The sequence below is a fragment of the Nocardioides lentus genome, assembly GCF_039529515.1.
GTDB classification, from domain to species: Bacteria; Actinomycetota; Actinomycetes; order Propionibacteriales; family Nocardioidaceae; genus Nocardioides; species Nocardioides lentus.
The window spans coordinates 1-55466 of record NZ_BAAAMY010000002.1; the positions used below are offsets into that span (position 1 = coordinate 1).

At 74.9% G+C, this 55466-nt stretch carries 60 protein-coding genes (1 of these 60 running past the window's edge); 21 read left to right on the forward strand and 39 right to left on the reverse strand.

All coding sequences use genetic code 11. From position 1 onward, the window contains the following. The 7 genes from ABD158_RS03430 to ABD158_RS03460 form a co-directional block, all read right to left on the reverse strand. On the reverse strand, positions 1-838 hold an 838-nt coding region (locus ABD158_RS03430), incomplete at its 3' end, for an AAA family ATPase (RefSeq protein ID WP_344003731.1). Then, on the reverse strand, positions 835-2034 hold the full coding sequence (locus tag ABD158_RS03435) for an exonuclease SbcCD subunit D (RefSeq protein ID WP_344003736.1): 1200 nt from the start codon (positions 2032-2034) through the stop codon (positions 835-837). The genes ABD158_RS03430 and ABD158_RS03435, both read right to left, overlap by 4 nt. Positions 2035-2103: 69 nt before the next feature. Then, complete coding sequence (locus ABD158_RS03440) at positions 2104-2934, reverse strand: formate dehydrogenase accessory sulfurtransferase FdhD (RefSeq protein ID WP_344003739.1); 831 nt, start codon at positions 2932-2934, stop codon at positions 2104-2106. Then, the gene (gene pepN, locus ABD158_RS03445) at positions 2931-5429 is read right to left on the reverse strand and encodes an aminopeptidase N (protein WP_344003741.1); all 2499 of its coding nucleotides are present in this window, start codon (positions 5427-5429) and stop codon (positions 2931-2933) included. The genes ABD158_RS03440 and pepN overlap by 4 nt, the downstream gene beginning before the upstream one ends. Continuing rightward, entirely contained in the window at positions 5426-6121 is a 696-nt protein-coding gene (locus ABD158_RS03450; protein ID WP_344003744.1) for a flavin reductase family protein, read from the reverse strand. The genes pepN and ABD158_RS03450 overlap by 4 nt, the downstream gene beginning before the upstream one ends. Before the next feature lies 1 nt (position 6122). Then, a complete protein-coding gene (locus ABD158_RS03455; protein ID WP_344003746.1) occupies positions 6123-6869 on the reverse strand; it encodes a peptidylprolyl isomerase in 747 nt (248 codons plus the stop codon). Between the two features lie 24 nt (positions 6870-6893). Next, entirely contained in the window at positions 6894-7736 is an 843-nt protein-coding gene (locus ABD158_RS03460) for an aldo/keto reductase (protein ID WP_344003749.1), read from the reverse strand. 18 nt (positions 7737-7754) lie between these two features. Here ABD158_RS03460 and ABD158_RS03465 point away from each other — a divergent pair, with 18 nt between their 5' ends. Further along, entirely contained in the window at positions 7755-8474 is a 720-nt protein-coding gene (locus ABD158_RS03465; protein WP_344003751.1) for a M50 family metallopeptidase, read from the forward strand. A 99-nt stretch (positions 8475-8573) separates the two neighbouring features. Next, positions 8574-9785, forward strand: a complete 1212-nt coding sequence (gene fdhA / locus ABD158_RS03470; protein WP_344003754.1) for a formaldehyde dehydrogenase, glutathione-independent — start codon at positions 8574-8576, stop codon at positions 9783-9785. A gap of 33 nt (positions 9786-9818) precedes the next feature. Here fdhA and ABD158_RS03475 read toward each other — a convergent pair whose 3' ends face one another. The 7 genes from ABD158_RS03475 to ABD158_RS03505 all read right to left on the reverse strand — a co-directional run bounded on the left by ABD158_RS03475 (position 9819) and on the right by ABD158_RS03505 (position 17376). After that, positions 9819-11048 carry an MFS transporter gene (locus ABD158_RS03475; protein WP_344003757.1) on the reverse strand — a complete coding sequence of 410 codons (1230 nt, stop codon included), beginning with the start codon at positions 11046-11048 and terminating at the stop codon, positions 9819-9821. A gap of 105 nt (positions 11049-11153) precedes the next feature. Continuing rightward, the gene (locus tag ABD158_RS03480; protein ID WP_344003760.1) at positions 11154-12938 is read right to left on the reverse strand and encodes a SpoIVB peptidase S55 domain-containing protein; all 1785 of its coding nucleotides are present in this window, start codon (positions 12936-12938) and stop codon (positions 11154-11156) included. 139 nt (positions 12939-13077) lie between these two features. Beyond that, positions 13078-13791, reverse strand: a complete 714-nt coding sequence (locus tag ABD158_RS03485) for an SGNH/GDSL hydrolase family protein (RefSeq protein ID WP_344003763.1) — start codon at positions 13789-13791, stop codon at positions 13078-13080. Continuing rightward, positions 13788-15095, reverse strand: a complete 1308-nt coding sequence (locus ABD158_RS03490; RefSeq protein ID WP_344003766.1) for a competence/damage-inducible protein A — start codon at positions 15093-15095, stop codon at positions 13788-13790. Before ABD158_RS03490 ends, ABD158_RS03485 begins: the two co-directional genes overlap by 4 nt. Before the next feature lie 45 nt (positions 15096-15140). Next, the gene (locus ABD158_RS03495; RefSeq protein WP_344003769.1) at positions 15141-15419 is read right to left on the reverse strand and encodes a DUF1540 domain-containing protein; all 279 of its coding nucleotides are present in this window, start codon (positions 15417-15419) and stop codon (positions 15141-15143) included. Between the two features lie 118 nt (positions 15420-15537). Next, entirely contained in the window at positions 15538-16320 is a 783-nt protein-coding gene (locus tag ABD158_RS03500) for a thioesterase family protein (RefSeq protein WP_344003772.1), read from the reverse strand. Positions 16321-16332: 12 nt separating this feature from the next. Continuing rightward, positions 16333-17376: an adenosine deaminase gene (locus ABD158_RS03505; protein ID WP_344003774.1), complete on the reverse strand. Its 1044-nt coding sequence runs from the start codon at positions 17374-17376 to the stop codon at positions 16333-16335. A gap of 106 nt (positions 17377-17482) precedes the next feature. Between ABD158_RS03505 and ABD158_RS03510 the strand changes: the two genes are divergently transcribed. Next, positions 17483-17731: a FitA-like ribbon-helix-helix domain-containing protein gene (locus ABD158_RS03510; protein WP_344003777.1), complete on the forward strand. Its 249-nt coding sequence runs from the start codon at positions 17483-17485 to the stop codon at positions 17729-17731. After that, positions 17728-18141 (forward strand): PIN domain-containing protein, encoded by a 414-nt coding sequence (locus tag ABD158_RS03515; RefSeq protein ID WP_344003780.1) that lies wholly within the window; start codon positions 17728-17730, stop codon positions 18139-18141. Before ABD158_RS03510 ends, ABD158_RS03515 begins: the two co-directional genes overlap by 4 nt. Before the next feature lie 53 nt (positions 18142-18194). Here ABD158_RS03515 and ABD158_RS03520 read toward each other — a convergent pair whose 3' ends face one another. Continuing rightward, positions 18195-18719 carry a hypothetical protein gene (locus ABD158_RS03520; protein WP_344003783.1) on the reverse strand — a complete coding sequence of 175 codons (525 nt, stop codon included), beginning with the start codon at positions 18717-18719 and terminating at the stop codon, positions 18195-18197. Positions 18720-18893: 174 nt separating this feature from the next. Here ABD158_RS03520 and ABD158_RS03525 point away from each other — a divergent pair, with 174 nt between their 5' ends. Continuing rightward, positions 18894-19541 (forward strand): SanA/YdcF family protein, encoded by a 648-nt coding sequence (locus ABD158_RS03525; protein ID WP_344003786.1) that lies wholly within the window; start codon positions 18894-18896, stop codon positions 19539-19541. 30 nt (positions 19542-19571) lie between these two features. Here ABD158_RS03525 and ABD158_RS03530 read toward each other — a convergent pair whose 3' ends face one another. Together ABD158_RS03530 and ABD158_RS03535 are read right to left on the reverse strand one after the other, a co-directional pair. Further along, a complete protein-coding gene (locus tag ABD158_RS03530; protein ID WP_344003789.1) occupies positions 19572-20489 on the reverse strand; it encodes an alpha/beta hydrolase fold domain-containing protein in 918 nt (305 codons plus the stop codon). Between the two features lie 52 nt (positions 20490-20541). Further along, positions 20542-20910 (reverse strand): DUF2834 domain-containing protein, encoded by a 369-nt coding sequence (locus ABD158_RS03535; RefSeq protein ID WP_344003792.1) that lies wholly within the window; start codon positions 20908-20910, stop codon positions 20542-20544. 98 nt (positions 20911-21008) lie between these two features. On the opposite strand from ABD158_RS03535, the gene ABD158_RS03540 reads away from it, so the two are divergent. Beyond that, positions 21009-21566, forward strand: coding sequence for a P-loop NTPase family protein (locus ABD158_RS03540; protein WP_344003795.1), 558 nt, complete (start codon positions 21009-21011; stop codon positions 21564-21566). An 81-nt stretch (positions 21567-21647) separates the two neighbouring features. On the opposite strand, the gene ABD158_RS03545 is transcribed toward ABD158_RS03540, so the two are convergent. Continuing rightward, a complete protein-coding gene (locus ABD158_RS03545; RefSeq protein WP_344003798.1) occupies positions 21648-22127 on the reverse strand; it encodes a hypothetical protein in 480 nt (159 codons plus the stop codon). Between the two features lie 167 nt (positions 22128-22294). Between ABD158_RS03545 and ABD158_RS03550 the strand changes: the two genes are divergently transcribed. Continuing rightward, on the forward strand, positions 22295-22444 hold the full coding sequence (locus tag ABD158_RS03550) for a hypothetical protein (RefSeq protein ID WP_344003801.1): 150 nt from the start codon (positions 22295-22297) through the stop codon (positions 22442-22444). An 80-nt stretch (positions 22445-22524) separates the two neighbouring features. On the opposite strand, the gene ABD158_RS03555 is transcribed toward ABD158_RS03550, so the two are convergent. Next, the gene (locus ABD158_RS03555; RefSeq protein WP_344003803.1) at positions 22525-23421 is read right to left on the reverse strand and encodes a hypothetical protein; all 897 of its coding nucleotides are present in this window, start codon (positions 23419-23421) and stop codon (positions 22525-22527) included. Positions 23422-23438: 17 nt separating this feature from the next. On the opposite strand from ABD158_RS03555, the gene ABD158_RS03560 reads away from it, so the two are divergent. Then, complete coding sequence (locus ABD158_RS03560; RefSeq protein WP_344003806.1) at positions 23439-23978, forward strand: MarR family winged helix-turn-helix transcriptional regulator; 540 nt, start codon at positions 23439-23441, stop codon at positions 23976-23978. Between the two features lie 91 nt (positions 23979-24069). Continuing rightward, positions 24070-24333, forward strand: a complete 264-nt coding sequence (locus tag ABD158_RS03565) for a hypothetical protein (RefSeq protein WP_344003809.1) — start codon at positions 24070-24072, stop codon at positions 24331-24333. A 305-nt stretch (positions 24334-24638) separates the two neighbouring features. On the opposite strand, the gene ABD158_RS03570 is transcribed toward ABD158_RS03565, so the two are convergent. From ABD158_RS03570 to ABD158_RS03605, 8 genes are all read right to left on the reverse strand, one after another. Continuing rightward, entirely contained in the window at positions 24639-27026 is a 2388-nt protein-coding gene (locus ABD158_RS03570; RefSeq protein WP_344003812.1) for an excinuclease ABC subunit UvrA, read from the reverse strand. A gap of 10 nt (positions 27027-27036) precedes the next feature. Next, positions 27037-27750 (reverse strand): PDC sensor domain-containing protein, encoded by a 714-nt coding sequence (locus ABD158_RS03575; RefSeq protein WP_344003815.1) that lies wholly within the window; start codon positions 27748-27750, stop codon positions 27037-27039. 5 nt (positions 27751-27755) lie between these two features. Continuing rightward, positions 27756-28520 (reverse strand): FadR/GntR family transcriptional regulator, encoded by a 765-nt coding sequence (locus tag ABD158_RS03580; RefSeq protein WP_344003817.1) that lies wholly within the window; start codon positions 28518-28520, stop codon positions 27756-27758. 220 nt (positions 28521-28740) lie between these two features. Then, a complete protein-coding gene (locus ABD158_RS03585) occupies positions 28741-29127 on the reverse strand; it encodes a response regulator transcription factor (protein WP_344003819.1) in 387 nt (128 codons plus the stop codon). After that, positions 29124-29885: a PAS domain S-box protein gene (locus tag ABD158_RS03590; RefSeq protein WP_344003821.1), complete on the reverse strand. Its 762-nt coding sequence runs from the start codon at positions 29883-29885 to the stop codon at positions 29124-29126. The genes ABD158_RS03585 and ABD158_RS03590 overlap by 4 nt, the downstream gene beginning before the upstream one ends. Next, the gene (locus tag ABD158_RS03595; protein WP_344003824.1) at positions 29882-30223 is read right to left on the reverse strand and encodes a circadian clock KaiB family protein; all 342 of its coding nucleotides are present in this window, start codon (positions 30221-30223) and stop codon (positions 29882-29884) included. The genes ABD158_RS03590 and ABD158_RS03595 overlap by 4 nt, the downstream gene beginning before the upstream one ends. Continuing rightward, positions 30220-31929: a circadian clock protein KaiC gene (kaiC, locus tag ABD158_RS03600; RefSeq protein WP_344003827.1), complete on the reverse strand. Its 1710-nt coding sequence runs from the start codon at positions 31927-31929 to the stop codon at positions 30220-30222. Before kaiC ends, ABD158_RS03595 begins: the two co-directional genes overlap by 4 nt. Before the next feature lie 133 nt (positions 31930-32062). After that, entirely contained in the window at positions 32063-32653 is a 591-nt protein-coding gene (locus ABD158_RS03605; protein WP_344003830.1) for a GNAT family N-acetyltransferase, read from the reverse strand. Between the two features lie 178 nt (positions 32654-32831). Here ABD158_RS03605 and ABD158_RS03610 point away from each other — a divergent pair, with 178 nt between their 5' ends. Then, positions 32832-34169, forward strand: a complete 1338-nt coding sequence (locus tag ABD158_RS03610; protein WP_344003834.1) for a dicarboxylate/amino acid:cation symporter — start codon at positions 32832-32834, stop codon at positions 34167-34169. Between the two features lie 53 nt (positions 34170-34222). Here ABD158_RS03610 and ABD158_RS03615 read toward each other — a convergent pair whose 3' ends face one another. Next, positions 34223-34747: a hypothetical protein gene (locus ABD158_RS03615; RefSeq protein ID WP_344003838.1), complete on the reverse strand. Its 525-nt coding sequence runs from the start codon at positions 34745-34747 to the stop codon at positions 34223-34225. Continuing rightward, a complete protein-coding gene (locus ABD158_RS03620) occupies positions 34744-35241 on the reverse strand; it encodes a winged helix-turn-helix transcriptional regulator (protein ID WP_344003841.1) in 498 nt (165 codons plus the stop codon). Before ABD158_RS03620 ends, ABD158_RS03615 begins: the two co-directional genes overlap by 4 nt. Before the next feature lie 59 nt (positions 35242-35300). Between ABD158_RS03620 and ABD158_RS03625 the strand changes: the two genes are divergently transcribed. From ABD158_RS03625 to ABD158_RS03645, 5 genes are all read left to right on the forward strand, one after another. After that, the gene (locus tag ABD158_RS03625) at positions 35301-35756 is read left to right on the forward strand and encodes a PaaI family thioesterase (RefSeq protein WP_344003844.1); all 456 of its coding nucleotides are present in this window, start codon (positions 35301-35303) and stop codon (positions 35754-35756) included. A 70-nt stretch (positions 35757-35826) separates the two neighbouring features. Continuing rightward, entirely contained in the window at positions 35827-37176 is a 1350-nt protein-coding gene (locus ABD158_RS03630) for an ABC transporter substrate-binding protein (protein WP_344003847.1), read from the forward strand. Further along, complete coding sequence (locus ABD158_RS03635; RefSeq protein WP_344003850.1) at positions 37173-38102, forward strand: carbohydrate ABC transporter permease; 930 nt, start codon at positions 37173-37175, stop codon at positions 38100-38102. Before ABD158_RS03630 ends, ABD158_RS03635 begins: the two co-directional genes overlap by 4 nt. Next, positions 38102-38908, forward strand: a complete 807-nt coding sequence (locus tag ABD158_RS03640) for a carbohydrate ABC transporter permease (protein WP_344003853.1) — start codon at positions 38102-38104, stop codon at positions 38906-38908. Before ABD158_RS03635 ends, ABD158_RS03640 begins: the two co-directional genes overlap by 1 nt. Before the next feature lie 240 nt (positions 38909-39148). Further along, a complete protein-coding gene (locus ABD158_RS03645) occupies positions 39149-39742 on the forward strand; it encodes a TMEM165/GDT1 family protein (protein WP_344003856.1) in 594 nt (197 codons plus the stop codon). 30 nt (positions 39743-39772) lie between these two features. Here the strand turns inward: ABD158_RS03645 and ABD158_RS03650 are convergent, their stop codons facing one another. Continuing rightward, the gene (locus tag ABD158_RS03650; RefSeq protein ID WP_344003858.1) at positions 39773-40513 is read right to left on the reverse strand and encodes an HAD family hydrolase; all 741 of its coding nucleotides are present in this window, start codon (positions 40511-40513) and stop codon (positions 39773-39775) included. Next, positions 40510-41124: a GrpB family protein gene (locus ABD158_RS03655; protein ID WP_344003860.1), complete on the reverse strand. Its 615-nt coding sequence runs from the start codon at positions 41122-41124 to the stop codon at positions 40510-40512. Before ABD158_RS03655 ends, ABD158_RS03650 begins: the two co-directional genes overlap by 4 nt. 40 nt (positions 41125-41164) lie before the next feature. Between ABD158_RS03655 and ABD158_RS03660 the strand changes: the two genes are divergently transcribed. Next, the gene (locus tag ABD158_RS03660) at positions 41165-42412 is read left to right on the forward strand and encodes an MFS transporter (protein WP_344003863.1); all 1248 of its coding nucleotides are present in this window, start codon (positions 41165-41167) and stop codon (positions 42410-42412) included. A 30-nt stretch (positions 42413-42442) separates the two neighbouring features. Here ABD158_RS03660 and ABD158_RS03665 read toward each other — a convergent pair whose 3' ends face one another. Further along, positions 42443-42730 carry a DUF3072 domain-containing protein gene (locus tag ABD158_RS03665; RefSeq protein ID WP_344003866.1) on the reverse strand — a complete coding sequence of 96 codons (288 nt, stop codon included), beginning with the start codon at positions 42728-42730 and terminating at the stop codon, positions 42443-42445. A 281-nt stretch (positions 42731-43011) separates the two neighbouring features. On the opposite strand from ABD158_RS03665, the gene ABD158_RS03670 reads away from it, so the two are divergent. Continuing rightward, entirely contained in the window at positions 43012-43965 is a 954-nt protein-coding gene (locus ABD158_RS03670; protein WP_344003869.1) for a type IV toxin-antitoxin system AbiEi family antitoxin domain-containing protein, read from the forward strand. Between the two features lie 211 nt (positions 43966-44176). Here the strand turns inward: ABD158_RS03670 and ABD158_RS03675 are convergent, their stop codons facing one another. Next, entirely contained in the window at positions 44177-45895 is a 1719-nt protein-coding gene (locus tag ABD158_RS03675; protein WP_344003872.1) for an alkaline phosphatase D family protein, read from the reverse strand. A gap of 129 nt (positions 45896-46024) precedes the next feature. On the opposite strand from ABD158_RS03675, the gene ABD158_RS03680 reads away from it, so the two are divergent. From ABD158_RS03680 to ABD158_RS03695, 4 genes are all read left to right on the forward strand, one after another. Further along, positions 46025-47560 carry a helix-turn-helix domain-containing protein gene (locus ABD158_RS03680; protein WP_344003875.1) on the forward strand — a complete coding sequence of 512 codons (1536 nt, stop codon included), beginning with the start codon at positions 46025-46027 and terminating at the stop codon, positions 47558-47560. Positions 47561-47592: 32 nt separating this feature from the next. Continuing rightward, positions 47593-48390 (forward strand): glycerophosphodiester phosphodiesterase family protein, encoded by a 798-nt coding sequence (locus tag ABD158_RS03685; RefSeq protein ID WP_344003878.1) that lies wholly within the window; start codon positions 47593-47595, stop codon positions 48388-48390. A gap of 8 nt (positions 48391-48398) precedes the next feature. Further along, a complete protein-coding gene (locus ABD158_RS03690) occupies positions 48399-49760 on the forward strand; it encodes an MFS transporter (protein ID WP_344003881.1) in 1362 nt (453 codons plus the stop codon). Between the two features lie 127 nt (positions 49761-49887). Further along, positions 49888-50271 (forward strand): RNA polymerase-binding protein RbpA, encoded by a 384-nt coding sequence (locus ABD158_RS03695; protein WP_344003884.1) that lies wholly within the window; start codon positions 49888-49890, stop codon positions 50269-50271. A gap of 6 nt (positions 50272-50277) precedes the next feature. Here the strand turns inward: ABD158_RS03695 and ABD158_RS03700 are convergent, their stop codons facing one another. From ABD158_RS03700 to kamD, 6 genes are all read right to left on the reverse strand, one after another. Then, on the reverse strand, positions 50278-50835 hold the full coding sequence (locus ABD158_RS03700) for an FxsA family protein (protein WP_344003890.1): 558 nt from the start codon (positions 50833-50835) through the stop codon (positions 50278-50280). After that, a complete protein-coding gene (locus ABD158_RS03705; protein WP_425573154.1) occupies positions 50832-51605 on the reverse strand; it encodes a polyprenol monophosphomannose synthase in 774 nt (257 codons plus the stop codon). The genes ABD158_RS03700 and ABD158_RS03705 overlap by 4 nt, the downstream gene beginning before the upstream one ends. Positions 51606-51631: 26 nt before the next feature. Next, positions 51632-53251: an apolipoprotein N-acyltransferase gene (gene lnt / locus ABD158_RS03710; protein WP_344003895.1), complete on the reverse strand. Its 1620-nt coding sequence runs from the start codon at positions 53249-53251 to the stop codon at positions 51632-51634. Positions 53252-53688: 437 nt separating this feature from the next. Next, a complete protein-coding gene (gene kal / locus ABD158_RS03715; protein WP_344003898.1) occupies positions 53689-54084 on the reverse strand; it encodes a 3-aminobutyryl-CoA ammonia lyase in 396 nt (131 codons plus the stop codon). Next, complete coding sequence (gene kamE / locus ABD158_RS03720; protein ID WP_344003901.1) at positions 54081-54818, reverse strand: lysine 5,6-aminomutase subunit beta; 738 nt, start codon at positions 54816-54818, stop codon at positions 54081-54083. The genes kal and kamE overlap by 4 nt, the downstream gene beginning before the upstream one ends. Beyond that, positions 54815-55466, reverse strand: partial view of a lysine 5,6-aminomutase subunit alpha gene (gene kamD / locus ABD158_RS03725; RefSeq protein WP_344003903.1) — the end only. The gene runs 944 nt beyond the window's last position; 652 of the gene's 1596 nt are visible here — the last part of the coding sequence; the start codon falls outside the window, past its right edge; the stop codon is at positions 54815-54817. The genes kamE and kamD overlap by 4 nt, the downstream gene beginning before the upstream one ends.

The window sequence follows — 55466 nt, forward strand, 5'->3', positions numbered from 1 at the left end:
CGGCGCTCGCCAGGGCCGCGTCGTCGGCGGCGCCCGCGGCCACGGCGTCGGCGTGCTCGGTCGCCGCGGCCTCACCCAGGTCGCCCGCCCGCGCCGCGAGCGCCGCGAGCGCCGCGAGCGCCGCGGGACCGGTGTCCCGGTCGGGGTCATCGAGCTCGTCGGGCACCCCGGTGCCCGCGGCCTCGGCGACCCGGTGCGCCACGCGCACCGCCTCCTCGCTCCGCTGGTCGGCGAGACGCCGGGTCACGCGGCGCCGCTCGGCCAGCCACTGCTCGACGCGGGCGTAGCGGTCGGTGCGGAACAGCTGCTGGAGCACCCGCTGGCGGTCGTCGGAGCGGGCGTGGAGGAAGGTCTCGAACTCGCCCTGGGGGAGCATGACGACCTGGCAGAACTGGGTGCAGGTCATGCCGAGCAGGCCGCCGACCAGGTCACCGGCCTCGTCGAGGCGCGAGGTGAGGAGCGTCCACCCGTCGCCGTCCCGGCGCTGGACCGTCACCGAGGACTGCTGGGTGGTGGTGCCGGTGCCGCGCTTCTTGGGGCGCTCCCAGGCCGGCGAGCGGCGGAAGCGGTAGCGCCGGGCGCCGAGGCTGACCTCCAGCTCGACCTCCGGCGCCGCTCCGGGCTCGGCGAGGTCGGAGCGCAGCGCCCGGGCCTCGTTGCGTCGCCCGGGGACGGCGCCGTACAGGGCGAAGCAGATCGCGTCGAGGATGCTGGACTTGCCGGCGCCGGTGTCGCCGGCCAGGAGGAACAGCCCGTCGGCGCCCAGCGCGTCGCCGTCGACCTCGACGGTGCCGGCGAACGGCCCGAAGGCCGTGACCCGGAGGCGGTGCACCCTCATGCCGACTCCCCGAGGTCGCCCGCCGCGTCGTCGCCGGTGGTCACGGAGCCGCCGTCGGCGGTCGTGTCGTCGCCGCAGGCGTCGCAGGCGGTGGCGAGGAGCGCGGCCTCGGCGGCGCTGGCGGCGCTGCCGCGCACGGCGGTCACGAAGTCGAGGGTCACGTCGTGCGCGGACCGGCCGGCCGGCACCGGGCCGCGCGGCGCGCCGGTCGCGGTGACGGGGGAGTCGAAGGCGAGCACGAGGGCGTGGGGGAAGCGGCGGCGCAGCCGCTGCATCGCGCCGGCGGGTCGCGGGCCGGCGTCGGTGAGGGTGACCTCGACCCACGCGTCCTCGTGGCCCGCGAGGGCGGGGTCGAGGAGCAGGTCGGCCAGCTCGCCGCGCAGGCGGGCCAGCGGCCGGGGCACGGGGGCGGGCACGAAGACCGTGCCCGTCACGCCGGTGGGGCCCAGGTCCACGAGCCAGGAGCCCTTCGTCTGGGCGCTCTCGGAGAACGAGTAGGCCAGCGGGGAGCCGGAGTAGCGCATCCGCTCGTCGAGCACGTGAGGGCCGTGGAGGTGGCCCAGCGCGACGTAGTCGACGCCGTCGAAGACGGTCGTGGGCACCCGCGAGACCCCGCCGACGGCGATGTCGCGCTCGGACTCGCTCGGCTGCCCACCCGCGACGAAGGCGTGCGCCAGCACGACGGACCGGGCCCCCGGCCTCGTGGCCAGGTCGGCGCGGACCCGGCCCATCGCCGCCCCCAGCGCCGCCTCGTGGGAGCGCACCGACAGGCCCCACGGCTCGCGCACCGCGTCGGGGTCGAGGTAGGGCAGCGCGTGGACGACCACGTCGCCGTGGGCGTCGGGCACCACGACGGCGCGCCCGACGTCGGTGGGCAGCGTGCGCAGGTGCACCCCGGCGGCGTCGATGAGGCGGGACGAGAAGCCGAGGCGCCGCGCGGAGTCGTGGTTGCCGGAGCTGACGACGACGCGGGCGCGGGACGCCGCGAGCCGGGCCAGGGCCTCGTCGGCCAGCTCGACGGCGTCGACGGGGGGCAGCGCGCGGTCGTAGACGTCGCCCGCGACCACCACCAGGTCGACCTGCTCCGCCTCGACCACCTCGAGCAGGTGGTCGACGTACGCCGCCTGGTGCCCGAGCAGCCCCTCCCGGTGGAAGGAGCGGCCCAGGTGCCAGTCGGAGGTGTGGAGGAGACGCACACCATCAACCTAGGAGCGGGCACCGACACCGGGGCGCAGCCCACGCCGGAGGGGCCCGTGGGGCGGGTCTCAGGCGTAGCGCACGCAGCGCCGGCCGGACACCCAGCCGTACAGCGCGAGCCCGGACTCGGCGGCCAGACGGACCGACAGGCTGGACGGAACGCCCACCGCGGCGAGGGCGCCGGTGCCGGTCGCGACGGCCTTCTGGACGAGCTCGAAGCCGGCGCGTCCGCTGACCACCAGGCAGGCGTCGGAGACGGGCGCCCCGGCGAGCAGGCGTGCGCCGGTGACCTTGTCGACCGCGTTGTGGCGGCCCACGTCCTCGCGGGCGACGAGGAGCTCGCCGGAGGCGGTGAACAGCCCGGCGGCGTGGACCCCGCCGGTGCGCTCGAAGACGGCCTGGGCGGGCCGCAGCCGCTCGGGCAGGGCGCGGACGAGGTCCGCGTGGACGGCGGGGCCGGCCCAACGCTCGCCGCGCGCGAGGTCGAGCACGTCGGAGACGCTGTCCTTGCCGCAGACCCCGCACGCCGACGAGCCGCTGCTGGACCCCACGTGGCGGTGGCCCGGGTCGCGTCGCGGCGGACGCTCGAGGGTGACGGTCACGACGTTGAACTCCTCCTCGTCGGAGAGGTCCTCGTCGGTGCAGTACGCGACGGTCCGCAGGTCGCCGGGCCCGACCAGGCCCTCGTGGAGCAGGTAGCCGGCCGCGAGCTCGAAGTCGTGGCCCGGGGTCCGCATGGTCACCCACACCCGCGAGGCGGGGGAGCCGGGCCACGCGAGCCGGATCTCGAGCGGCTCCTCGGTGGCGACGCGGTCCTCGCGCCGCCGCTCGCCGTCGTCGGTGGTCTCGGTGACCCGGACCCGGACGGTCGGGCCCGGGCGGCGCGAGCGGGCGCTCACGGGGTCACCGGCGGGGCCGGATCGGTGGACGGGGTGGACGGGGTGGACGGGAAGGCCTCGCGCAGCGCCAGGGCGCGGGCGAGGTCGTCGGCGGCGTCGAGGAGCGGGCGGCGCAGGCCCGCGTCGAGGTCGGCCGAGGCCGCCAGCTCCCGGACGCCGACCAGCGTGGTGCGGCTCAGCGAGGTGACCGGGAAGAAGGCGCCGGCGGCGAGCGCCAGCATCCAGCCGCTGCGCAGCGAGGCCGTCGCCGGTGCCTCGCGCAGGTAGCGGGCGGCGTACGGCTCGGTGAGCTCGACCTGGTCGTGCTGCCACATCCCGTGGCCGGCGGCCTCGAGCTCGTAGCTCGACGAGGCGGTGCCGCCGGTGAACAGCGACCAGGCCCAGGCCTTCGCCTCGGGCTCGGGCAGGGACGCCCGGGCGCGCGCGTGCTCGGTCGTGGTCTGCGCGGTGCGGTGGGCGGCGAGCTCGGCGTCGAGCTCGGCGAGGTCGGTCCCCCCCAGCACGGCGAGGCGCCGCAGGACCCGCCAGCGGAGGTCGGTGTCGGTGGTGAGGCCGTCGGCGACCGGGACGCCGGTCAGCCAGGAGCGCAGGAGGTCGACGTCCCCGGCCGCGGCGACGCCCGACTGGGCGGCGGCGAGCTGCAGCGACGAGCCCGGGTCGGCGGCCCGGGCGCGCTCGAGGGCGACCTCGTGCACCACCTGCGCCGCGGCCTCCGGGTCGGCGGCGTGGGGGACGACCGCCCGCAGGGCCCACGGCAGGACGCGGGCGAGCGCGTCCTCGTCGCCCTCGGTGGGCACGCTCGCGGCGACCACGTCGAGCACGAGCGCAGGGTCGACCGCGGCCTCGTGCACCGCGCTGCGCAGCTGGTTCCACAGCGACGCGCGCAGGCGTCGTGGCGCGGCGGGCAGCACCTGGGGCAGGGCCGCGAGGGTCACCGGGTCGGGCAGGACCAGCGCCCACGTCTCCTCGGCCGGGTCCAGGACGACCGGCGCCCCGGCGGGGGCGGCGTACGGCGTGGTCTCGCCCTCGACGACGAGGCGCTCGGTGCGCCAGTCGGGGCCGGTGGCCACGGCGAGGGCGTGGCTGCGGCGTGCCGCCTGCGGGTCGTGGGGGGTGCAGCGCACCGCGCCCGCGTCGCGGTCGAGCCGCAGGGTGTCGGGTCCGGCGGTGCGCAGCCAGCCCTCGACGAAGCCGGACAGGTCGCCCGCGCCGGCGCGCTCCCAGGAGCCGACCAGGTCGGCGAGCGTCGCGTTGCCGAACCGGTGGCGCTCCATGTGGTCGGTGACGCCGCGCCAGAAGACGGTGTCGTCGCGGCCGGCGAGCTGGCGCAGCACCGCCGCGCCCTTGGCGTAAGAGATGCCGTCGAAGTCGGCCAGCGCGGCGGCCGCGTCGGGGGCGGCGACGCCCGGCACCCCGGCGACCGGGTGGGTCGTGGGGCGCCGGTCGGCCACCAGGCCCCACTGGCGGCGCACGTAGGACTCGTTGGTCCACGCGTCCGCGTACGTCGTGGCGTCGGCGGCGACCCGGGTCCCGGCGTACTCGGCGAAGGACTCGTTGAGCCACAGGTCGTCCCACCAGCGCGGCGTCACGAGGTTGCCGAACCACTGGTGGGCCATCTCGTGGGCGATGGTCGTCGCACGGCCGATGCGGGCGTCGCGCGTGACCCTGCTGGTGAAGACCATCGGGTCGCGGAACAGCACGCAGCCGGCGTTCTCCATGGCCCCGGCGTTGAACTCCGGGACGAAGGCCTGGTGGTACTGCCCGAACGGGTAGCGGATCCCGAACAGGCGGTGCAGCTCGTCGAAGCTCTGCCGGGTCAGCGTGAACAGCTCGTCGGCCTCGCGGTCGAGGTCGGCGGCGAGGCTGCGGCGCGCCGAGAGCCCCAGCCCGATGCCGTCGTGCTCGGCGCGCAGCACGTGCCACGGACCGGCGGCGAGGGTCACGAGGTAGGTCGAGAGGGGCTCGGTGGGCGCCAGGCGCCAGCGGCCCTCGCCGAGCGCGGTGGCGGCGCCGTTGCCGAGGACGGTCCAGTCGACGGGGGCGAGCACCTCGACCTCGACCCGCGCCTTGAGGTCGGGCTGGTCGAAGCAGGCCCACGCCGTGGGCGCGGCGTCCATGAAGCACATCAGGTACACGTACGCCGCGGCGTCGGCCGGGTCGACGGCCCGGTGCAGGCCCTCCCCGTCGTGGCGGTAGGCCATCGTCGCGGCGAGCCGCAGCTCGTGCTCGCCCTCGGCGAGGTCGAGCGGGAGCCGGCCGTCGACGACCGTGCCCGGGTCGAGAGCCGCGCCGTCCAGGGTCGCCGCGGCCACTTCGACCGCGCGGACGTCGAGGAACGTGCGCCCGGTGCCCGAGCGGAAGCGGACCGAGGTCGTCGCACCGAAGACCTCGTCGCCGCGGGTGAGGTCCCACTGCAGCCGGTACGTCTCGACGCGCAGGAGGTCGGCCCGTGCGGCGGCCTCCTCCCGGGTCAGGCTGCGGTGGGTGCCGGTCACGAGCCGTCCTCCTCGTCGGGTCGCGCCGACGCCGGGGCGGTCGGACGCGGGGCGTGGGTGCCGGTGTCCTCGGCGCTGCGCGGGCGGGAGAGGTGGAAGACCTCCGGCGGCCACCCCCACTCGTCGCTCCCCAGCCGGGACAGCGGCCGCAGGGCGGCCATCGACGGGTGGCCGTCGACGAGCGCCGACGCGTGGACCGACACCAGGCGGACGTCGCCGAGCACCAGCACCGAGTCGCCCAGCTCGTGCAGGGAGTGCAGCGTGCACTCGAGCGCGACCGGCGACCGGGCCACCCGCGGCACCGACACGGTCGTGCTCGGCACCAGGGTCAGGCCGGTGGCGCCCGCCTCGTCGACCTCGGGGTCGAACGGCGCGGAGGTGTCGTTGACGGCGCGCACCAGGTCCGCGGTGGCGAGGTTGACGACGAACTCGCCGGTCGCCCGGACGTTGCGCAGGGTGTCCTTGTGTCCGACGGACGTGAAGCTGACGATCGGCGGCTTCGCGCACGCCACGCTGTAGAACGAGTGGGGCGCGAGGTTGCCGGCGCCGTCGGCGCCGACGGTGCCCACCCACGCGATGGGGCGTGGCACCACCGTCGCGGTCAGCAGCCGGTAGGGGTCGACCTCCGGGTCGTCGCAGCGGAAGTCGACGCGCGCGGGCTCCGCGCCCCCGGCACCGACCCCGGCACCCACGTCAGTCAACGACGACCGACTCGATCGTCGCGTCGCCCACCGGCGGACCGTCCGGGGCGCCGCCCTGCGCGCCGGCCTCCGCGATCTCGTCGACCGGACCGAGGTCGTCGGGGGCGATCGAGCCGAAGACGGTGTAGGCCGGGGCCAGCGAGGCGGAGGAGTCCTCGTAGACGATGAAGAACTGCGAGCCGTTGGTGTCCGGACCCGCGTTGGCCATCGCCAGCGTGCCGCGGCCGTACTGCTCCGCGCCGGTGACCTCGTCGGCGAAGGAGTAGCCCGGGCCCCCCGATCCGGTGGCGGTCGGGTCGCCGCACTGCAGGACGAAGATGCCCTCGGTGGTGACGCGGTGGCACTCGGTGTCGTCGTAGTAGCCCTGCTCGGCGAGCGAGACGAACGAGTTCACCGTGCACGGCGCACCCTCGGCGTCAAGGGTGATCGGCACCTCGCTCCCGCCGAGCGTGATCGTCGCGGCCACCTGGCCCGACACCGTCGGCTCGCTCGGGGGCGGGTCGTTGGGCTTGGCGGGCTCGGTGCCGTCGGCGACGTACTCGCAGGCCCCGGCGTCGGCGCCCGCGGGGTCGCCGGAATCCTCCTCCGCCGGAGCCGAGGAGGAGGTCTCCGCGGACGGGCTCGACCCGGCGGACGCGCCCTCGTCGGAACCGGAGTCCGACTCGGAGCCGCAGGCGGCGAGGGACAGGGCCAGGAGGGCGCCCGAGACGGCGGCCACGGTGCGGGGGAGACGAGACATGCCAGCGAGCCTAGGAGGTCCCGCCTACATCTCCTCGTGCACCTCCGGGTCGCCGCCGAACAGGCGCCCGTCGGGTCGGGCGAGGCCGCTGATGGCGGCCACCTCGTCGTCGGTGAGCGTGAACCCGAAGACGTCCAGGTTCTCGACCTGGCGGCTCGGCGTGGCCGACTTGGGGATCGGCACGGCCCCGAGCTGGACCTGCCAGCGCAGGATCACCTGCCCGGGGGTCACGCCGTGGGTCCGCGCCGCGTCCGCGACCGGCGCCTCGCCGTACGGGGCCTGGCGCTTGCCCAGGGGGCTCCACGACTCGGTGCGGATGCCGCGGCGCTCGTGCTCGGCGCGCATCTGCTCCTGGGGGAAGTAGGGGTGCAGCTCGACCTGGTTGACCGCCGGGACCACCCCGGTCTCCTCGACGACGCGGTCGAGGTGGGCGGGGGTGAAGTTGGAGACCCCGATCGAGCGGACGAGACCCTCCGCCTGCAGGTCGACCAGCGCGCGCCACGCCTCGGCGAAGAGCCCGACGGACGGGTTGGGCCAGTGGATGAGCTGCAGGTCGAGGTAGTCGGTCCGCAGCGTCTCCAGCGAGCCCCGGACCGACGCGACGGCCTCGTCGTAGGCGTGGTGGCGCCCGGGGATCTTGCTGGTGAGGAACACCTCCTCGCGCGGCAGCCCGCTGCGGCGCACGGCCTCGCCGACGTCGCCCTCGTTGCCGTAGTTCACCGCGGTGTCCAGCAGCCGGTAACCGGCCTCGAGCGCCGCGACCATCGCGGTCACCCCCTCCTCGCCGTCGAGCTGGTAGCAACCGAGGCCCAGCGCGGGGATCTCGTGGCCGTCGTTGAGCGTGTACGTGGGCGCGGGTGTGGTCATGTCCAGAAGACTACGAACGTGGACACCGACCCCTGGGCCGAGGTGTGGACGTCGATCACGTCCACGCAGCCCGCGCTGGAGCCGACCTGGGTGCTCGGCGCCGCCGTCGTCGCCCTCGCGCTCGTGGCCCTCCCGGCCCTGTGGTCGCGCTCGCGCCACCTGGTCACGATCGCCCACGAGGGCGCCCACGGCGTGGCCGCGCTCGCCACCGGTCGCCGCCTGGCCGGGATCCGGCTCCACTCCGACACCTCCGGGCTCACGCTGTCGCGCGGCCGGCCCACCGGCCCCGGGATGGTGCTCACGGCCGCCGCGGGCTACCCGGGGCCCGCCCTCGTCGGTCTCGCCGCGGCCTGGGGCACCGCGGCGGGCCGGCCCGTCGCGGTGCTGTGGACGGTGCTGCTCCTGCTGGCGCTCCTGCTGCTGCAGATCCGCAACTTCTTCGGGCTCTGGGCGGTGCTGGTCGCCGGGGCCGGGGTGTTCGCGGTGTCGTGGTGGGGCAGCGGGGAGCTCCAGTCGTTCGTCGCCCACGCGGGGGCCATGTTCCTGCTGCTGGCCGCGCCGCGCACGGTCCTCGAGCTCGCCCGCAGCCGCCGGGCGGGTCGCGGCCGGACCTCCGACGCCGATGTGCTGGCCCGGCTGACCCCGCTTCCGGCCCTCGCCTGGGTCGGCGTCTTCGCGCTCGTGAGCCTGGGCGCGCTGCTCCTCGGCGCGAGCGCGCTGCTGGCCGGTTCCCGCTGAACCACCGGTGTGCCAGGGTCGGGGGGTGGCTCAGGTCACGCCGCGTGACTCCGGTGGTCCGAGACCGGCGCGGCAGCAGCCGAGGTGAGGGAGAACGACATGTCAGGCAACCGGATCGTCGTCTACAAGGGCCCGGGGGAGGTCGCCGTCGAGACGGTGGACTACCCCAAGCTGGAGATCCCGAAGGAGGTCGCGCAGGGGATGGGCATCAAGCAGGCCGCCCCCCACGCCGTGATCCTCAAGCTCGTCACCACCAACATCTGCGGCTCCGACCAGCACATGGTCCGCGGCCGCACCACCGCCCCCGTCGGGCAGACCCTCGGGCACGAGATCACCGGCGAGGTCGTCGAGGTCGGCGACGACGTGCTGTTCGTCAAGCCCGGTGACATCTGCTCGGTGCCGTTCAACATCGCCTGCGGCCGCTGCCGGATGTGCAACGAGGGCAAGACCGGCATCTGCCTCAACGTGAACCCGGCGCGCGCCGGTGCGGCGTACGGCTACGTCGACATGGGCGGCTGGCTCGGGGGCCAGGCGGAGTACGTGATGATCCCGTTCGCGGACTTCAACCTGCTGAAGTTCCCCGACCGGGACCAGGCGCTGGAGAAGATCCTCGACCTCACGATGCTCTCCGACATCTTCCCGACGGGCTACCACGGTGCCTACACCGCGGGCGTGACCACCGGATCCACCGTGTACGTCGCGGGCGCGGGGCCGGTGGGCCTGGCCGCGGCGCACGCCGCGCAGCTGCTCGGGGCGTCCGTGGTGATCGTCGGCGACATGCAGGCCGACCGGCTCGCGCAGGCGCGGAGCTTCGGCTGCGAGACCGTCGACCTGTCCAGCGGGAACTCGCTGGTCGACATGGTCGAGCAGATCCTCGGCGAGCCGGAGGTCGACGCCGCGGTCGACGCCGTCGGCTTCGAGGCCCGCGGTCACGGCGAGGGTGCGGCCGAGGCCCCGGCGACGGTGCTCAACGACATCATGTCGCTGGCTCGAGCCGGCGCCTCGCTGGGCATCCCGGGCCTGTACGTCACCGGCGACCCCGGCGCCGTCGACGACGCCGCCAAGGAGGGCCAGATCGGGGTCAAGCTCGGTCTGGGCTGGGCGAAGTCGCACTCGTTCGTCACCGGCCAGTGCCCGGTCAAGCAGTACAACCGCCAGCTGATGAACATGATCCTGGCCGACAAGGCGCACGTGGCGAAGGCCGTCAACGCGAAGACCATCGGTCTCGACGACGCTCCGCGCGGCTACCAGGAGTTCGACGCCGGCGCAGCCACGAAGTACGTCATCGACCCCCACGGCATGGTCGCCTGACTCCTCCCGGCACGACCCGCACGACCCGCACCGTCACGCGCCCCGACCGCCGGCTCCGCCGGCGGCCGGGGCGCGTGCGTCGCGGCGCAGCCGCGCCATCGCGAGGGCCCCGACGACCGGGCCGGGCGCCAGCAGCCAGAAGGCGTACTGCCAGCCGACGACCCCGGCGAGAACCGGCACGAGCTGGATCGTCACGACGGTGAGCGCGAAGCCCGCGGCCGTCTGCACGGTCAGGGCCGTGCCGACGTAGCGCTGGTCGGCCACCTCCGACATGGCGGTCGAGAACACCCCGGAGTCGGCGATCACCGACGCCCCCCACGTGGCCAGGAACAGCGCGAGCAGCCACGCCGGCGCGGCGTACGCCAGCGGGGAGAGCAGGCAGCACGCTCCCGACACCGCCAGCGCCGTCACCGCTGCGGCCGGACGCCCCCAGCGGTCCGCGGCCCGTCCGCCGAGCACCGCGCCGGCGACCCCCGCGACCCCGACCACCGCGAAGGTCGCGAGGCTGATGGTCCCGGCGGGCTCACCGCGACCGGCGGCACTGGCGGCCAGGTAGGCCGGGATCCACGTCCAGAGCGCGTAGAGCTCCCACATGTGCCCGAAGTAGCCGAGGTTGACCAGCCGCGGTCCGCGCTCGGTGAACCCCTGCAGGGCCTGGCCCGGGCGGGGCCGGGCGGAGGGGGCCAGGTCCGGACCGGGCCGCACGGCGACCACCGCGACCAGTGCGGCGGTCCCGGCCAGCGTCGCCGCGGCGAGCATCACGGCCCGCCACGGCAGGGCGCCGTCCTCCGGCGTCAGCCCGGCGATCAGGTGGGGCAGGGCGGAGCCGAGCGTGAGAGCGCCGATCAGCACCCCGAACGCCCGGCCGCGATCGGCCGGGGCCGCCCAGGACGCCGTGAGCTTCATCCCGACCGGGTAGATCCCGGCCAGGAAGAATCCGGTCAGCGTGCGCAGCGGGACGGCGGAGCCCAGACCCTGCGAGAGGACCGCGAGCAGCACCGTGGTCGTGGCCGCGCCCAGCGCGCAGACGGCGAGCAACCGCTGGGGCGCGAACCGGTCGGAGAGCCCGGCCGCGGCCGAGACCACGGCCCCGGCCGCGAAGCCGACCTGCACCGAGGCGGTCAGCCAGACCGCGGACGCCGCCGTGAGGTCCCACTCGGCCCGCAGGCTGGGCGCGATCGCGGTCGCGGAGAACCAGACGGCGAGGCCCAGCACCTGCACCAGCGCGACGAGGCGTCGCTGGGTCCGGGCGTCGAGCTCCACCGGGTGACCGTAGCGCCGGGGGGACGGGGCCGGGACGGGGCCGGACGCGACCGTGGGCCGGACCGCGAGGCGGTCCGACCCACGGGCGGCGGTCAGCGGGTGGCCTCAGCGCAGGCGGACCCGCAGGTTGCGCGTGCCGCTGACCACGTGGGACTGCGGCTCGGTCGTCCGGGTGCGGACGAAGGACAGGCGCGCGCCGCGCTCGAACCCGAGGAAGAAGAAGTCGTCCCCGCCGTACGCGCGGTCGACCTTGTCGGGCGTGCCGAGCTGGACCCTCAGCTGGTCGTGCCGCAGCTGCGAGTCGAGGGACGTGCGGACCTCGTCGACGGTCGAGCCGGACAGCATGCTCCAGCCACCGTCACCGCCCTGCACCGAGAGCACGAGCGGTCCGCGGGCCCGCTTCGGCACCGCGACCGGGGCCAGGGGGATGACCCTCCGGCCGGCCGTGCCGTCGAGGACGAGGCGCAGGGCGACGTTGCCGCCGGCGCGGGCGACGGCGGGAGCCTTGCGGGTCACCGTGCGCCACCGCCCGTCGCGCCGCTGCTGCACGGCGTCGAGGGTGTGGGTGCGCTGGTCGTCGTCCACGTCGGCGTCGGTCGTGAACGAGTCGATGCTGACGCCCTCGATGTCGCGGAGGCTGTAGGCGGTCTCCGCCAGCGAGATCGCGGTCTCGAACGCGAGGTCGCGGCCGCTCCAGCGGTCGGTGTAGGACAGCTCGAACGGCTCGTCGCCCTCGCTGCCGGTGACGGTCCACGTCAGCAGCTCGGAGCCGCGGGCCGGTCCGTCGACCACGCGGTCCTGGTTGACCAGCGTCTGGTAGAGCGCGATGTCGGGCAGGAAGTCCTCGACGAAGACGTCGGTGCCGCCGGTGCGGGAGCTCCCGTCGTAGGTGACGGTCGAGGTCACGTCGGTGGCCCTCGGCACCGGGCCGAACGCGCCGGCGATGCCGGTGGTGCGGTCGTCGGTGATGGTGCCGACGGGCGGGGCCACGTTGGCGACCTTGAACGGCGCGCCCACGGACTCGGGCTGCACGAAGAGGGCGCTCGCCGGGTGCAGGCCCATCGTGGTGGTCCCGAGGAAGGCCATCGGGTGGCCGAAGCCCACCACGCGGCCCTCGCAGACCGAGGTGGCGGTGCCGACCCCGGCGAAGGAGACGTCGCCGTAGGCCGCCGACGCGGCGAGGTTGCCGCCCGCCACGATCGTGTCCGCGTCGGCCGCGGCGGCGCTCGCGGTCCCGCCGCCGGCGGCGGCACGCTGGAGGAACTCCGGTCCGTCGGCCTGGACGCGGGCGAGGCGGCCGGCGGCGACGCCGCTGACGCTCAACGGGAGGGGCAGCGGCGTGAAGCCGCGGGAGGCCTGCGCGGGGGTGATGTCGGCGCGGTCGGCGACCTCGCGGGCGTCGTCACCGCGCAGGGCGATGCGCTCGGCGGGGGCCTCCGCGGCCAGCAGGTCGTCCATCTCGGCGTACGGCGTGATCCCGGCGATGGGCGACGCGCCGAAGGACAGCCCGTAGGCGACGGCCCCGATCAGCCTGCCGTCGGCGGCGTAGACCGGCGAGCCGGACATGCCCTGCCAGATCCCGCCGGTGCGGGCGAACTCGGGCATCTCGAGCTCGGCCATGATCATGTCGACGTCGGGGGCGATGCCGTCCTCCAGGACCCCGAGCACCTCGCCGGTGAAGCCCACGGGCGTGGTGCCCCGGGTGACGGTCAGGCCGGTGACGGACTCGCCGTCGGTCACCTCGGAGACGGGGACGCTCGACGCGCAGTCCTCGGCGGGTGCGGCGGTGGCGGGGGATCCGAGGCCCCCTGCGACGGCCTGCCCGGACAGCCCCAGGGCGGCGACGGCGATCAGCGACGCGGCTCTGCGTCGACGGTGGTGGACGGTCATGACGAGGTACCCCCGATCTCGGTCGGGACGCACTCCGCACCCCGACGGGAGGCCGAGCGTAGGGGGCCCCGGGCCCGGGACCTAGGCCCCTGAGCGACACGCCGTGCGCGGTCTAGACCAGCGGGAGCGGACGCCGCACTCAGGACCCGAGGACGCGGCGGACGACGGGCTCGAAGGCGTCGGCGATGCCGGTGTAGCCGTCGTCGTTGGGGTGGAAGAAGTCGGCGGCGAGCTTGCCCGACCACGAGTCGGGGCCGGCGGTGCGCATGTCGACGACGCGCACCCGCCCGGCGTCGCGGGCGGCCTCCACGAGCCGGTTGACCTCCTGCGCGGCGCGCGCGGGCTGGGGGAGGGTTGTCACGACGGAGCCGTCGGGCAGCTCGTCGAGCAGTCGCGCGAAGGTGCCCGCCAGCGCCGTCCGGACCTGGGCCCCGGCGAACAGGTCGTTGGAGCCGACCATCACGGTGACGAGGTCGCGCGCCGGGTCGCGCCGCGGGGCACGGGCGTCGAGGCGCGCCAGCACGCCGAGCTGCTGGGTGAGCACGTCGGCGGCGCGGGCGCCGGTAGCCGACAGGTTGAGGATCGGCGGGCACGCCGTGCCGAGCCGCGACGCGAGCTGGCCCACCCACCCGGCGTCGACGGAGCTCGCCCCGACCGACTGCGACATCGAGTCGCCCAGCACGACCCAGCGCGGCCCGGTCGCGGCGAGGGTGACGAGGTTGCGGGCGTGCCAGGTGTCGGCGTACTCCTCGGCCCGGGCGCGGACCCGCCGGACGCCGGGGAGCACCAGGCCCAGCGCGGTGGTCACCCGCCCGACGGGCCGGCCGGTGCGGTTGTCGTAGTCGAGCGTCACCGGCCGGGGCCGCCGCTCGTGGCGTCCGTGACGCCGCTGAGGACCTCGCGGAGCAGGTGCAGGCAGGTCACGACCGTGCGACGCCGCACGTGGTCGCGGCCCCCGTGGATCCTCAGGCGCCGGGGCACGTCGCCGTCGGGCCCGGAGACGCAGACGTGGACCAGGCCCACCGGCTTCTCCTCGGTGCCGCCGCCGGGCCCGGCCACCCCGGTGACGCCGACGCCGTACGTCGTGCCGAGCCGTTCGCGGACGCCACGCGCGAGCGCGACGGCGACCTCCTCGCTGACCGCTCCGACCCGCTCGATCGTCTCGGCCGGCACCCCGACCTGGGCGGTCTTGACCTGGTTCGCGTAGGCGACCACGCCGCCGGTGAGGTACGCCGAGGAGCCGGGGAGGTCGGCGAGCCGGCCCGCGAGCAGCCCCGCGGTGCAGGACTCCGCGGTCGCCACCGTGGCGCCGGCGTCGAGGAGCAGGGCCGCGACGACCTCGTCGACCGTGCGGCCGTCGGGGGCGAAGACCGCGCCGCCGAAGCGGTCGGTCAGGGCTGCGGTGAGCGCGTCGGCCGCGGGCTGGGCGGCGGGGTCGTGGCGGGTGACCACCTCGAGCTCGCCGTCGCGCAGGCAGGTGGTGACCTCGAGGTCGTCGAGGGCGCCGGGGCGCTCGGTCTCGAGCTGGCGCAGCATCCCGGCCAGCTCCGCCTCCGGCGGGCCCCACAGGCGCACCGTCGACTGGCGCAGCTCGGTGGCCCCGGCCAGGGCCCGGGCGACGAGCGGGTGGCGCGCGGCGTCGGCCCACATCGGCTGCAGCTCGCGCGGGGGACCGGGCAGCACGACCACCGGGGGGCCGTCGGCGTCCCCGGGGACCACCAGGCCCGGGGCGGTGCCGACGGGCTCCAGCCAGGCGGCGCCCTCCGGCACGAGGGCCTGCTTGCGGATCCCGGCCGCCATGTCGTCGCCGGTGCCGTCCCAGCCGCGCTGGGCGGACAGGGTCTCGACGAGGGTGCGCACGCGGTCGTGGAGCTCCTCGTCGAGCCGGAGCCCTCGACCGCGCAGGTCCGCGACGACCTGCGTGGTCAGGTCGTCGGCGGTCGGACCGAGGCCTCCGCTGGTGATCACCAGGTCGCAGTCGGCCAGGGAGCGGATGGCGGCGACGAGGTCGTCGGGGCGGTCGCCGACGACGACGATCCGGCCCACGTCGACCCCGGCGGTCCGCAGCTCCTCGGCGAGCCAGGGGCCGTTGGCGTCGCTGACACGACCGGTGAGCACCTCGGTGCCGGTGACGACGATGCCTGCGCGGGGAGCCATGCCTCCGAGCCTAGGGAGCCGCCTCCAGCGCCGTGGCGCCCCGGCTCAGGCGGTGGCGAACGTCAGGCAGTCGGCGACGCCGCCCGAGGGCCCGATGGCGACGCTGTCGGCGCCGCACTCGAGGGCGGTGTTGTGGACGCACTCGCTGCGGTGGCAGGCGCCGACCTGGGCCCGGGTGTCGATCCCGGCCTCACCCGCGACGTCCACGTAGGTGCCGCAGCCCTGCGTGACGGTGATGGCCCCGGCGTGGCAGTCGGAGTCGTGGTTGTAGGAGCACCCGGTGGTGCCGCAGGTGCTGACGATCGGCAGGCTCGTGGTGGTCATGGTGCGAGGGTGCACCCGCCCGGGGGAGGCGTCCAGCCTGGTGAGCCTTCCCTCACCGGTCCCGGCACCGGCCCCGGAACCGGCACCGGCCCCGGCGCGGGCCGGCTCCCCGGTCGGGTCAGCCGCCGACCGGGCGCAGCGTGAGCACCTGCGCCACGGTCCCGAAGGGCCCGTCGGCGCCGTGCAGGACGGTGGAGGTGAGTCCGACGCCGCCGGCGCCGAAGGTCACGGTGGTGTCGAAGCCGACCCACTCCCGGGCCGCGGGCGTCGGGCCGAACAGGTGGGCGGTCAGGTCGAGGTTGGGGTAGGCGAGCGTGCCCGGCGGCTCGCGGGTGGCGAGGCCGTTGGCGACGTCGACGAGGCCCAGGGTGGCCGCCACCGGTCCGGTCGCCCGGTCGGCGACGAGGTCGTGGTGGCTGCGGACCCAGCACTGGGCCCGGCCCTGGGTCAGCAGGCGTCGGCGGATCTCGACCGACCGGATGAACCCGCCGGGCCAGGTGCCGGTGCCGTCGAACGGCTCGGTCTCCGCGAGGCCGGGGAGCGGGGGCAGCGCGCCGCCGGCCCAGGCGGCGGTGTCGGCGGGACGCGTCAGCCAGGCGCGCAGCACCACCACGTCCCGACCGGCGTGCGCGAGGCTCGCCTCGACCAGCTCGATGGTCCGGCCGGGGCGCAGCACGCGCACGGCGACGGTGACCTCGGCCATCGGCACGGTGCCGAGGATGTCGAAGGAGCACCGTCCCAGCACGAGCCCGTCGTCGCGCCGGGCGTCGCGGTCGGCCTCGACGGCGCGGACCAGGAGGCCCAGGGCGGGCGCGATGTGCTGCTCGCTGACCTCCCACGCGCCGCCGACGTGCTCGGTGGGGGTGAAGGCGTCGGGGCCGGTCGCCGTGAAGTACGCCATCGGTCGCGGCCCTCAGCCGTCACCGCGGGCGTGCCCCGCGGCGTACGCGTCGATCTCGGCCAGGATCGCGGTCGCGACCTCGGGCGCGGCGAACGACTGCCGCACCGCGGCGCGGGCCAGGTCGGCGACCCCGGCGGCGTCGAGGTCGAGCAGGTCTGCGGCGACCTCGTACTCGCGGTTCAGCGTGGTCGCGAACATCGGCGGGTCGTCGGAGTTGACCGAGACCGCCACGCCGGCGCCCACGAGCGTCGGCAGCGGGTGGTCGGCCAGCGACGCGACGGCACCGGTGCGCAGGTTGGAGGTGGGGGAGACCTCGAGCGGGATGCCGCGCTCGACGAGGAGCGCCATCAGCCCGGCGTCCTGCGCGGCGGCGATGCCGTGCCCGATCCGCTCCGCCCCGAGGTGGTCGATCGCGTCGCGCACGGTCTGCGGTCCGGTGGTCTCGCCGGCGTGCGGCACGCTGTGCAGGCCGGCGGCGCGGGCCGCGTCGAAGTAGGGCGCGAACTGGGGTCGCGGCACCCCGACCTCCGGCCCGCCGAGACCGAACCCCACGAGGCCGTCGGGCCGCTGGGCGAGGGCGATCTCGAGGGTGCCCTCGGCGGCCGGGAGGCCCGCCTCACCGGGGATGTCGAAGATCCAGCGCAGCTCCGTCCCGGTGTCGCGTGCCACCCGTGCGCGGGCCTCCTCGATGGCCTCGCAGAACGCCGCGGCCGGGATCCCGGCGCGCACCGACGTCCAGGGGGTCACGGTCAGCTCGGCGTACCGCACCTGCTGTGCGGCCATCGCGACGCCGATGTCGTAGGTGAGGGTGACGACGTCCTCGGGGTCGCGGACCAGGTCCACCACCGACAGGTAGACCTCGATGAAGTGCCCGAAGTCGGTGAACGTGAAGTAGTCGGCGAGCAGCGCGGGGTCGGCGGGCACGGCCGTGGAGCCTGCGTGTCGTGCGGCCAGCTCCGCGACGGTCGCGGGGCTGGCGGACCCCACGTGGTGCACGTGCAGCTCGACCTTGGGCAGCCCGGCGACGAACGCCGCGAGCGAGGAGGCGTCAGGCATCCGCCCAGGATGTCAGCCCGCCGGGTCGCTCCGGGCCGGGGTCCCGGGCCAGCGGCGGGCTAGACCGGTCCTACGGCCCGGCCCCGAGTGCCACTACCGTCCGGCCATGTCCGCGATCACCGTGCGCCGCCTGCCCGAGGGCGTGAAGCAGCGACTGCGGATGCGGGCCGCGGCCAACGGCCGGTCCATGGAGGCCGAGGCCCGCGCCATCCTCATGGACGCCCTGCACGCCGAGCGCCGGGTGGACCTGGACTGGGTGGACGGCCTGATGGCCGTCGGCGTCGAGCTCGGGGGAGTGGACCTCCCGGACCTGCCCGACGACCCGGCGGGAGCGGCCCGCCTCGGCCCTCGGTGATCGTCCTCGACACCGACGTCGTCGCCGAGCTGCTGCGCGGGCCGCGCGCGGACCCGGCGGTGGTGCGCTGGGTGCGGACCCTCGAGGAGTCGCCGGTGACCACCGTCGTCAACCGCGCCGAGCTCCTCGCCGGGGTCGCGCTCCTGGGCGACGACGAGCGCACCCGCACCCTCGCGGCGGCCGTCACGGACCTCCTGGCCGACCTGTCGGTCTGCTTGCCGTTCACCACCGAGGCCGCCTCCTGCTACGGGGAGCTGGTGGCGACCGCGGTCGCCGCCGGGCGGCGGCTGCCGACCCGCGTTGCGATGGTCGCCTGCGTGGCGCGGGTGCACGACGCGGGGGTCGCCACCCACGACCCCTCGGCGTACGACGGACTGGGCCTGCGGGTGCTCGACCCTCGCCACGTCTGAGCGTGGCGTCGGCGAGGCCGCCGTCCCGTCGCGGGCCCCGGTCGGGACGTGGCTCACCCGACGGCCGCGGCCAGGCGGGAGACCCGCAGCAGCTCCACGGCGAGGTCGCCGCAGCACCGGACGGTGGGCGAGCTGCGGGCGGACCCGTGGTCGGCGACGGTGAAGAGGGCGGTCGCCGCACCCCGGGCGCGGCGCCCGCCTCCCGGCTCGAGCGCGAGCACCTGCGCGAGCTGGCGGTCGCCGGCGTCGAGGAGCGCGGCGACGTCGAGGGCCTCGGACGGCGGTAGCGCGCGCGGGCCGTGCGGGTCCGCGACCCGGCGGGCGAGGTCGTCGAGGAGCGCGTCCACGTGGCCGACCGCGGCCACGAAGCGCAGCTCCTCCTGCACCTGCGGTGCCGGCACCCACGCCCGTGAGCGCAGCGTGAGCTCCGCCTCGGTCCGCAGCGCCCGGCGGGCGGGACCCGTCTCGAGCACCTCGCCCGCCGCGTCGGCGTCGCCGTCGAGGACGGCCCGCAGGCACCGCTGCAGCGCGGAGCGGGTGGAGCGGACGAGGGCGTCGACGTCGGCGTACCTGAGCACCCGTCCAGCCTGCGGCCGGACCCGGGACGCGGAGCCGCGTCCCGACGGGACGCTGACGTCGGCGGCCGGTCCCCTGACGGGTCCCTGACACTCCGCCCTCCGCCCTCCGCCCTCCGCCCTCCGCCCTCCGTCCTCCGTCCAGGCCGGCGAGGAGCGCCCTGCCACCATGGCGGCATGAGTCCGTGGTCCCGCCGTCTGCTGACGGCCGGCGGCGTCGCGGTGGTCCTCGGGGTCGTGGCGGTGGTCGCGATCAACGTGGTCGTCGTGCAGCGCACCCAGGCGGCCGTCGTGGGGGAGCCGGGCGAGCTGGTCCGCGCCCAGGTCGCGATCGTCCCGGGCTCGCTGGTCCGCGAGGACGGCTCGCTCGGGGACGTCGTGGCCGAGCGGGTCGCGGCGGCGGTCGCGCTGCACGAGGCCGGCGTCGTCGACGCGCTGCTCGTCTCCGGCGACAACGGCACCGCCGGCTACGACGAGCCGGGCGCCATGCGCGACGCGGCGCTGGCGGCCGGGGTGCCGCCGCAGGACGTGTTCACCGACTACGCCGGGTTCAGCACCTGGCACACGATGCGTCGTGCCGCCGACGTGTTCGGCGTGCGGAGCGCCGTCGTGGTCACCCAGGACACCTACGCGCCACGCGCCGTCGACCTCGGCCGCGCGGCGGGCATCGACACCCAGGCGTACGACGCCGGCCCCGCCGGTCGCGGCGCCCGCGAGGTGCTGGCCCGCGTGCGCGGGTTCGTCGAGGCGGCCGTGACCCCCGAGGTGACCGGGGGCGAGCCGATCGCCATCACCGGCGACGGCCGCGAGTCCTGGGCCGACTGAGCCCGGACCGGAGCCCGGCGCACCGCGTGCTCAGCGCGCCACGATCCCGGCCCGGCGCAGCGCGGCCACCTGGGCGTCGCGGAACCCTCGGCTGACCGGGGCCGTGGCGAACACGACGTCGAAGCCGTGGAACGCGCCCGGCACCTCGGTCACCTCGCAGTCGACACCGGCCTCCCGCAGACGTCGCGCGTAGGTGAGGTCCTCGGCGTGGAACAGGTCGAGGTCGCCGACGCCGATCCAGGCGGGCGGGAGACCGCTCAGGTCCTCGCGTCGTGCGGGAGCGGCGTACGGGGAGACGTCCGGGCTTCCCGGCTGGGTCCCGAGGTAGGTGGACCAGCCCAGTCGGTTGCTGCCGGCGCTCCAGATCCGGGTCCGGCGGTCGTCGACGCGGCGGGCGGCCGTGCGGTCGTCGAGCATGGGATAGGTGAGCAGCTGGAACGCCACGGGCACCTCGCCCCGGTCGTGCGCGAGGAGGGCGAGCGCGGCGGCCAGGCCGCCGCCGGCGCTGCTGCCGCCGATCGCCAGGCGCGCCGTGTCGACCCCGAGCTCGTCGGCCCGGTCGCGCAGGGCCACGAGCCCGGCGTACGCGTCGTCGGTGGAGGCGGGGTGCGGCGCGTCGGCGCCGAGACGGTAGCGCAGGGCAGCCACCCCGATGCCCAGCTGCTCGACGAAGGTGATGTTCTGCGCGTCGTCCTGCTCGGGCCTGCCCCCGAGGTGCCCGCCGCCGTGCAACCACAGCAGGGTCGGGACGGGCCCGTCGACGCCCGCCGGGCGCAGGTGGCGGGCCGTGACGGTGGGGGACAGGCGCACCTCCCGCACGGTCACGGTGGCCGGCGGCGTCGCGGTCCGGCTCGGGAGTCGGCGCACGAGTCGCGCCAGCGCCGGGGTGAGCGAGAACCGGGGGATCAGTCGAGCTCGCGCGAGGTCGGGGTGGAACGGCGTGGCCACGGTGCCTCCGATCGGGCCGGCGACGGCAGGCTGCCCGACGCGGTGACCGCGATCATGGCGCACCCGCCGGCACCCCGGGGACCGCGGAGCGGCGCCGTCGCTCGAGGGCACGCTCGCGCACGAGGAGGAAGAGCGGGATCGCGAACGCGGCGGCGACGACGCCGCACAGCACGAGGTAGACCCAGGGCCGCCGGATCCCCAGCCGCCGGGACTCGACCAGCACCAGCACCACGCACGCCGTGGCCAGGACCGCGAGGTCGATCGCCACGGACCGGGCGGCCGGCGTAGCCGTCGCGTCCGTGAGGAACCCGAGGGCGCTGCCGCGGTGGGCGAGGTTGTTGGTCACGGTGCCGACCGCCCCGACGGCCGCGAGGACGCCGTAGGTGGTCTGTCGAACGACGGACCAGGCGGTGGGCGACATCGCGGACCAGGCTAGCCCCGGGGGAGCGTCCGCCCCGACTGGTCAGCGGCGTCGGATCGCGGCGACCGTCTGGCAGGCGTCTGGCAGGGTGGCCGACCATGGATCGACACCGTGTCCTGGTCACCGGGGCCAGCGGGTCGGGGACCACGACCCTGGGCCGATCCCTGGCCGACCGGCTCCGCGTGCCGCACGCCGACGTGGACGACTACTTCTGGCTCCCCACGAGCCCCGCCTTCTCCCGCAAGCGCGATGCCGCCGACCGGGTGCGGCTCATGGCGGAGGTCTTCCTGGGTCGGGATTCCTGGGTGCTGTCCGGGTCGGTGATGGGGTGGGGCGACTCCCTGGTCCCGTCGTTCGACCTCGCCGTCCTGCTGGTCCTGCCGCCCCACACGCGTCTGGACAGGCTCCGGGCCCGCGAGGCCGTGCGCTACGGCCCCGAGATCGAGGTCGGCGGCGCTCGGCACGCGGCGCACGAGGAGTTCATGGCCTGGGCCGCCAGTTATGACAATCCCGACTTCGACGGGCGCACCCTCCGACGGCACCGACAGTGGCTCCGGACGCTGCCGTGCCCCGTCCTGGAGCTCGACGGCGACCGCACGACGGCGTCGCTGGTCGAGGACGTGGTCAGGCACGCGACCGAGGACGCCGAGCGGTGACCACGTCCCGGACCCGTCACTGGTGGCCGGTCGTGGAGACGTGCCTGGAGGAGTGGCCTCAGCGTAGTTAGTGACATAATGTCACTTATCGGCACTCCGGTCGGGTGGTGCGAGAGGGCCCAGGGCGTAGGCGGATCCGTCCGGCCGGATGAACCCCCGCCGCTCCAGCAGGCTCATCGGATCCGTGGACGACAGGCGACAGCTGTCGACGTCGACGACGAGTCGCCCGTCGCGGTCCGTGACGTGGCGGACGGCCTCGCGCAGCAGGAACCGGGCGATGCCGACCTCGTGGTCACCGGGTCGCACGACGAACTGGTCGAGCAGCCACGGGTCGTCGCCCGACGACGTGCGGGCCGGGCGGCGTAGGCGGACCTGGCCGGCCACGTTGTCCGTGGGTGTCACCGAGACCGGCGCCTGGTCGAAGACCCAGGCGACGTCGGGCGGCCCCGCGGTGAGCCAGGAGCGGCGTCGCGCGTCGCTCCAGCCCGGCCCCGGGTGCTCCAGGAGCCTGAGGACGTCCACGAGCGGGCCGAGGTCACGGGGCAGGCGGTCCCGGATCATCAAGGCCCATGGTGACGCGCACCGCGGCTCCGGGTGCCCCCACACGCCGAGCGACGTCACGTGAGAGTGCCCTCACGGTCGTCTCACGACGACTTCATCACGGGGCGGGATCGTTCTGGTCAGTCGGGAGACACACCCGGAGAACCAGCACCGAAAGGACCGTCACCATGGCTCGCTCCAGCATCTTCTCCGCGCTCCAGCCGGCGCGCATGTCCGCCGAGGGACGCCGCACGTCGACCGACGACGGCCGTCGCCGGCGCCGTCGCCGGCGGCGCAACCGGCGTCGCCGCAGCAACTCGCGCAGCCGCACGAACTGACGCGGGGCCGGCGCTCCGGCGCCGGCGCAGGACACCACCGGGTGGGTGGCTCCGAGGGAGCCACCCACCCGGTCTGCACGTCACGGCCCGCCCAGTCCGCACACGTCCAACGCGTGGTCGATCACCGCCGCGGCGACCGAGGTGTCCATGCGCAGCACGATCTCGCCTGGTCGCCCGTCCACGTGGAGCCGCATCCGCATCGCGGTCGCGCCACCGGACTCCTGGAACGCGTGCGGGTCGCACCGACGCGGTCGGACCGGGAGCCGCAGCTCGCGCGGCGCGCCCGTGCCCGCCACCTCGACGGCAGGTCGCCAGACGTCGGAGCCGACCGGCGCCAGCACCGGGGTGCCGTTGACGCGGTCGACCCGGAGCCGGCCCGACTCCCCCGTGGGCTGCAGCGCCAGCACCAGGAACGCCGTCGCCGACGCGCCCCGACCGTCGACCTCGGGCGCGAGCCACCGCATCGTGGCGAGCCGGTCCGTCGCCGCGGCGTCGCAGCGGAGCGCCACGTGTCGTCGCACGACGCCGGTCGGATCCACGACCTGCACCGACGTCCGCGTCCCGTCGACGTCGAGGACGACACGGCCGGAGACGTCCCGTCCACCTCCGCAGGCCGGACGCTGCGGGAGGGCGACCAGGTAGCCGCGCGCCGAGCCGGCCGGGATGGCGCGCAGCCGATCGCCCGGCCGTGGACCGCCCAACCGCGGGTCGAGGTAGCGGACCGCGTCGGGATCGATCTCGGCGCCCGTGCCGTTCTCGACGTAGACCTGCATGCGGCCCATCGCGGCGTCCGTCGACGACTGCCCGACGTACGCCGTGACGCCTCCGGTCGCCCCGGACGGGATCGACGAGGGCGCATGCGCCGGGGAGCCCGACGTCGGCTCGGACCCCGACTCCCCCGCCCCGCCCGTCCCGACCGGGGCGCAGGCCGTCAGCAGCGCCACGCCGAGGGCGATGGCGGCGAGGCGGGCGTCCATGAACATATGATCGCCGCATGCTTCCCCGTGCGCAAGAGGTCCGGACCGCCAACCTCCTGGGCGCCCTCGCCGTGCGGGCCACCGACGCGACCCAGGACGCCGTGGCGGACGCGACCGGGCTGGCCCCCGTGGAGGCGGCCGCCGTCAACCTGCTCGCCAGCTCCCTGCCCAGCGCCGGCATCCAGGTCCTCGCCGACGGCCTCGGCCTCTCCCAGCCGGGGGCGACGCGCCTGGTCGACCGTCTCGCGCGCCGCGGCGTCGTACGACGGGGACCGGGGCCGGACGGTCGCACCCGCGCCGTCGTCCTCACCGAGGAGGGCGGACGCCTCGCGGCACGGGTCGCCGAGGCCCGGCGCGACGCCCTCGTCGCGCTCCTGACCCCGCTCGAGCCGTCGGCGCGGGTCGCCCTCGCGGCGGGGATCGAGCAGCTGCTGGAGCCGCTGGCGACGTCGACGGACGACGCCGTGCGCGGCTGCCGGCTCTGCGACCCCGTGGCCTGCGGCCACCTCGACGGGCGCTGCCCGGTGACCCGCGGCCTGGACGCCCGCGGGCGCTAGCCGGCGGCGGGCGCCACGCCGGACTGCCTTCCTCGTGATCCCGGTCACAGCGTGTGCGACGGTGGGGACACCCACTCGGTCGGGAGGCCCCGTGCGCCGCCGTCCCCGCTGCTCCCCCGCCCTCGCCGGCGCGCTCGGCCTGGCCACGGTGGCCGCGGTCTGCACGGCCGTCACGCTGGGCGCGGCCCCGTCGGCCTCCGCGGACCCGGACCCGGGCACGAGCACGCCGTCGGTCGCCCGCCCGGGCCCCGGGGCCGAGCCGGCCCGGTGCCCACGGCTCCAGGAGCCCGAGCGCTGGTACGGCGACGACGCAGCGCGGATCACACGGGCGATCGACCGCCGGGGACGCACCTGACCGATGCGGGTGCTGTCGCGCTGCGCCGCGCCTGCGGACCCCTCGCCCTCCCTGGCGAGCCCCTGCCCACCAGCGGCCGGTCAGCCGCCCAGGTGCGCTGCGCCGACGAGATCGTCTCGGTGCGCGCCGAGGAGACGACCACCGGCGGGGCGAAGGTCTTCGCGGGCTACCACCACCGGCGGATGCAGGGGACGTACGCCTGGGTCGGCCAGGTCCAGGCCGGCTACACCCGCGCCCAGGTCCGCACGCTGGCGAGCCGGGCGCGGACCGCGGCCCTGCGGGCCCCAGGACACGGTGTTCGGCCGCTAGGCGGGCGGCTGGGAACCGACGTACGCCGCGAGGTGCTGGCCGGTCAGGGTCGAGCGGTCGGCGACCAGCGCGGCCGGGGTGCCTTCGAAGACCACCAGGCCCCCGTCGTGACCCGCTCCCGGCCCCAGGTCGATGATCCAGTCCGCGTGCGCCATGACCGCCTGGTGGTGCTCGATGACGACCACGGAGCGTCCCGCGTCGACCAGACGGTCCAGCAGCGCCAGGAGGTTCTCCACGTCCGCGAGGTGCAGGCCGGTCGTCGGCTCGTCGAGCACGAGCACCCCCGTGGCGGCGTCCCCCATCTGCGCGGCGAGCTTGAGGCGCTGGCGCTCGCCGCCCGACAGGGTGGTCAGGGGCTGGCCCAGGGTCACGTAGCCGAGGCCGACGTCGACCAGCCGCGAGAGGATCCGGTGGGCGGCGAGGACCTTCGCGCTGCCGGAGCCGAAGAACGACTCCGCCTCCGCGACCGACATCGCGAGCACCTGGCTGATGTCCCGGGGATCCTCGGGACCGCCGAAGGTGTACTCGAGCACCGACGCCTCGAACCGCTTGCCCTCGCACTCCTCGCACGGCGTGGCGGTCCCGGCCATCGTCGCCAGGTCCGTCTCGATCACCCCGGAGCCCTTGCAGACCGGGCAGGCGCCGTCGGAGTTCGCACTGAAGAGGGCGGGCTTGACCCCGTTGGCCTTCGCGAAGGCCTTGCGGATCGGCTCCAGCAGACCGGTGTACGTCGCGGGGTTGCTGCGCCGGGAGCCCTTGATCGCGCCCTGGTCGATCGCCACCACGTCGTCGCGCCGCGCCAGCGATCCGTGGACCAGCGAGCTCTTGCCGGAGCCCGCCACCCCGGTCACCGCCACCAGCACCCCGAGCGGGACGTCGACGTCCACGTCGCGCAGGTTGTGGGTGGCGGCCCCCCGCACCTCGACCACGCCCGTGGGCGCCCGCACCGTGTCCTTGAGCCGGGCCCGGTCGTCGAGGTGGCGGCCCGTGAGGGTGTCCGCGCCGCGCAGCTGCTCGAGGGTCCCCTCGAAGACGACCTCGCCGCCTGCCGAGCCGGCCCCGGGGCCGAGGTCGACCACGTGGTCGGCGATCGCGATCGTCTCCGGCTTGTGCTCGACGACCAGGACGGTGTTGCCCTTGTCGCGCAGCGCGAGGAGCAGGTCGTTCATGCGGTCGATGTCGTGCGGGTGCAGCCCGATCGTGGGCTCGTCGAAGACGTAGGTGACGTCGGTCAGCGACGAGCCGAGGTGCCGGATCATCTTCGTGCGCTGCGCCTCGCCGCCCGACAGCGTGCCGGCGGGCCGGTCCAGGCTGAGGTAGCCCAGCCCGATGTCGACGAACGAGTCCAGGGTGTCCCCCAGCGCGCCGAGCAGTGGACCGACGGCCGGGCGGTCCAGGCCCCGGACCCAGACCGCGAGGTCGCTGATCTGCATGGCGCAGGCGTCGGCGATGCTCACGCCGTCGATCCGTGAGGAGCGTGCCGCCTCGCTGAGCCGGGTCCCGTCGCAGTCCGGGCAGGTCGTGAAGGTGACGGCCCGGTCGACGAAGGCCCGGACGTGGGGCTGCATCGCCTCGCGGTCCTTGGACAGGAACGACTTCTGGATCGACGGCACCAGCCCGGCGTAGGTGAGGTTGATGCCCTCGACCTTGATCTTCGTGGGTTCCCGGTACAGCAGGTCGTGGCGCTCCCGCGTGCCGTAGTCGCGGATCGGCTTGTCCGGGTCGAAGTAGCCGCACTGGCGGAAGATCCGCCCGTACCAGCCGTCCATCGAGTAGCCCGGGATCGTCAGCGCGCCCTCGTTCAGCGACTTGGTCTCGTCGTAGAGCGCGCCGAGGTCGACGTCGGTGACGGCGCCGCGGCCCTCGCAGCGCGGGCACATCCCGCCGGCCCGGGTGAAGGTGACCTTCTCGGCGCGGGTCCTCTCGGCGCCGCGGTCGACGGTGATCGCCCCGCTGGCGGAGACCGAGGCCGTGTTGAACGAGAACGCGTTCGGCGGCCCGACGTACGGGTCGCCCTCACGGCTGAAGAGGATCCGCAGCATGGCGTTGGCGTCGGTGGCGGTGCCGACCGTCGAACGGGGGTTGGCCCCCATCCGCTCCTGGTCGACGATGATCGCCGTGGTCAGCCCGTCGAGCAGGTCGACGTCGGGGCGCGCCACGGTGGGCATGAATCCCTGCAGGAAGGCGCTGTAGGTCTCGTTGATCAGCCGCTGGGACTCGGCGGCGATGGTGGCGAACACCAGCGAGCTCTTCCCCGAGCCCGACACCCCCGTGAACACGGTCAGCCGGCGCTTCGGCAGCTCGAGGCTGACGTCCTTGAGGTTGTTCTCCCGCGCCCCGTGGACGCGGATCATCTCGTGGGTGTCGGCGACGTGGGCGGCCATGCCGCTCAGACTAGGACCGCTCGCGCCCGCCGGGCCACGCGCAGACGACCACCCACAGCGGGAGGTCGCCGCACCGCAGTCGCGTCCCCTCCCGGTCCTCCGGACCGAGGGCGTCACCCGCGAAGACGCGGGCCGGCCCGGCGACCACCACCCTGTCCCGGGCGTTGACCAGGCAGGTCCCGGCCGCCGCGAACACGCCCCCGAGCTCGCGCTCGACGGTGTCGGCCAGCACGTCGGCGCCCATGACCCCGAGCACCCGGTCGGGCGCGACGACCGGGGTGGTCACGGTGACGACGACCTCGTCGGTGCACACGTAGTCGACGTAGGGGCCCGTGACGTGAGCGGCGCCGGAGTCGAGGGGCGCGGTGAACCACTCCTTCGTGCGGTAGTCGACGGACCGCGAGAGGGCCGCCGACTCGGTGATGCGGTCGCGCTGCTCGCCCTGCCACCAGGCCAGCAGGTACGTCGCGTCGACGGCGAGGTCGGGGTGCGCCACGAAGCCGGCGCCGAGGACGCGGGGGTCGTCGAGCACCTCGCGCGTCGGCGCCTGAGCCACCGTGAGGACCTCCTGGGCCGTCGGCGCCACGCCGTCGTCGCGCGGGAGCTCCGCGGCGACGACGGCGCTCGCCGAGGCCAGCTGGGTCGCGAGGGAGCCGAGGAGGTCCTCGACGGCGCGCACGCAGTGCTCCGGACGGGCGTCCGGGGGGACGGGCGCGGGCGGCATGCGGGTCAGGATACTGCGGCGCCGAGCTCGGCGAGGTCCTCCAGAGCCTCACGCACCCGTCGGCGGATCCTCGCCCGCGCCGCCTCGGCGTCCCCGGTCTCGACGGCGTCGACGACCGCGACCTGGTGCCGGCGGACCCGGGTGCGGTGCGCGTCCGAGCCGAACGGCAGGCGGAGCAGCACGCCGAAGTCGGCCTCCAGCCGCATCATGGCCCGGGAGAGGCGGGCCGAGGCGGTGAGGGCGGCCAGCGCGAGGTGGAGCTCGATGTCGACGTGGCGCCAGGCGCCGACGTCGACGGGGGCGCGCCCACCGGGGTCGTCGTCGACCGTGGCCAGGACCGCACGCAGCTCGCGCACGTCGTCCGGCACGGCCCGCTCGGCGGCGAGCTCCGCGCACCCGGCCAGGTTCGCGGAGTAGAGGGTGCCCCGGTCGACCAGCTCGACGCGGGTCATCGACCCCAGCCAGCGTCGCAGCTCGGCGTCGTCGTCGTGGCGCGGGCCGACGACGAACGACCCCCCGCCGCGTCCGCGCACGGTGGTGACCAGGCCGCGCGAGCGCAGGCCGACGAGGGCCTCCCGGGCGGTGACGGTCGCGACGCCGAGACGGGTGGCGAGGTCGGACTCGCTCGGCAGGCGCTCACCGTCGGTGAGGATCCCCGAGCGGATCGCCTCGGCCAGCCGTCGCTCGACCCCGGCCGCACGACCCACGTCCCCGATGGGGGCGAAGACCGCCGACCGTGTGCGCGCGCCGAGACGTCGGACGTCGTCCACGCACTCCCCCCTCGCTCCGGCCGCTGCACGGGACTATGCCAGACGATCGGATCTCCGGGCCCCTTGGACAGATAACGTCTGGTTCCATACCATTGGAACCGCGACCCGGGTGTTCCGCCTCGGGGTGGGCCAGACTCCGGTCGGTCTCCCACGGCGTCCGGCCGGTTCTCCCCCCTCCGGTCGGGCGCTGTGTCGTCATGCCCGGCGGGGAGGACGCTCCTCAGGCGCCGCGGGCGGCCATGATCTCGGTCAGCGACGGCACCAGGGTGGCGGCCAGACGCCCGCCCTTCTCCAGGTAGGCGTGCGCGCCCGCCTCGAGGGCACCCGCTTCGGCGGTCCGTGCCGGGAAGCCCGAGAGCATCACGATGGTGGAACCGGGTGCGACCCCGCGGACCAGGGGCACGGCCTCCAGGCCGTCCATCACCGGCATGGCGATGTCCATGAGCACCAGGTCGGGCTTCTCGCGCTCCGCGATCGTGACCGCCTCGGCGCCGTCGCCCGCCTCGCCCACCACCTCGAACCGCCCTCCCCCGCGCAGGGTGAGCACCATGGCGACCATCTCGCGGAGGTCCTCGGCGTCGTCGACCACGACCACCCGGCAGGTCATGAGGCGTCCTCCTCGTCGTCGATGGTCGCGGGGCCGACCCGGCGCAGCATGCCCGGCCTCACGTCCCCCGTGAGCTCCCCGATCAGGTCCCGCGCCCGGGTGGAGGTCGCCGCCAGCAGCTGCCTCGCCCGCTCGAGCTGACCCATGTCGAGGGTCATCTCGGCGGTCACGAGACCCTGGACGATGGTGTCGTTGACCTCGAGGGCGGTGCGCATGCGCAGGTCGCGCTGCGCCGCCAGGCGCCGCTCGGACTCGAGCTGGGCCACGACCCGGCGGTGCTCGGTGACGTCGGCGACGGCGCAGCACACGACGACCTCGGCGCCGACCCGGATGCCCGTGGTCGACATCAGCACGTGGTTGGTCGTGTCGGCCACCCGCAGGTCGACCTCCGAGCGACGCACCTCGCCGACGCCCACCTCGAGGAGCTCCAGGACCGCGGGAGCCCCCTCGGGTGGCACGAACCCGGTCAGCGGCCAGCCGCGCAGCGACGCGGCCTCCACGCCCACCAGCCGTGCGAACGCCGGGTTGGCGACCAGGATGGTCCCGTCACGGCCGAGCGTCGCCGCACCGTCCCCGAGCCGCTCGACCATCACCCGGTAGGGCAGGTCGACCCCCGAGACCGACACCACCCGCTCACGCCCCGGGGCGCCGACGACCAACCCGTCGACCTGGCCGTCGGCCACGGCGGCCAGGGCGTCCTCCAGCTCGCTCAGCCGCTGACGCAGCCGGTCGAGCTCCTCGCCCTCCCCGGAGGTCACGAGGCGACGTCCCCGAGGCCGCCGACCCCGCTCACCTCGAGCCCCGCCAGCAGCCGGGTGGTGTCGGAGAGGTCACCCACGACCTTGCGCACGGGTTCGGGCAGGCAGCGCACGAGCGTGGGGATGACCAGGACGCCGTCGGTGCGGGCCCGGTCGGGCTGGTCGAGGAGGTCGACGACCTCGATCTCGTGGCGCCCGGGCAGGTAGGACTCGCAGACCTGCGCGAGGTTGGCCTGCGCGAGGGCGGACCGGGGGGTCTGGCCCGCGACGTACAGGCGCAGGCGGAAGAATCCGGCGTCCGGGGCGCGGGCCGATCCCTCGGTCTCGGGCCCGCTCACGACGTGCCGTCCCCGCTGCGGCGGCGCGCGGCGGCGGCGCGGTCCCGGGCCACCGCGACCGCGGAGGCGGCCTCGGTGTCGGCGCGGGCCGCGACGGCGGCGACCTCGGCCTCGAGCTGGCGGCGCAGCGACGCGACCTGGGCCTCGACCTCGGCCCGGCGGCGCTCCAGCTCGGCGTCGAGGCGGGCGTGCTCTGCCCGCCTCGCGCGCTCGCGGCGTCGCTCCTCCTCCTCCTGCAGCTCGCGGCGCGACCCGGTGACGACGCCGTCGGGGCCGACGAAGACGTCGACCAGCTCGGGCCCGTGCTCGGTCAGCAGGAACTCGCGCACCTGGTTGGAGTGCGCCGAGCCGCGGTTCTTGATGGCGTACAGCAGCCTGTTGCGCTCACCGTCGGCCTCGACGTTGCGGAGCAGGAGCCAGGCGTCCACGAGCGAGGAGGCCGAGACCTCCGTGATCTCGACACCGGCCTCGTCGGTCAGCGCGGTGAGCACCGCGGTCACCCCGCGCGAGCGCAGGAGCGCGATGTCGCGGGCCACCACGGAGGCGCTCGCCCCGGCGGCGACCCCGCGGTTGAGGCTGCCCACGGCGTCGATGACCACGACGTCGGGCCGGTGCTCGTCGAGCATGAGGTGCAGGGCGGCCAGGTGCTCCTCCAGGCCCATCGTCGCCGGGCGCAGGTGCTCCACGCGCAGGAGGCCCTCGGTGCGCCAGCGGTCGAGGTCGACGCCGACCGAGCGCATGTTGCGCAGGATCTGACCGGCAGGCTCCTCCAGCGACAGGAAGAGCGCGCGCTCGCCGCGGGTGCACGCCGCGTCCGCCGCGGTGACCGCGATCGTGGTCTTGCCGGTGCCGGCGGACCCGCTGATCATCGTCGTCGAGCCTCGGAACACCCCGCCTCCGAGCATCTCGTCGAGCGCCGGGATCCCCAGGCCGATCCGCTCGTCGCTCACCGCCTCCGGGTCGACCTGGTGCAGCGGCATGACCACGAGACCGCGGCCGGTGATGAGGAAGGGGAACTCGTTGGTCCCGTGCTGCGACCCGCGGTACTTCGCGACCCGCATCCGGCGGGTCGCCACCTCGTCGTCGATCCGGTGGTCCAGGACCACCACGCAGTCGGACACGTACTCCTCGACGCCGTGGCGGGTCAGCCGCCTCTCCCCCTTCTCCGCGGTGACGACGACGGTGAGGTCCTGGCCCTTCAGCCAGCGCAGCAGACGCCCGAACTCCCGCCTCACGGCGATCTCGTCGGGCAGCGTCGCGAACAGCGTCTCCACGGTGTCCAGCACCACCCGGCGGGCGCCGACCGCCTCGATGGAGGCCTTGAGGCGCAGGAAGAGGCCCTCGAGGTCGAACTGGCCGCTCTGCAGGAGGTCGTCGGTCTGCCCGACCGCCGAGTCCACGACCAGCGCACCGTCCGCGCACATGGCGTCGAGGTCGAAGCCGAGCGAGCCGGCGTTGGCGACGAGCTCCTCGGAGGACTCCTCGAACGACAGCAGGACGCCGGGCTCGTCGTGGTCCAGCACGCCGCGGGCCAGGAACTCCACCGCGAACATCGACTTGCCGGCGCCGGCCGCACCGGTGACCACCGTGGCGCGGCCGCGGGGCAGGCCGCCGAAGGTGATGTCGTCGAAGCCCGAGATCCCGGTGGGAGCCTTGGGCAGCGCGTCGGACGCCTCGTCGTGCGCGTACGTCGGCCAGAGCCCCACGTGTGTCTCCTTCGTGCCGGAACGGTCCCGTCCGTCGCGGCGCAGGACTGCTGACGGCACTTGCACGAGCACTGTAGTGCCCGGGATCACCTCCGCGCCGCGCACTCGCGGGGGCGGACGGCGCGGAGCGCGCTCACAGCGTCCGGCGCATCACGAGTCGCGGCCGGCCCCCGGCGACCGCGGCGGTGGTGCCGACGACCGCGAAGCCCGCCCGCTCGAACATCGTGCGGGTGCTGACGAACGCCATCGTCAGGTCCATACGCTCGCCCGCGGTGTCGACCGGGTGCGCCTCGACGGCGGGGGCGCCGCAGGAGGCGGCCCAGGCCACCGCCCCCTCCAGCAGGTGGGCGGTGACCCCGGCGCGCCGGTGGCCGGGCCGCACGAGGACGCAGACGATGCTCCAGACCGCCACGTCGTCGACCGGGGGCATCAGCCGTGACGCGACCAGGCGCGGGATCTCGGCGCGCGGGCTGATGCTGCACCACCCGACGGGGAGGTCGTCGCGGTAGGTGACCACGCCCGGTGGGCGGGAGCGCCCGCACAGCGCCCGGGCCGCCCGCTCGCGGTCGCCGCCGCCCAGCTCCTCGATGTCGCGCGCCCGCAGCCGGTGCGACAGGCACCAGCAGTGGGTGGCGCGGCGCCGCGGGTTCACGACGTCGGCGAAGTCGTCGAACCGCTCCGGCGTCACCGGGCGGGTCGACCAGGTGGTCCGCTCCCCGCTCACCGGCCGAGTCTCGCCCCGCCACCCCTCGACGCGCCAGGCCCGGTGTGACGCGGGTGACGGAATCGCCTGCCGGTCCACCGGGTTCCGTCCAGGTCACCGGGATGGCAGCATCGCTCGCCGTCCCGGCCGCCCGCCCGGACCCGGGCGCTCGCCCGATCCCTCTCGGAGGAACGACGCCATGTCCCGCACGTCCACCACCCCCGCCGCCGGTCGGCGCCTGTCGCTGCCGCCGTTCTGGGCGCAGATCCTCGGCGCCCTGGTCCTCGGCGGCGTCCTCGGCTACGTCGCCCGCAGCACCGACGCGACCTGGCTGACGACCACGCTCGACACCGTCGGCGGCACCTTCGTGCAGCTGCTGCGCACGATCGTCGTCCCCCTCGTCTTCCTCGCCGTCGTCGTGAGCATCGCGCGGCTCCGCGAGGTCTCCAACGCGATGCGCCTGGCCCTGCAGACCCTGCTGTGGTTCGCGATCACCGCGCTGATCTCCGTGGTCATCGGCATCGGGCTGGGCCTGCTCACCGACCCCGGCCTGCGCACCAGCGTCGACGCCGGCTCGGCCGCGACGCCCGACAGCACCGGGTCGTGGACCGACTTCCTCACGGGCCTCGTGCCGGTCAACGTGCTCGGCCTGACCGGGTCCAGCGGCGAGGCCGGCGAGGTCGTCCTCGACTTCAACGTGCTGCAGATCGTCGTGCTCGCGCTGCTCGTCGGCGCCGCGGTGCTGAAGACCGGCGACAAGGCCGCGCCCTTCCTCGCCTTCGCGGAGTCCGCCCTCGCGGTCGTGCAGACGGTGCTGTGGTGGATCATCCGCCTCTCCCCCCTCGGCACGCTGGGGCTCATCGGCGCCGCGGTCGCGACCTACGGCTGGGACCTGCTGGGCCCGCTCGCGGTGTTCACCGTCGACGTCTACGTCGGCTGCGCCCTCGTGCTGCTGGTGGTCTACCCGGTGATCCTGCGCCTGCACGGCCTGAGCCCCGTCAAGTTCTTCTCCGGCGCCTGGCCGGCCCTGCAGCTCGCGTTCGTCTCCCGCAGCTCGGTGGGCACGATGCCGGTGACCCAGTACGTCACGACCCGCAACCTCGGCGTCCCGCAGGAGTACGCCTCCTTCGCGGTGCCCCTGGGTGCCACGACCAAGATGGACGGGTGCGCGGCGGTCTACCCCGCGCTGGCCGCGATCTTCGTGGCGCAGTTCTTCGGCATCGAGCTCGGCCTGACGGACTACCTGCTCATCGCGTTCGTCTCGGTCATCGGGTCGGCGGCCACCGCCGGCCTCACCGGCGCCGTGGTCATGCTGACGCTGACCCTCAGCACGCTGGGCCTGCCCCTGGAGGGGGTGGGCCTGCTCCTGGCCATCGACCCGGTCCTGGACATGATGCGGACCATGACGAACGTCGCCGGCCAGGCGCTCGTGCCGACCATCGTGGCGCGGCGCGAGGGGATCCTCGACGTCGCCGCCTACGAGGGCGACCGCGCAGGGGACCCCCTGGCGGCGGCACAGGAGTCGGCCCGGGCCTGACGCCGGTCCGGTCCGGTGCGGTGCGGTGCGATCGAGGGTGGGCCGGCCCCCGGCTAGCCCCGGTCGGCCTCGGCGGCGCTCGCCGCGGCGAGCGCCGCCAGGGTCAGCAGCTGCTTGCGGGCCATCACCAGGTCGCCGACGCTGACCACGCGGGCGACCGCCCGGCCGCGGGGCATGACGATCTTGAGCAGCAGACGGCTGGTCGCGGGGCTCGCGCCCGGCGCCACGACGTACGACAGGAGGGCGCCGAGGATCCGGCCGGTCAGGCCGACCCCGGGCTCCACGTGGAGCACCTCGCCCTGGTCGCGCCCCAGGGCGCGGGTGAACGGCTCGCCGACGACGGGCTCCGGCAGGTCCAGCAGGCGCCGGGGCGAGCGCCGGCCGAGGTTGTCCACCCAGTCGTAGGAGTACGGCGCCACGCGGACCTGGCCCACCCAGGGCCACAGCACGTCGGGCGGCGCGGCGACGTCCACGCCCCGCCAGGCCTCGAGCGCCGGGCGGTCGGTGCCCGCGAGGTCGTCGCAGGGGTACCGACGAGCCACCTCGGCGTCCGTGACGCCCCAGCGGTCGCCGATCACGACCGTCTCCTCGCGCCCGGTCCCGGGCGGGTCACCACGTCACGGGGGTCGTGCACGCGGTGTCCGTCGGCGCAGGTGAGGACCGCCTCGACCCCGGCGTCGCAGCCGCGGTGGGCCAGCTCCACGGCGGCGCCCTCGGGGTCGGCGTACCAGCGGGCGCCCCAGGAGGCCAGCGCCGCCAGGACCGGGTACAGCTCGAACCCCTTGGCCGTGAGCCGGTACTCGTGGCGCTCGCGACGCCCGGCGTCGCGGTAGGGCACCCGGCGCAGCACGTCGTGCTCCACCAGCAGCGCCAGCCGGTCGGTCAGGACCTGCCGCGAGATGCCGGCGTGGGCCTGCATGTCGTCGAAGCGGCGGATCCCGTTGACGACCTCGCGCAGCACGAGCAGCGTGGCCCGACCCCCGAGGACGTCCATCGCCCGCTCGACCTGGCAGTTCTCGGTGGACCACGCGAGCGCGGCCGGTCGTGCTCCGACGTCGGACCGGGTCTCCATCGGGACAGCCTAGCTGCGTCTGGTTGACAGACCGAGCCTCGGAGCCCTTGGCTGGGTCCATGACGCAGACGCAGGACCCCGCCCGGACGACCGGCCTCGAGCAGCTGCGGGCGGTGGTCGACGGCATCGCCCCGGCGCCCCCGATCTCCGCGACGCTGGGGATGGTGGACCTCGAGATCCTCGGGGAGGGCTCCGTCGCGGTGTCCCTGCTGCCCGAGGAGCGGCACTACAACCCGCTGGGCACCGTCCACGGCGGAGTCCACTCCGCGCTGCTCGACACCGCGTGCGGGTGCTCGGTGCACACCACGATGGCGGCCGGCGAGACCTACACCACCCTCGACCTGTCGGTCCGCTTCCTGGGGGCGGTCACCGTCGACACCGGGATGGTGCGGGCCGTCGGGCAGGTGCTGCGCCGCGGTCGCCGCACCGTGCTGGCCGAGGCGCGGCTCACCGACGGCGCCGGTCGGATGCTCGCCCACGCCACGTCGACCTGCCTGGTGCTGCCGACCCCCTGAGCCCCGCCACCCGGCGTACGGTGCACGGGTGCCGCTACTGCTCGGGGGAGGTGCGGGGTACTCGCCTCCCGTGCCCACCGCCTCCCGCCCGACGCCACGGCTCGGGCGCCGCGCGCTGCTCGGGGGTCTCGCGCTCGGGGGCCTCGCCGCGAGCGGCGGCTGCGCCGGGCTGACCGAGCGGGTCTCCAGCACCTCGCGCGGCAGCCGGGACCGGTTGACGGTGCAGGTCTACGGCACGGACACCGAGGCGGACCTGTACCAGCGACTCGCGCGACGCTTCGAGGACGAGAACCCGGGCACGACCGTCGACGTCACGTACGTCCCCTTCGCCGAGGCGCTGACCGCGGTCGACTCGGGTCTCCTCGCGGGCACCGCCCCCGACGTCTTCCGCGTGGACTACCCGACGATGGGCCTGTACTCCGGCACCGGCCAGCTGCTCGACCTCACCGACGCCGCCGACGACCTCGCGGCCGACGTGCGCCCCGCCTTCATGGGCGCGGTGTCCTTCGGCGAGCGGGTCTTCGGGGTGCCGCAGCACGTCGACACCTCGGCGCTGCTGTACCGGCCCGACGCCTTCGAGGCGGCCGGGCTGGGTCCCGTGCCCGACCGGCCCGAGGACGCGTGGAGCTGGGAGGAGTTCGGCCGGGTCGCCGACACGCTGCGCGACGCCGGGCCCGAGAGGACCGCGCCGTTCGCGGTCAACTGGCAGGAGTTCGGCGCCTTCCGCTGGCTCACCTGGCTCTACGCCGCGGGCGGTCAGCTCTACGACGAGGACCTCACCGCCGCCGCCCTCGACGACGAGGCCGGCACCCGGGCCCTCGACTTCACGCGCTCGTTCTTCGACCGCGGGTGGGTGCCGGCGGCGACGTCGACCAAGGCCACCACGCTCCCGGACGCCCTGTTCACCTCGGGGCGGCTGTCGATGGTGTTCGCCGGCAACTTCCTGCTGCCCGCGTTCGCCGAGACCATCGGCGACCGCTTCGGCTACGCCGTCACCTACCAGCCCCGCGACGCCCGTCGGGCCAGCGAGCTGGGCGGCAACGCCCTGGTCGCCAACCGCGACGCCACCAACCCCGACCTCGCCACGGCGTACCTGCTGTTCATGGCGGACGCACGTCAGATGGCCGACTTCTGCGCCGAGGCCGTCCTCCTGCCGACCCGCGACTCGGTGCTCGCGACCGGGCTGGACTTCGCCCTGGGGGCCGACCTGATGCCCGTCTACGCCGACCAGATCACCACGATCACCGACCGCGACGTGGCGGACGTGACCACGCCGACGTTCGCCGAGGTCAACACCGCCCTGGGCAACGAGCTCGAGCAGTGCTTCCTGGGCGGCGCCTCCGTGTCGGACACGCTGGGGGCCGTCGCCGAGCAGGTCGACGCCACGGCGGCGCTGAACGAGACGGGTGGTGTGGCGTGAGCGCTCCCCCGGCGCCGCTGCGCCGCCCGGACCGGGCCCGACGCCCGACCCGTCGGCAGCCCGACACCCGCGCCGCCTGGGCGATGCTGGCGCCCAACGCCCTGCTGGTCGCGGTCTTCCTCCTGCTGCCGCTCGGCTGGGCGGTCGTGCTGTCGTTCCAGGCCAAGCGGCCGTTCGGCCCGGGCCGCTTCACCGGGCTCGACAACCTCGTCCGCCTCGTCGGCGACGACGTGTTCTGGCGGGCGGTGCTCAACACCGTCGTGTTCACCGCCGTCACGGTCCCGCTCACCGTCGTGCTCGGCCTGGCCCTCGCCCTGCTCCTCGACAAGGCCATGCCGGGGCGCACCGTCGCCCGGACGATCGTCTACCTGCCGGTCGTGGTCAGCACCGTCGTGGTCGCGCTCGTCGGCCTGCTGCTGTTCGACGAGTCGATCGGCATCGTCAACGGCGTCCTCGCCGACCTCGGCGTGGGCCCGGTGTCGTGGCAGAGCGACGGCACGCTGGCGATGATCTCCGTGATGGTGATCGTCCTGTGGACCCGGGTCGGGTTCGCGCTGCTGGTCTACCTCGCCGCGCTGCAGGACGTCGACCCCGACATGCTCGACGCCGCCCGCGTCGACGGCGCGACGCCGTGGGTCGTGGCGCGCCGCATGATCGTGCCGACGCTGCGGCCCACGACGTTCTTCCTCGTCGTCGTCAACATGATCTGGTCGTTCCAGATCTTCGACATCGTCTATGTCATGACCAACGGCGGCCCGGGCTACTCCACGACCATGCTGGTCACCTACGCCTACGACCAGGGCTTCGGGCCCGCCCGCAACTTCGGCTACGGCGCCACCGTGGGCGTCGTGCTGTTCCTGCTCACCCTGCTCGTGACCCTGCTCCAGCTGGCGGCCAACCGCCGCGGCGACCGGGGGGAGGTCTGATGCCGACCTGGGCCCGGGTGAGCGTCTCGCTCGCCGTCGCCGCGGTGTTCGCCCTCCCCCTGTACGCGATGGTGGTGGTCGCGTTCACCCCGCGCGAGCTGCTCCTCGACGGCGGCGCCGGGCTGTGGCCGGCGGAGTGGACGACCGCCAACTTCTCCGGACTGTTCGAGCAGTTCCCGGTCTGGCGCTGGTTCGGCAACGCGCTGCTCGTGGCGGGCCTGACGACCGTGCTGTCGGTGGTCGTCAACCTGCTGGCGGGCTACGCCCTGGCCAAGCTGCGCTTCGTGGGCCGCTCGGTCGCGTTCCTGGTGGTGCTCGGCACGCTCATGATCCCGACGCAGGCGATCATGATCCCGCAGTTCCAGGTGGTCTCCGCCCTCGGTCTCGTGGGCTTCTTCTGGGCGGTCGTGCTGCCCTCGGCGTCGACCGCCCTCGGGGTCTTCCTCGCACGCCAGTTCTTCCTCTCGGTGCCCGACGAGCTCACCGATGCCGCCCGCGTCGACGGGTGCACGACGTTCGGCGCCTTCCGCCGCGTCGTCCTGCCGCTGTCGAAGCCGCTGCTCGCGGTGATGACCCTGCTGGCGTTCATGCAGCAGTGGAACGACTTCCTGTGGCCGCTGATCGCGCTGCGCGACCCCGACCTCTACACGCTCCCGGTCGCGCTGCGGTTCCTGCAGGGCGCCTACGACGCCGACTACGGCGGGATCATGGCGATGGCGCTGCTGTCCTCGGTGCCCCTGCTGGTCATGTTCGTCGTGCTCCAGCGCTACTTCGTGGCCGGCCTGGCCCGCTCCGGCCTCAAGTGAGCGCCGGGTCGTCGGAACCGTCGGGGGTGGGGTAGCGTGACCCCCGAAAGGGAGTAGTCCCCAACAGCCGTGTCGACACACTGGCCCGCCTCGGCGGTCCCGGCACGGCGGGCCACCGCGAGGTGGCGGACGAGACTTTCGACCAGCGCACCGTCCCCTGCCACACGACGACGCGCTCGGTCGGAAGCGCGTCCTCTCCCGGGGTCCGTGGTCCGGCCGGGCGCCGAACGGAGAAGCCCCGTGTCCGAGATCCTCTACGCCTTCGCGCTGTCGACGGGCGTCATCTTCGTCGCCGAGCTCGGCGACAAGTCCCAGCTCATGGCGATGACCTTCGCCACCCGCTACCGCGCCCGCGACGTCCTCATCGGCATCACCGTCGCCACCGCGGTCGTCCACCTCGCCTCGGTCGGCATCGGCTACGCGATGGGCACCGCCTTCGAGGACTACCAGGGCGCGATCTCGGTCGTCGCCGGCGTCGCCTTCCTCGCCTTCGCGGCCTGGACGCTGCGCGGCGACGAGCTCACCGAGGCCGAGGCCAGCAAGGCGCGCAACGCGACCAAGGCCGCCATCGTCGCGGTCGGCACCGCGTTCTTCCTCGCCGAGCTGGGTGACAAGACCATGCTCGCGACGATCGTCCTGGCCACCCGCGAGGACTGGGTCGGCGTCTGGATCGGCTCGACCCTGGGCATGGTCGCGGCCGACGCGCTGGCGATCGTGGTCGGCGCGGTGCTCGGCCGGCACCTGCCCGAGAAGGTGATCAAGATCGGCGCCGCGGTGCTGTTCGCGATCTTCGGCGTGCTGCTGATCCTCGAGGGCGCCGGCGTGCTGGGCTGACCCGGTCCCGCCGGTCCGGGTCGGTGGGGGTCAGCCGGGGAGGCCCGGCAGCGCGCCGCTGAGCGTGTCCGGCAGCGCCGAGAGGTCGTGCACGCGGACCACGTGGGCGAGGTCGGGCGGTGCGCCGGCGTCGTGGCGGTCCACGAGCACGGCGCCCATCCCGGCGCCGAGGGCGCCACGGACGTCGTTGGCCACCGAGTCGCCCACCATGACGGCCTCCGCCACCGCCACCCCGAGCCGGGCGGCCGTTGCCGTGAACGCCCTCGCGTCGGGCTTGGCCGCCGGCAGGTCGGCCGACGCGGCCACGACGTCGACGGCCCCGAGCAGGCCGGTCGTGCGCAGCTTGGCGGTCTGGATGTCGGTCTCCCCGTTGGTCAGCACGGCGACGGCGAGCCCCGCCCGGCGGCAGCGCTGCAGGGCGGGGAGCGCGTCGTCGTAGGCCCGCCAGCCGGCCGCGTAGCGCCGCTGGTAGTCGCCGAACAGGCGGTCCGCCTCGGCGTCGGTGGCGTCCGTGCGGCCGGTGAACGCCCGGATCCGGACCCGGCGGTGCTCCAGGTGGCTCAGCTCGCGGCGCTGGTAGCGCGCGTAGTGGACGTCGGTGAGGTGGTGCCACGCGGCGAGGAGGTCGTCGGCGGGTCGCCGCAGGCCGTGGGCGGCGGCGAACGCGAGGACCGCCTCCGAGGCCGCCGCCCGGTGGTCGAGGAGGGTGTCGTCGAGGTCGAGGACGACCGCGCGCAGGGAGCGCCGCGGGCCGGTCGACAGCTCGGTCACCCGCCGTCCGTGAGACCGGCGGCCGCGAAGGCGCGACCGTAGACGTCCCGCACCACGGCCTCCTTGCGGGCGTTGTAGGCCATCGTGTGCTCCCCGGCGGCGTTGCTCGCCGCGGCCGCACCGCGCTTGGCACGGGCGTAGAGCTCACGGTCGTCCGCGTCCGCGCGCAGCCAGTCGCGGAAGACGCGGTGCTTCCAGGGCTCCGGCGACTCGGGTCCGAACACGTGCAGGTTGACCGCCGGATCCTCCAGGCGCAGGCACCGGTGGCCGTGCCACCAGGGCTCGCGCACACGCAGCACGAAGCCGGCCGCCTCCAGGGGCGGCAGCCACCGCGGCTCGTCCTCGGGATCGGCGACGACGAGGTCGACGTCGAGGATCGGCTTGGCCGGCAGGTCCGGCACCGACGTCGAGCCGACGTGCTGGAGCAGGAGGACCCGCAGACCGAGCGCCTCGCGGACGAGGGCGGCCACCGCGTCGTACGCGAGGGGCCAGGCGGGGTCCGGCTCGACCACGTCGACGCCGACGGCGGGGACGTAGCCGCCGACCCAGGGCGACTCCCCCGGCGGCGGGGGCGGGTCGTGGAACGTCGTGATGTCGGTGCGGCTGACCACGGACCCGACCCTACGAGAGCGGGGCGGCAGGATGGGCGCCGTGTCGACCACCGAGGTGCCGCGGGCCCTGCTGACCTCCGCCGACGAGCGGGCGGCCCTGCAGCGGCGGACCCTGCGCGTCGTGGTCGCCTGCCAGGTCTTCGGCGGTGCCGGGCTGGCGGCCGGCATCACGGTCGGCGCACTCCTGGCCGCCGAGATGCTCGGCGGGGCCGGGGTCGCGGGTCTGCCGGCCGCGCTGTTCACGCTGGGGTCGGCGGCCGCGGCGTACGGGGTCGGTCGTCTCTCCCAGCGCTCCGGGCGGCGAGTGGGGCTCGGGATCGGCTTCCTCGTCGGGGCGGCGGGCTCCGCGGGCGTCGTCCTGGCGGCCGTCCTCGGCTCGGCGGTGCTGCTGTTCGTCAGCCTGTTCCTCTACGGCGCGGGCACGGCGACGAACCTGCAGGCGCGCTACGCCGGCACCGACCTCGCCACGCCGGAGCGGCGCGGGACCGCGGTGTCCACGGCCCTGGTCGCGACCACCCTCGGCGCGGTGGCCGGGCCGAACCTCGTGCAGCCCCTGGGCGGGCTCGCGTCCGCGCTCGGCGTGCCGCCGCTGGCGGGGCCGTTCCTCCTCGCGACCGTCACCTACGCCCTCGCCGGGCTGGTGCTGGTGGTCGCGCTGCGACCCGACCCGTACCTGGTGGCGCGGGCGCTCGCCGCGCAGGAGGCCACGCCCGCGAGCCCCGTCGCGACCCTCGGACGGGTCTCGCGCGGGGTGCTGGTGGGCGGCACGGTCATGGTCCTGACGCAGGTCACGATGGTCGCGGTGATGACCATGACCCCGGTGCACATGCGGTCCCACGGCCACGGGCTGGGCGAGGTGGGGTTCGTCATCGGGGCCCACGTCGCGGCGATGTTCCTGCCGTCACTGGTCACCGGGCCGCTGGTCGACCGGGTGGGTCGCATCCCGATGGCGGTGGCCTCGGCGCTCACCCTGCTCGCGGCGGGGGTGGTCGGCGCGGTGGCACCGGGTGGGTCGCTGAGCCTGCTCACGCTGTCGCTGGTGCTGCTGGGCCTCGGGTGGAACCTCGGTCTCATCAGCGGCACCGCACTGGTCATCGACGGCACCGACCTGGCCACGCGCGCCCGGACCCAGGGCAGCCTCGACGTGCTGATCGCGCTGGCCGGGGCCGCGGGCGGGGGCCTGTCGGGCGTGGTCGTCGGCGCCGCCGGCTTCCCGCTCCTGGCGGTCGGCGGCGGGGTGCTGGCGCTCGCGCTGCTCCCGGTCGTGGTGCTCAGCCGGGCTCGCTGACGAGCGCCGACCCCCGCCGACCCGCCGTCCTCAGCTCGCGCCGCGACCGGTCTTCTGCTGGAGCCGGTCGATGTGCTCGGAGGCCTCGGCCTTCGTGAGGTCGCCCGACAGCGTCTCCCCCGCCTCGCGGGCGAGCGTGTCGAGGTAGCTCTTCTGCGCACCGGTCGCCGGCTGGTCGCCGGTCACCCAGTTCTCCGGGTCCTTCTCGGTGGTCCCCCCGGCGTCGTTGCCGGTGGCCCCCAGGACCTCGGCGTCCGCACCCGAGCCCGGGCCGGTCACGCTCGCGTCGGGCGTCGAATCTGTGTTCGAATCAGTCATGTCCCGAACGTAGCACCCCCGCCCCACACCGCGGCCCGTCGTCCACAGCTCCGTCCGCGCGACGTCGCGAGGCCGGCGCGGTTTCACCAGGTATGTGTCGGTGCTGTCACTTCTCGCGCTTCGCGGTGAGCGAGAAGCGGCAGGTTACGGACATACCTGGTGAAACCACCGTCGAGCGGCCCCGCGCCGGATCACCTCCACAGCTGGCGCGGTGCTCGGGCGATGCACAGCCCGGCCGACCGGACGCCCGCGCGGCGTCGCCGGGGTCGGAGGCTGCCGGCATGGACCTCCTCGACCACCGCGCGTCGTCCCGCGGGTTCTTCTCCCGCGCCGAGGCGCTGGACTCCGGGCTCCGCGACGCCGACCTCGCAGCCGGACGCCGTGACGGTTCCCTCGCACGCGTGCGCCACGGCTACTACGCGCCCGGACCGGCGTGGCGCGCACTCGACGGCGTCGGCAAGCACCTGCTCCTCGCCGACACGTGGACCCACCAGATGGGTGACGGAGCCGTCGCCCTGAGCCACCTGACCGGGGCGCTCGCCCACGGCCTCGACGTCTGGGGCCTGCCCCTCGACACCGTGCACGTCACCCGCCTCGACGGCGGCACCGGACGGCGGGCCCGCGGCATCGTCCACCACCTCGGGCGCACCCGGGAGGAGGAGGTGTCGGAGGACGGCGGGCGCCTCGTCCTCCCGCCGGCACGCTGCGCCCTGGAGGCCGCGACGCTCGGCGACGCCGAGTCGGCCCTGGTCGTCCTCGACTCCCTCAAGCACCGGCGCCTCGCGACCGACGAGGAGGTGCACCGGCAGTTCCTGGCGATGGCACGCTGGCCCCGCACCCGCAAGCTCCACGTGGTGGTGCGGATGTCCGACGGGCGCGCCGAGAGCGTCGGCGAGTCCCGCCTGCGCTGGCGGCTTCGCTGCGCCGGGATGCCCGCCCCGGTGCTCCAGTACGAGGTCCGCGACCACGACGGCGAGGTCGTCGCCGTCTGCGACCTGGCGTGGCCCGGCCTCGGGATCGTCGTCGAGTTCGACGGCCTGGCGAAGTACGGGCGGCTCCTCGCCCCGGGAACGACGCCCGCCGAGGCGCTGGTCGCCGAGAAGCGCCGCGAGGACCTCGTACGGGAGCTGACCGGCTTCACGGTGATCCGCGTCGTCTGGGCGGACCTCGCCGACCCCGCGCGGCTCCGCGCGCGCATCGACCGGGCCGTGGCGGCCCGTCGTGCGCTGGCCTGAACCCGCTGCGAGGGCGGCCGCCCGACCGCCGGCGCGGTTTCACCAGGTATGTCATGACGCCGTCACTCCTCGCGTCGTGCCAGCGACGAGAAGTGGCGGCTGATCGACATACCTGGTGAAACCGCGGGCGGCGTGAGGGGCGCCGCGGCGCGGGGTCGGGGGCGCGGGGTCGGGGGCGCGGGGTCGGGGGCGCGGGGTCGGGGGCGCGGGGTCAGTGGCGGGGGGCGACGACCTCGATGCTGGCGACGGTCTCGAGGGCGGGGGCGTCGTGGTCGCCGTCGGTGACGGTGCCGCGGACCCACCACAGGGCGAGACCGTCGTCGGTGACCTCGAGGCTGGCGAGGTTGTTGTCGAACCAGGGTCCGCGCAGCAGCGACCAGGTCAGCGGGGCGTCGGGGACCTTCGCGGAGCGGGCCACGACGTGGCCGATCGGGCCCGCCACGCCGTACGAGAGGACCGCGGTCGCGAACCGCATCCGGCGCGGCAGCGGGTTGCGGATCGGCGAGCACACCGCCTGCAGCAGCCGGCTCTTCAGCGGCGGCAGGCCCGTCCTGGGCCGCACGCGCGCCTCGGAGACGAAGCTGTGGTGGACGTCGCCCGACAGGAAGGTGACCGTCCGCGGTGCCCGCCCGCGACGGCCGGTGGCGACCTCCATGACCATGTCGGTCACGGCCTGGAAGCTCTCCTGGAACGCCGCCCAGTGCTCGAGGTCCACGCCCTGGCGCAGCTTCTCCCCCAGCCGGCCCAGGCGGGACCCCCAGGCCCCGCCGGCCAGGGCCTCGCCGAACGCCTCGACGTAGTGCAGCCCGGGGGCCAGCAGGAACGGCAGCGACGACCCCACGAACAGGTGGTCCACGTCGCCGCGCAGCTGCTCCGACAGCCAGGTCATCTCCTCGTCGTCCAGCATCGCCCGGTGGTCGGGCTCGAGGACGCGTCCGGCGCGGGTGTCGATGACGACGAGCCTGGCCTGGTCGCCGAACTCGCGCACGTAGCTCCAGCGGTACGACGAGGGCTCGGCGTCGGCGCGGTCCGCGAACGCGTCGAGCGCCTCGGTCAGGTCCAGCTCCTCGGACGCGTCCGCGAACGCCGCGTGGGAGGTGACCCGCTGCCACAGCGGGTCCGCCGCGCGCTCGGCCTTCGAGAGGTTGCCGAGGTGCTGGTAGACCCAGTACGACCCCAGCCCGGCGACGATCCGGCCGTGCCACCACGACGTGGCCTCCATCTGCTGGCGCCAGGCGTACGACGTGTTCCAGTCGTCGCGCACGTCGTGGTCGTCGAAGATCATCGAGCTCGGCAGGGTCGAGAGCAGCCAGCGGTTGGCCGGGTCGCTCCAGGCGAGCCAGTAGAGGTGGGCGTACTCCTCGTAGTCCGCGAGCTCCGTCCACGGCGCCTGCTCGATGTCGCGGCGGGCGGCGATGAACTCGCGCATGGCGTCGGTGGTCTCGTCGGCGTACACCTGGTCGCCGAGGAACACGACGAGGTCGGGCCAGCGGAAGTCCGCCTCGCCGGTGACCCCCGCCATCCGCATGGAGTACGAGCGCAGGGCGTCGACGCCGTGCAGGTCGTTGCCGGCCTGGTCGTGCGAGACGCTCGTGCGGCACGAGCCGTAGGCCATGCGCAGCGGCTTGCCGGCCTGGATGGTCGCGATCACCGGCTCCGGGTACGGCGAGCCCGCCTCGGGCCAGACCTGCTCGCCGTCCACGGAGACGGTGTAGGGCACGCGGCTCCCGGGCTCCAGCCCCTCGACCTCGACCAGCGCGTAGTGGTGGCCGTGGGCGCCGAAGGTGCGCGCCGAGGCCCGCACCGGGCCGGCCTCGACGACGACCTCGCAGGCCCGGGAGGTCTCGACCCACACGGTCGCGGAGTCGGTGTCGACGTAGCGCATCATCGGGCCGAGCACCAGGGTGTCGGTTTGCTGCTCGTCGCTCATCGGACCAGACTCGATCGGGCACTCCGGTGAGCGGTGGGGGCGTCCATGTCCGGGATCCTCTCACCCGCCGCCCGACCCGCGGACCGCGCCGTCCGCGCTCTTATCTCATATCTGATATACGGTGGTGACATGTCGAGCCAGACCGAGGACTACAAGACGCGCATCGGCTACCTGATCCGCGACGCCCGCAAGCACCGGGGCCTGACCCAGCACCAGCTCGCCGAGCTGCTCTCCACCAGCCAGCCCGCGATCAACCGCATCGAGCGGGGCCACCAGAACCTCTCCCTCGAGATGCTGGCCCGCATCGGGCAGGCCCTCGACTCCGAGATCGTCGCCCTCGGCGCCGGGCCCACCCACCTGCGGGTCACGGGCCCCACGACGCTGTCCGGGTCGATCGAGGTCAAGACCTCCAAGAACGCCGGCGTCGCCCTGCTCTGCGCGACCCTGCTCAACCGCGGCCGCACCGTCCTGCGCAAGGTCGCGCGCATCGAGGAGGTCAACCGCCTGCTCGAGGTGCTCGAGTCGCTGGGGGTGAAGACCCGCTGGCTGAACGCCGACAACGACCTCGAGATCGTGCCGCCCGTCGAGCTCGACCTGGACCACATCGACGAGGCCGCGGCCCGTCGTACCCGCTCGGTGATCATGTTCCTGGGGCCGCTGCTGCACCGCGCCGAGACCTTCGCGCTGCCCTACGCCGGGGGCTGCAACCTCGGCACCCGCACCGTCGAGCCCCACATGTCGGCGCTGCGTCCCTTCGGCCTCGAGGTCAAGGCCACCGAGGGCAGCTACCACGCCACGGTCAGCGAGCAGGTCGAGCCCGAGCGCCCGATCGTGCTGACCGAGCGCGGCGACACGGTCACCGAGAACGCGCTGATGGCCGCCGCGCTCAACCCCGGCACCACCGTGATCCGCAACGCCTCCTCCAACTACATGGTCCAGGACCTCTGCTTCTTCCTGCAGAAGCTGGGCGTGGACGTCGAGGGCATCGGCACCACCACGCTGCGGGTCACCGGCCGCGAGCGCATCGACGTCGACGTCGACTACGCCCCCAGCGAGGACCCGATCGAGGCGATGTCGCTGCTCGCGGCGTCGATCGTCACCAAGTCGTCGATCACCATCACCCGCGTGCCGATCGAGTTCCTCGAGATCGAGCTGGCGCTGCTCGAGGAGATGGGCTTCCAGTACTCCCGCTCCCCCGAGTACGTCGCGCTCAACGGCCACACCCGGCTCATCGACATCACGACCCGGGCCTCCGAGCTGCACGCGCCGCTCGACAAGATCCACCCGATGCCGTTCCCGGGCCTCAACATCGACAACCTGCCGTTCTTCGCGGTCATCGCGGCGGTCGCCGAGGGCCAGACCCTGCTGCACGACTGGGTCTACGAGAACCGCGCGATCTACCTCACCGAGCTCACCAAGCTGGGCGGCCAGGTCAAGCTGCTCGACCCGCACCGGGTGCTCGTCGAGGGCCCCACGCACTGGTCGGGCACCGAGATCGTCTGCCCGCCCGCGCTCCGTCCCGCGGTGGTCATCCTGCTGGCCATGCTCGCCTCGAAGGGCACCTCGGTGCTGCGGTCGACCTACGTGATCCACCGCGGCTACGAGGACCTCGCCGCGCGGCTGAACCTGCTCGGCGCCAACATCGAGCCGTTCCGCGACATCTGAGCGGCGAGGGACCCCCGGCGGTGGACGCGGTCGTGCCTCCGGCGGGGGACGCGCCCCCGCGCGAGGACGGGCCGGGCACGCGGCCCGTGCACGCCTACGCCCACCGCGGGGGCGCCCGGCACCCCGAGCTCGTGGGTCTGGAGAACACCATGACGGCGTTCGCCCACGCCGTCGCGCTCGGCTACCGGTGCCTCGAGACCGACGTCCACCGCACGCGCGACGGGGTGCTCGTCGCCTTCCACGACGCGTCGCTGGACCGGGTCACCGACGGCGTCGGGGCGATCGCGGACCTGAGCGCCGCCGAGGTGGCCGCGGTGCGGGTCGCCGGGCGCGAGCGGGTCCCCCTGCTGGTCGAGCTCCTCGACGCGTTCGACGACGTGCGGATCAACGTCGACCTCAAGGGCGAGGGCACGGCGGAGGCCCTCGCCGACCTGCTCGCGACCCGCCCGGACGCCGACCGGGTGCTGGTCGGCTCGTTCTCCCCGCGCCACCTGCGACGCTTCCGCCGGCTGGCCGGCGACCGGGTCGCGACGTCGGCGCACGTCGCGGAGGTCGCGGCGTACCGGCTGCTGCCGGGACGGCTCGCCCGCGTCGTCGCGCCGCGGGCCCGCGCCCTCCAGGTGCCCGTACGACGGGGGCGCCTGCGGGTGCTGACCCCCGCGCTGCTGCGGCGGGCCCACACCGCCGGCCTCGAGGTCCACGTGTGGACCGTGGACGAGGCCGACGAGATGGAGCGCCTGCTCGACGCGGGTGTCGACGGGCTGATGACCGACCGGACCGACATACTCGGCGACGTGCTGAGGGGACGCGGGCTGTGGCCGACGACGTAGCGGGACCGGTGGGTCCGGCGACCGTCCCGCCCGGGCACCGCACCGGGCGCTGGCCGGTGCTGGCCTGGGGACTGTGGGACTGGGGCGGCGCCGCCTTCAACGCGGTCATCACCACCTTCGTCTTCAGCGTCTACCTCACCTCCGACGCCTTCGGGCCGCAGGCCGAGAGCCGCCTCGGCTGGGCCCTGGCCGCCGCCGGGGTCGTCGTCGCTCTCACGGCGCCGGTCAGCGGGCAGCGCGCGGACGGCGCGGGCCACCGCACCCGGTGGCTGGGGATCCACACCGGCGTCGTGGTCGTCGCCTCCGCCGCGCTGTTCCTCGTGGAGCCGTCCGAGTCGTGGCTGTGGTTCGGCCTCGTGGCGCTCGCCGTCGGCAACGTCTTCTTCCAGCTCGCCGAGGTCAACTACAACGCGCTGCTGGTCCGCGTCTCGACCCCGGAGACCGTCGGCCGGATCTCGGGCCTCGGCTGGGGTCTGGGCTACCTCGGGGGCATCGTCCTGCTGCTGGTCGTCTACCTCGGCCTGATCGCCCCGGAGGTCGGGCTGTTCGGCGTCACCGACGCCGACGGCCTGGACGTCCGCGTGGCGATGCTGCTGTGCGCCGCCTGGACGCTCGTCTTCGCGCTGCCGGTGCTGCTGACGCTGCGCGACGAGCCGGTGGCCCCCGCGGGCCCCGACCGGCCGCGGCGCCCCGGGGTCGTCGCCTCGTACCGCGCACTGGGCAGGTCGGTGGCGGCGCTGTGGCGCGAGGACCGGACGCTCGTCTACTTCCTCGGGGCCTCCGCCGTCTTCCGCGACGGCCTGGCGGGGGTCTTCGCATTCGCCGGCGTCATCGCCGCCGGCTCCTTCGGCTTCGACGCCGGCCAGGTGATCGTGCTGGGCATCGCCGCCAACGTGGTCGCGGGGATCGCCACCATCGGCTTCGGCTACCTCGACGACCGGATCGGCCCCAAGCGGGTCATCGTCGGTGCGCTCGCGGCCATGGTCGTCGCCGGCCTCGGCATCTTCGCCCTCCACGACGAGGGCACCGTCGTGTTCTGGGTGCTCGGTCTCACCCTCAGCGTCTTCGTGGGGCCCGCGCAGTCGGCGTCGCGGACGTACCTGTCGCGGATGATCCCGCCGGGTCGCGAGGGCCAGGTGTTCGGTCTCTACGCCACCACCGGACGTGCGGTGAGCTTCCTCGCCCCGGCCGGGTTCGCGCTGGCCATCACGCTCGGTGCGGCGCTCACCGGTGCCCGCCAGGACGAGGTCGGCCACTGGGGGATCCTGGGCATCGTCGCCGTGCTGCTGGCCGGTCTGGCGCTGCTGCTCGGGGTCGGTCGGCCACCCCGCGGGGCCCGCGGCGCCGCTGCCGGGCCCGCCACGCGCTGACGGGTCGGAATTCTGGCCCGGTCGTTACAGTTGAACGAACTGACGGCCACGGGGGCGCGACCTCGTGCCCCCACCACCACGGGGCCGTCACAACTGCTGACATGGGGACGCGAATGGAGGTGGCACCGTGGCGGAGAGGACACTGCGCGGCGCCCGACTGGGTGGTCAGAGCTTCGAGGACGAGCGCGGAATCGAGTTCGCCGCGCGCCAGCAGGTGGGCTACCTGTGCTCGAGGGGACACAACTTCGAGATCACGATGTCGGTCGAGGCCGACGTGCCGGCGGTCTGGGAGTGCCCGCGGTGCGGGGCCGAGGGCCTGAGCACCCAGGGCATCGAGAAGGAGGTCAAGCCGGAGAAGCCGGCTCGGACCCACTGGGACATGCTGCTCGAGCGCCGTAGCGAGACCGAGCTCGAGGACATCCTCAAGGAGCGTCTCGAGCTGCTCCGCGGCGGCGAGATCGGCCCGGCGCACCTGCACCGCGCTCCGCGCAAGCGCAAGACCCCGGCCTGACCCGACTCACCCGTCGTCGCGAGGTCGGGGCGGGTCGTCGACCACCTCACCAGGCACGACGTCAGGACCCCCCGCGGGCCGTCTCCCTCCGGGAGGCGGCCCGTGGTGCGTCCCCGGTCGACCCGCTCCCGGGAAGCCGGGCACGCCGCTCCCAGCCACCTGGGCCGACGCCCGGCGCACCGCGAAGCCGGTGAGGGCTCGACGCGCCACGGGTCGCGTCACCGGCAGGACCAGGAGGAGCCCGACCACGTCGGTCACGAAGCCCGGCGCCACCATGAGCAGCCCGCCCGTCAGCACGAGACCCGCGTCGGCGAGCTCACGGGCCGGCATCCGGCCCGACCGCAGGGCGCCCGAGAGCTCCGTCCAGGCCCGCCGGCCCTCCCGTCGTACCAGCCAGCCGCCGAGCACGGCGGACAGCAGGAGCAGGCCGATCGTCGGCCAGCCGCCGATGACCTGGCCCACCTGGATCAGCACGTACAGCTCGATCAGCGGCACGACGAGGAACACCACCGCCAGCAGCGCCGTGAGCGGGCGCCTGCGCCGGGGCGGGGGCGTCGTGCTCACCGGGCGTCCCGACCGGCGCGGGCCATCCGACGAGCCCCCTGGGCGGCGCGGGCTCGGCGCTCCCGCAGGCCCCAGCCGGTGATCCGCAGGAGCGACTCCAGGGCGACACGACCACTCATCTTCGACTCGCCCCGCTCCCGCTCGACGAACTCGATGGGCACCTCGACGACGCGCAGGCCCGCGCGCAGCGTCCGCCAGACGAGGTCCGTCTGGAAGACGTAACCGGTCGAGGCGACGGAGGCGAGGTCGATCGCCTCGAGGGTCTCACGGCGGAACAGCCGGTAGCCGGCGGTCGCGTCGCGGACGTCGATGCCCAGCAGCGAGCGCACGTAGAGGTTGCCGCCGCGCGAGAGCGCCTCGCGTCGCCTCGGCCAGTTGACCACCGACCCGCCAGGCACCCAGCGGGACCCGATGACCAGGTCGGCCCCCGCGACGCCGTCGGGACCGGGACGCCGGAGGAGGGCGTCGCGGAGCCGGTCGAGCTGCTCCGGCTGGTGGGAGCCGTCGGCGTCCATCTCCCCCACGACGTCGTACCCGTCGGCGAGGGCGCGCGCGAAGCCCGCCAGGTAGGCGGCCCCGAGGCCCTCCTTGCCGGCGCGGTGCAGCACCTGCACGCCGGGGTCGTCGGCGGCCAGCTCGTCGGCGACACGGCCGGTGCCGTCGGGCGAGGCGTCGTCGACGACGAGCACGTGGACGTCGGGGTGGCGGGTGCGCAGGCGTCCCACGATCCAGGCGAGGTTGTCGGCCTCGTTGTAGGTGGGCACGACCATGACGGTGCGCCCCGGGTGCTCGGTGCTCACGGTCCCTCCTCCGCGGGCTGGGCGGCCCCCTCGTGCGGCGGGGCCCCGGAGGACCGACGATACGGGGCCGACCCGAGGCGGGCGCGTGCGGTCACGGGCAGCCGCGGCAGCGCGAGGGCCAGCAGCAGGGCCAGCACCGCGAGCGTCGTCGCGGCCCGGCCCAGCCACGGCCCGACGAGCACCGAGGGCGGCGCGGAGTCGGCGAGCACCACGTCGGCCTCGAGCACGGCGCGGGTCCGGGGGTCGGCGCTCTGCCGGACCTCGCCGTCGGGGCCGATCACGCCGGAGACGCCGTTGATCGCGGCCACGACGGCCGTGCGGCCCGACTCCATCGCGCGCAGGCGGGTGATCTCGAACTGCTGGTCGATCTGCGGGGTGTCGATGAACAGGGCGTTGCTGGTCTGCACGACGAGCACCTCGGCGCCGGCGTCGACCTGGGCGAGGACCCCGTCGTCGTAGGCCACGTCGAAGCAGATCGCGTCGGCCACGGCGACCCCGCCGACGTCGAGCGGCTCGCTGCGGGTGCCGGCGAGCATGTCGCGCGGCACGAGGTCGAGACGCTCGATCTGCGCGGACAGGGCGGAGAACCAGGAGGCGTCGCGGAACGGGATGAACTCCCCGAACGGGACGGGGTGCCGCTTGGTGTAGCGCTGCCCGGCACCGACGCCGGGGGTGTAGACGATGCCCTGGTTGAGCACCCGGCCCTCCTCGGGCGCGTCGACGATCGCACCGACGAGGACCGGGACCCCGACGGCCTCGACCGCACGGTCGATGCCCTGGCCCACCGCGAGACCGAGCCCGGAGGTCGCGAACGGGTCGACGGTGGTCGAGTTCTCGGGCCAGACCACCAGGTCGGGCGCGGGGGTGCGGCCCGCGGCGACGTCGGCGGCGAGGGCCTCGGTGGCCTCGGCGTGGTTCTCGGTCAGCTGCAGGGAGTCGTAGAGGACGTCGTTGCCCGGGCCGGGCACGTCGCCCTGGACGGCGGCGATCCGCGCCGTCCCGGCGGACCCGTCGGGCGCGGCGTCGTACGGCGCGACGACGGGCAGGGCCACGACCGCGACGAGCCCGGCGGCCGCGGCCCCGACCCGTCCGGGGTGGGCGCGCACGACCAGCACCGCCCACGCACCGAGGACCCCGGTGAGGGCCACGAGCAGCGAGACCCCGTTGGCGCCCCACCAGGCCATCCCGGCGGCGTACGGCGTGTCGGCGGTGGCGAAGGCCAGCCGTCCCCAGGGGAAGCCGCCGAAGGGCCAGGAGCCACGCACGGACTCGGTGGCCAGCCAGGCGGCGGCCACCCACAGCGGCCACGCCCGCAGCCGCATCAGCAGGACCGCGGCGACCGCCCAGGCGCCGTAGAAGGAGGCCTCGAGGATGCTGACCGCGATCCAGGCATCGGGTCCGATCTCGCCGAGCCACGACCACAGCGGGAGCAGGAAGCCGAGCCCGGTGAGGAGCCCGGGCACGAACGCCGCGATCGCGCGACGCTCGCGCAGGCGGTGCACGGCCAGCACGGCCCCGGCGACACCGAGGGGCGCGAGTGCCGCGACCCCGACGGGTTCGAAGGCCCCGGCGAGGAGGAGACCGCTCGCGAGGGCGAGGACCGCGGACACGAGCACGCGGCGAACCTACCGGCGAGGGTCGAGGAGACCGGCGGCGGAGCAGCACAGCGGAAGGGGTCGCGCACCCTTCGGACCGACCCGTGGCCGACCGGCTGCCGACCCCGGGAAGTTGTCTACTGGGTGACGACCCCTTCCGCGTCCGCTCCCCACGGGTGGGACCGACCTCCGTGAACGATCGAGGCGGGGTCGTGGTACCCGACCCTCCATGACCGCCACTCGGACGCCGGTCCCCGGACCGCGGACTGCACGAGCTGACTCCCTGACTTTCGTGCACCGCCGCGACCGTGTCAACACGGCGCTGACCTGCACGAACGCGCGAAACCGCAGGTCAGCGCGACGAGGCCCGCGCCGAACTACAGGCCTGTAACTCACGGCCGTCCGGCGTGTCACCGGCGGACACGCCGAGGTGTCGGCGCCGGCCCGCGGACCCCGCGTCAGGGGCGTGGCGGCACCACGACGGTGCCCTTCGCCGAGGTCGCCAGCAGCGGCTCGTCGAGCACCACCGCGGCCCCCGGGGCGTCGGGCGTGGCGGCCCCCCGGGCGACGACGTGGACGGTGAACGCCATGCGGCGCGAGCGGGTCCCGACCCGCACCAGCTCGGCCGCGACCTCGACGACGTCACCGGCGCGCAGGGGCGCGTGGAACCGCACCTCGTCGTAGGAGGCGAACAGTCCCTCGTCGCCGTCGGTGGTGATCGACAGGTCCGTGGCCGCGTCCCCGAACAGCCCGAGGCCGTAGGCGCCGTCGACCAGGTGGCCGGCGTAGTGGGCGTGGCTGTAGGGCACGTAGCGGCGGTGCACGACCCGGGCGCCCACCTCCGGGGCGCTCACGCGGCCACCGCCGAGGTCACGCGGTGCACGAGGAAGCTGGCGACCTCGCCGGGCGTGGTGCCGCGGCCGAAGACCCGGTCGACGCCGAGCTCGGAGGCCATCGTCTCGTCGAAGCGGGGTCCGCCCACGACCAGCAGCGGGCGCGTGTCGTCGGCGAAGGACTCGCGGAACGCGGCCGACATCTCGCGGGTGTTGAGCAGGTGGGCGTCGCGCTGGGTGACGACCTGGGAGACCAGCACCGCGTCCGCCGACTCGGCCCGCGCGCGCTCGACCAGCTCGGGCACGGAGACCTGCGCGCCGAGGTTCACGACCTTCAGCTCCCGGTAGTACTCGAGGCCCTTCTCCCCGGCGAACCCCTTGATGTTGAGGATGGCGTCGATGCCGACGGTGTGGGCGTCGGTGCCGATGCAGCCCCCGACGACGACCATCCGCCGCCGCAGGCGCTCCTTGACCGCGGCGTTGACCTCCTTGGGGGTCAGCAGCGGGTAGTCGCGCTCCACCACCTCGACCTGGTCGGTGTCGACCAGGTGCTGCACGCGCCCGTAGACGACGAAGAAGGTGAAGTCCGTGCCCATCGGCTTGCTGTGGACGACCAGCGCCGGGTCCATGCCCATCTTGTTGGCCAGCTGCGCCGCGGCGCCCTCGGCGCGCTTGCCGTGGGGCACGGGCAGGGTGAAGCTCAGCTGCACCATCCCGTCGCCGGTGGTGTCGCCGTACGGCCGCACGATGCTCATCGGGAGCCTCCTTCCGTGACCCGTCCGTCGAGCAGGTCCGTCGCGGGGTTGAGGTACGACGGGGCCTTCCTCGCCACGCCGTCGAGGCCGCGGCCGCGGTCGGCCGGTCGCTTCATGAGACCGAAGGTGCCGTCCGCGATCGCGTCGAGCAGCCCGTGCTCGTGGGCGAGGATCCGCTCCATCAGTTCGAGGGACTCCCCCAGCACCTGGTGGGCGCGCCGCACGATCAGGCCGTCGGGGGCGGGCACGAAGTCCTCGTGGAGGCCCCCGGCGGCGTTCATGACGTAGCGGACGTTCTGCAGGGCGATGTCGCGGTCCGACAGCCACGGCGTGACCACCGCCTCGGTCATCATCCCGACCAGGAGGATCCCCTGGCCCGTCAGCGCCCCGGCGAGGTTGAAGAAGCCGTCGAGCAGGTTGCCCATGAACACGTCGCCGGTCATGTGGCGGGTGGGAGGCATCCACTTCAGCGGGGCGTCGGGGAACAGCTCGCGGGCCAGGAGCGCGTGCGCGAGCTCCAGGCGGAAGGACTCGGGGACCGCCGGGTCGATCTCGAAGGCGTGGCCGAGCCCGATCTGCGCGTCGGGCAGCCCGGCCTCGTGGGCGAAGTACTCGTTGAGCAGCTGGCTGGTCGTCACCGTGTGGGCG

What these genes read in the sequence shown, in the direction of transcription:
- ABD158_RS03455 (WP_344003746.1), bottom strand. Translation starts at nt 6,869, where the DNA reads ATGTCTCGTCTCCCCCGCACCGTGGCCGCCGTCTCGGGCGCCCTCCTG.
- ABD158_RS03460 (WP_344003749.1), bottom strand. Translation starts at nt 7,736, where the DNA reads ATGACCACACCCGCGCCCACGTACACGCTCAACGACGGCCACGAGATC.
- fdhA (WP_344003754.1), top strand. Translation starts at nt 8,574, where the DNA reads ATGTCAGGCAACCGGATCGTCGTCTACAAGGGCCCGGGGGAGGTCGCC.
- ABD158_RS03480 (WP_344003760.1), bottom strand. Translation starts at nt 12,938, where the DNA reads ATGACCGTCCACCACCGTCGACGCAGAGCCGCGTCGCTGATCGCCGTC.
- ABD158_RS03490 (WP_344003766.1), bottom strand. Translation starts at nt 15,095, where the DNA reads ATGGCTCCCCGCGCAGGCATCGTCGTCACCGGCACCGAGGTGCTCACC.
- ABD158_RS03495 (WP_344003769.1), bottom strand. Translation starts at nt 15,419, where the DNA reads ATGACCACCACGAGCCTGCCGATCGTCAGCACCTGCGGCACCACCGGG.
- ABD158_RS03500 (WP_344003772.1), bottom strand. Translation starts at nt 16,320, where the DNA reads ATGGCGTACTTCACGGCGACCGGCCCCGACGCCTTCACCCCCACCGAG.
- ABD158_RS03505 (WP_344003774.1), bottom strand. Translation starts at nt 17,376, where the DNA reads ATGCCTGACGCCTCCTCGCTCGCGGCGTTCGTCGCCGGGCTGCCCAAG.
- ABD158_RS03510 (WP_344003777.1), top strand. Translation starts at nt 17,483, where the DNA reads ATGTCCGCGATCACCGTGCGCCGCCTGCCCGAGGGCGTGAAGCAGCGA.
- ABD158_RS03525 (WP_344003786.1), top strand. Translation starts at nt 18,894, where the DNA reads ATGAGTCCGTGGTCCCGCCGTCTGCTGACGGCCGGCGGCGTCGCGGTG.
- ABD158_RS03535 (WP_344003792.1), bottom strand. Translation starts at nt 20,910, where the DNA reads ATGTCGCCCACCGCCTGGTCCGTCGTTCGACAGACCACCTACGGCGTC.
- ABD158_RS03540 (WP_344003795.1), top strand. Translation starts at nt 21,009, where the DNA reads ATGGATCGACACCGTGTCCTGGTCACCGGGGCCAGCGGGTCGGGGACC.
- ABD158_RS03545 (WP_344003798.1), bottom strand. Translation starts at nt 22,127, where the DNA reads ATGATCCGGGACCGCCTGCCCCGTGACCTCGGCCCGCTCGTGGACGTC.
- ABD158_RS03550 (WP_344003801.1), top strand. Translation starts at nt 22,295, where the DNA reads ATGGCTCGCTCCAGCATCTTCTCCGCGCTCCAGCCGGCGCGCATGTCC.
- ABD158_RS03555 (WP_344003803.1), bottom strand. Translation starts at nt 23,421, where the DNA reads ATGGACGCCCGCCTCGCCGCCATCGCCCTCGGCGTGGCGCTGCTGACG.
- ABD158_RS03560 (WP_344003806.1), top strand. Translation starts at nt 23,439, where the DNA reads ATGCTTCCCCGTGCGCAAGAGGTCCGGACCGCCAACCTCCTGGGCGCC.
- ABD158_RS03570 (WP_344003812.1), bottom strand. Translation starts at nt 27,026, where the DNA reads ATGGCCGCCCACGTCGCCGACACCCACGAGATGATCCGCGTCCACGGG.
- ABD158_RS03575 (WP_344003815.1), bottom strand. Translation starts at nt 27,750, where the DNA reads ATGCCGCCCGCGCCCGTCCCCCCGGACGCCCGTCCGGAGCACTGCGTG.
- ABD158_RS03585 (WP_344003819.1), bottom strand. Translation starts at nt 29,127, where the DNA reads ATGACCTGCCGGGTGGTCGTGGTCGACGACGCCGAGGACCTCCGCGAG.
- ABD158_RS03610 (WP_344003834.1), top strand. Translation starts at nt 32,832, where the DNA reads ATGTCCCGCACGTCCACCACCCCCGCCGCCGGTCGGCGCCTGTCGCTG.
- ABD158_RS03620 (WP_344003841.1), bottom strand. Translation starts at nt 35,241, where the DNA reads ATGGAGACCCGGTCCGACGTCGGAGCACGACCGGCCGCGCTCGCGTGG.
- ABD158_RS03625 (WP_344003844.1), top strand. Translation starts at nt 35,301, where the DNA reads ATGACGCAGACGCAGGACCCCGCCCGGACGACCGGCCTCGAGCAGCTG.
- ABD158_RS03640 (WP_344003853.1), top strand. Translation starts at nt 38,102, where the DNA reads ATGCCGACCTGGGCCCGGGTGAGCGTCTCGCTCGCCGTCGCCGCGGTG.
- ABD158_RS03665 (WP_344003866.1), bottom strand. Translation starts at nt 42,730, where the DNA reads ATGACTGATTCGAACACAGATTCGACGCCCGACGCGAGCGTGACCGGC.
- ABD158_RS03670 (WP_344003869.1), top strand. Translation starts at nt 43,012, where the DNA reads ATGGACCTCCTCGACCACCGCGCGTCGTCCCGCGGGTTCTTCTCCCGC.
- ABD158_RS03675 (WP_344003872.1), bottom strand. Translation starts at nt 45,895, where the DNA reads ATGAGCGACGAGCAGCAAACCGACACCCTGGTGCTCGGCCCGATGATG.
- ABD158_RS03680 (WP_344003875.1), top strand. Translation starts at nt 46,025, where the DNA reads ATGTCGAGCCAGACCGAGGACTACAAGACGCGCATCGGCTACCTGATC.
- ABD158_RS03705 (WP_425573154.1), bottom strand. Translation starts at nt 51,605, where the DNA reads ATGGTCGTGCCCACCTACAACGAGGCCGACAACCTCGCCTGGATCGTG.
- kamE (WP_344003901.1), bottom strand. Translation starts at nt 54,818, where the DNA reads ATGAGCATCGTGCGGCCGTACGGCGACACCACCGGCGACGGGATGGTG.